This window comes from Herbaspirillum sp. Her4, assembly GCF_057961335.1.
Genome location: NZ_CM176330.1, coordinates 1 through 57,671, shown reverse-complemented (window position 1 = coordinate 57,671; position 57,671 = coordinate 1). Strand labels below are relative to the sequence as shown.

Genomic DNA, 57,671 nt, shown 5'->3' with positions numbered 1-57,671 from the left:
CGGTGAATACGGCGTGGGCATGGTCTTCCTGCCGAAGGAAAACGCCTCCCGCATTGCCTGTGAACAGGAAATCGAACGCGCGGTGCTGGCCGAAGGCCAGATCGTGCTGGGCTGGCGCGATGTGCCGGTGGACCGCGACATGCCGATGTCGCCGACCGTACGCGAAAAAGAGCCGGTGATCCGCCAGATCTTCATCGGCCGCGGCCCCGACGTGATGGTCACCGACGCGCTGGAACGCAAGCTGTACGTGATCCGCAAGTCCTCCGGCCACGCCATCCAGGCCCTGAACCTGCTGCACGGCAAGGAATTCTTCGTGCCCTCGATGTCGGCCCGTACCGTGGTCTACAAGGGCCTGCTGCTGGCCGACCAGGTCGGCGTGTACTACAAGGACCTGCAGGACGAGCGCTGTGTTTCCGCGCTGGCCCTGGTGCACCAGCGCTTCTCCACCAACACCTTCCCGGAATGGCCGCTGGCCCACCCGTACCGCCTGATCGCCCACAACGGTGAAATCAACACCGTCAAGGGCAACTTCAACTGGATGCGCGCCCGCGAAGGCGTGATGCAGTCGGCCGTGCTGGGTTCGGACCTGAAGAAACTGTTCCCGCTGATCTATGAAGGCCAGTCCGATACCGCCAGCTTCGACAACGCGCTGGAACTGCTGGTCATGGCCGGCTATCCGCTGCCGCAGGCGATGATGATGATGGTTCCCGAAGCCTGGGAAAACCACACCTCGATGGACGACAACCGCCGCGCCTTCTACGAATACCACGCCGCCATGATGGAACCGTGGGACGGCCCCGCTGCGCTGGCCTTCACCGACGGCCGCCACATCGGCGGCACGCTGGACCGCAACGGCCTGCGTCCGGCGCGCTACATCGTCACCGATGACGACCTGGTGGTGATGGCTTCGGAATCCGGCGTGCTGCCCATTCCCGAGTCCAAGATCATCCAGAAGTGGCGCCTGCAGCCGGGCAAGATGTTCCTGATCGACCTGGATGCCGGCCGCATCATCGACGACAAGGAACTGAAGGACACCTACGCCAACGCCAAGCCCTACAAGCAGTGGATCAACTCGGTACGCGTCAAGCTGGACGAGTTGAAGGAAGAGCCGCGCCAGCCGTCCTCGTCCCTGAAGCTCTTGGACCTGCAGCAGGTCTTCGGCTACACCCAGGAAGACGTCAAGTTCCTGATGGCCCCCATGGCCAGCGGTGGCGAGGAAGCCATCGGCTCCATGGGCAATGACTCGCCGCTGGCGGTCATGTCCAACAAGAACAAGCCGCTGTACAACTACTTCCGCCAGCTGTTCGCGCAGGTGACCAACCCGCCGATCGATCCGATCCGCGAAGCGCTGGTCATGTCGCTGGTGTCCTTCATCGGCCCCAAGCCCAACCTGCTGGACACCAACAACATCAACCCGCCGATGCGCCTGGAAGTGTCGCAGCCGGTGCTGGACTATGACGACATCGCCAAGCTGCGCAACATCAGCGCGCACAGCGGCGGCAAGTTCAAGTCCTACGAACTGAACATCTGCTACCCCGTCGCCTGGGGCAAGGAAGGCATCGAAGCGCGCCTGGCTTCGCTGTGCGCCAAGGCCGTGGATGCGGTCAAGTCGGGCCACAACATCCTGATCATCTCGGACCGCAAGGTCGATGCCGACCAGCTGCCGATCCCGGCACTGCTGGCCACCTCGGCCATCCACCAGCACCTGGTCAGCAAGGGCCTGCGCACCTCCACCGGCCTGGTGGTGGAAACCGGTTCGGCCCGCGAAACGCACCACTTCGCCCTGCTGGCAGGCTATGGCGCCGAAGCGATTCACCCGTACCTGGCCATGGACACGCTGGCCGATCTGGCCAAGGGTCTGCCGGGCGACCTGTCGCCTGAGAAGGCCATCTACAACTTCCAGAAGGCGGTCGGCAAGGGCCTGCTGAAGGTCATGTCCAAGATGGGCATCTCGACCTACATGTCCTACTGCGGCGCGCAGATCTTCGAAGCCATCGGCCTGTCGAAGGCACTGGTGGACAAGTACTTCAAGGGCACCGCGTCCAACGTCGAAGGCATCGGCGTGTTCGAAGTGGCCGAAGAAGCGCTGCGCCTGCACACCGCCGCCTTCAGCGCCGACCCGGTGCTGGCCAACGCACTGGACGCCGGTGGCGAATACGCCTTCCGCATCCGTGGCGAAGAGCACATGTGGACCCCGGACGCGATCGCCAAGCTGCAGCACTCGACCCGTTCGAACAGCTACAACACCTACAAGGAATACGCCCAGATCATCAACGACCAGTCCAAGCGCCACATGACGCTGCGCGGCCTGTTCGAGTTCAAGATCGACCCCTCCAAGGCGATCTCGATCGATGAAGTGGAACCGGCCAAGGAAATCGTCAAGCGCTTCGCCACCGGTGCCATGTCGCTGGGCTCGATCTCGACCGAAGCCCACGCCACGCTGGCCATCGCGATGAACCGCATCGGCGGCAAGTCCAACACCGGTGAAGGTGGCGAGGACGTCAACCGTTATCGCAACGAGTTGAAGGGCATCCCCATCAAGCAAGGTGCGACCCTGGCGTCCGAAATCGGCAAGGAACACATCGAAGTCGACATTCCCCTGCTGGAAGGCGACTCGCTGCGCTCGCGCATCAAGCAGGTGGCCTCGGGCCGTTTCGGCGTCTCCGCCGAATACCTGATCTCGGCTGACCAGATCCAGATCAAGATGGCCCAGGGTGCCAAGCCTGGCGAAGGCGGCCAGCTGCCCGGCCACAAGGTCTCGGAATACATCGCCAAGCTGCGTGTGTCGGTGCCGGGCGTGGGCCTGATCTCGCCGCCGCCGCACCATGACATCTACTCCATCGAGGATCTGGCCCAACTGATCCACGACCTGAAGAACGTCAACCCGCGCGCTTCCATCTCGGTCAAGCTGGTCTCCGAAGTGGGTGTCGGTACCGTTGCTGCCGGTGTGGCCAAGGCCAAGTCGGATCACGTGGTCATCGCCGGTCACGATGGCGGTACCGGTGCTTCGCCGCTGTCCTCGATCAAGCACGCCGGTTCCCCGTGGGAACTGGGCCTGGCGGAAACCCAGCAGACCCTGGTCCTGAACGGCCTGCGCAACCGCATCCGCGTGCAGGCTGACGGCCAGATGAAGACCGGCCGTGACGTCGTCATTGGCGCCATGCTGGGCGCGGACGAATTCGGTTTCGCCACCGCACCGCTGGTGGTCGAAGGCTGCATCATGATGCGCAAGTGCCACCTGAACACCTGCCCGGTGGGCGTGGCTACGCAAGATCCGGTGCTGCGCGCCAAGTTCTCCGGCAAGCCGGAACACGTGGTCAACTTCTTCTTCTTCATCGCTGAAGAAGCGCGCCAGATCATGGCCCAGCTGGGCATTCGCAAGTTCGACGAACTGATCGGCCGCGCCGACCTGCTGGACCGTTCCAAGGCCATCGCGCACTGGAAGGCCAAGGGCCTGGACTTCAGCCGCATCTTCCACCAGCCCGAATCGAACCTGCCGGTGTACCACACCGACGTGCAAGACCACGGCCTGGACAAGGCACTGGACCACAAGCTGATCGCGCAAGCCAAGATCGCGCTGGAGAAGGGCGAGAAGGTTTCGTTCATCTCCCCGATCAAGAACCTCAACCGTACCGTCGGCGCCATGCTCTCGGGTGAAGTGGCCAAGCGTTACGGCGATGAAGGCCTGCCGGACGACACCATCCACATCCAGCTGCAAGGTACCGCAGGCCAGTCCGCTGGCGCCTTCCTGGCCAAGGGCGTGACCCTGGACCTGGTCGGCGAAGGCAACGACTACGTCGGCAAGGGCTTGTCGGGTGGCCGCATCATCGTGCGTCCCAACACCGAGTTCCGTGGCCGTGCGGTGGACAACATGATTTCCGGCAATACCGTCCTGTACGGTGCCATCAGCGGTGAAGCCTTCATCAACGGCGTAGCCGGCGAGCGTTTCGCCGTGCGCAACTCCGGTGCCACTGCAGTGGTGGAAGGCACCGGCGACCACGGTTGCGAATACATGACCGGCGGCACCGTAGTGGTGCTGGGCAACACCGGCCGCAACTTCGCAGCGGGCATGTCGGGTGGTATCGCCTATGTGTATGACCCGGAAGGCGATTTCGCCGGCAAGTGCAATACCTCGATGGTCAGCCTGGAGAAGGTCCTGTCCGACACCGAGCAGGAGCAGACCCTGGGCCGCGACATCTGGCACAGCCTGCTGCGCGGTGGCGAACGCCAGACCGACGAAGCCATCCTGCGCGGCTTGATTGAACGCCACTTCAAGTACACCGGCAGCACGCGTGCGCGCTACCTGCTGGATAACTGGGCGGCGTCGCGCGCCAAGTTCGTCAAGGTGTTCCCGACCGAGTACAAGCGTGCGCTGGCCGAACTGGCCGCCGCTGCCGAAACGAAGAAGGAAAAGGTCGCTGCCTGATTTTCAGCCAGGCATCAATCGGACTAATCAATCAAGCACGCCGGCGGGCGTGGCGCGAAAAGTGAAGAGCGCCGCCCGCCGCATCCTTAGCGAGAATGTGAGAGGAAAATGGGAAAAGCAACCGGTTTCATGGAGTACCAGCGCCTGAAAGAGGCCAGCGAGGCACCTGCCGCGCGTACCAAGCATTACAAGGAATTCGTCCTGCACCTGAGCGACGCTGACGCCAAGATCCAGGGCGCGCGTTGCATGGACTGCGGCATCCCCTTCTGCAACAACGGCTGCCCGGTCAACAACATCATTCCCGACTGGAATGACCTGGTTTATCGCGGCAACTACAAGGAAGCCCTGGACACCCTGCACCAGACCAACAACTTCCCCGAGTTCACCGGCCGCATCTGCCCGGCACCCTGCGAAGCCGCCTGCACCCTGGGCATCAACAATGACGCCGTAGGCATCAAGTCGATCGAGCACTTCATCATCGACAAGGGCTGGGAAAACGGCTGGGTCGTGCCGCAACCTGCTGCGGTCAAGACCGGCAAGAAGGTCGCCGTGGTCGGCTCCGGTCCTGCCGGCCTGGCCGCTGCCCAGCAGCTGGCGCGCGCCGGTCACGACGTGACCGTCTTTGAAAAGAATGATCGCGTCGGCGGCCTGCTGCGTTATGGCATCCCCGACTTCAAGATGGAAAAGTCGCACATCGACCTGCGCGTCGAACAGATGAAGGCCGAAGGCGTGAGCTTCCGTACCGGCGTGTTCGTCGGCAAGGAATTCCCCGAGACCGTCAACAACTGGTCCAAGGAAAGCGTCACCCCGGAAGAGCTGAAGAAGGAATTCGACGCCGTCGTGATCGCTGGTGGTGCGGAATCCCCGCGTGACCTGCCGGTGCCGGGCCGCGAACTGAAGGGCGTGCATTTCGCCATGGACTTCCTGCCGTTGCAGAACAAGGTCAATGCCGGCGACAAGCTCAAGAGCCAGATCATGGCTACCGGCAAGAACGTGGTCGTCATCGGCGGTGGCGACACCGGCTCCGACTGCGTCGGTACCTCCAACCGTCACGGTGCGGCTTCGGTGACCCAGTTCGAACTGATGCCGCAACCGCCGGAATCCGAAAACAAGCCGCTGGTCTGGCCCTACTGGCCGATCAAGCTGCGTACCTCTTCCTCGCACGAAGAAGGTTGCGCACGTGATTTCGCGGTGACCACCAAGCGCCTGGAAGGCAAGGGCGGCAAGGTCGAGAAGCTGATCGCGGCGCGCGTCGAGTTCAAGGACGGCAAGATGGTCGAAGTGCCCGATTCGGAATTCGAGATCAAGGCTGACCTGGTGCTGCTGGCCATGGGCTTCGTCTCGCCGGTGCAGCAGGTGCTCGATGCCTTCGGTGTCGAGAAGGATGCACGCGGCAATGCCAAGGCCACGACCGATGGCGAAGGCTGCTACAAGACGTCGGTGGACAAGGTCTTTGCTGCGGGCGACATGCGCCGTGGTCAGTCGCTGGTGGTGTGGGCGATCCGCGAAGGCCGCCAGTGCGCACGTGCGGTGGATGAATTCCTGATGGGTTCTTCGCTGCTGCCGCGCTGATTGGTCGCCTCGTACTGAACGCTGAATGATTTATATGATTTAAAAAGTATCAAGCAGTACGCAGTTTTCTGCATTTTTCGTTTGACCCTGGACCCGGATCGGCGCAAGCCGGTCCGGTTTTTTTTCGTCATGAGTTTCGTGCCATGCCTGCGCCCCAAGCCCCATGCCCTTTGGCCGCGCGTGTAAAATGGCCCATCGCCGCCTGCCGGCACCATCCCTACGCACATCGCAATGGCAACTCCGATCCGCTACCGCATCACTTCCCTCGATCCTGCCTCCCATCTCTACGACGTCAGCGTCACCGTGGATAGCCCGGCCGCTGACGGCCAGGTCTTCTCGCTGCCTGCCTGGATTCCGGGGAGCTACATGATTCGTGAATTCGGCAAGAACATCGTGCAGCTGCGTGGCGAATCCAATGGCCGCAAGGTGGCAGTGAAGAAACTGGACAAGCACACCTGGCAAGCCGCCCCCTGCAAGGGTGCGCTCACGCTGCACTATCAGGTGTATGCCTGGGACCTGTCGGTGCGCACGGCCCACCTGGACCGCACGCATGGCTTCTTCAATGGCACCAGCGTCTTCCTGGCCGCGCATGGTTTCGAGGAGGGTGAGCACGTGGTGGACATCGTTCGCCCGGAAGGGGATGACTTCAAGCGCTGGCGCGTGGCCACGGCCATGCCGGAACTCAAGGCCAGGCGCTATGGTTTCGGGACTTACGTTGCACCGAACTACGATGCGCTGATTGATCATCCGGTAGAGATCGGCGACTTTGCCCTGGCCACTTTCCAGGCGCATGGCGTGCCACACGATGTGGTCATCACGGGCCGCGTGCCCAATCTCGACCTGGCACGCCTGTGCGATGACTTGAAGAAGATCTGCGAGGCGCAGATCGCCTTCTTCGAGCCGCGCAGCAAGCGTGCCCCCATGGATCGCTATGTCTTCATGACGCTGGCCGTGGGTGACGGCTACGGTGGTCTGGAGCACCGTGCATCGACTGCGCTGATCTGCTCGCGGGCCGACCTGCCGGTCAAGGGCAAGCCGGAACAGACCGATGGCTACCGCACTTACCTGGGCTTGTGCAGCCATGAGTATTTCCACACCTGGAACGTCAAACGCATCAAGCCGGCGGTGTTCGCGCCCTACGATTTGCGTCAGGAAAATTACACCTCGCTGCTGTGGCTCTTCGAGGGCTTTACCAGTTATTACGATGACCTGTTCCTGGTCCGTACCGGGGTCATCGATCTGGACAATTACCTCAAGCTGGTCGGCAAGACGGTCACGGGCGTCCTGCGCGGCACCGGCCGCAAGAAGCAGAGCGTGGCCGAGTCCAGCTTCGATGCCTGGGTGAAGTATTACCGTCAGGATGAAAACGCCAGCAATGCCATCGTCAGCTACTACACCAAGGGCTCGCTGGTGGCGCTGGGGCTGGACCTGACCATCCGCACCCAGACCCGTGGCCGCCGTTCGCTGGATGACGTGATGCGCGGGCTGTGGACACGCTATGGCCGCGACTTCTACGACGGCAAGCAGCAGGGCGTGCCGGAAGACGAGATCCTGGCCATCATGGAAGAGTTGAGCGGCGCTGATCTCAAGCGTTTCCATGACCGTCACATCCGTGGTACCGAGGACGTGCCGCTGGTCGATCTGCTGCCCGCCTTCGGTGTGGCCTATGAGGCCAGCGTACCGGCCGACGCCAAGCCATGGCTCGGTGCGCGCATCGGCAAGGAAGGCGGCGATGCCAAGCTGGCCGCCGTCTATGAGGGCGGCCCGGCGATGCAGGCGGGTCTCTCGGCCGGCGACAAACTGGTCGCCATTGATGGCCTGCGCGTACCGGCTGCGGGCCCCGATGGTCTGCTGGCGCGCTATCGTTTCAATGACACCGTGCGCATCCACGCTTTCCGCCGTGATGAGCTCATGGAGTTCAGTCTCAGGCTCAAGTCCGATACCGCACCGCAGGTCACGCTCAAGCCGCTGGCCAAGCCGGTGGCAGTGCTGCGTCAGCGCCAGGCATGGCTCACCCTGAAGGGCCGCTGATTGGATGCGACGATGCCCGTCGCCATCCCGCCAGACGAAAAAAAACCCGCCAACGCAAATTGGCGGGTTTTTTCTTGCAGCGGAAAAAGCGAATTACTTGGCTTCTTCAGCGCCGCCAGCAGCTTCACCTTCAGCGGCCACTTGACCAGCCGGCACGGTGGCGGTGGCGATGGTCAGGTTTTCCTGGGTCACGGCGGTCACGCCGTTGGGCAGCTTCAGGTCAGCCAGGTGGATCGATTGACCGACGTCCAGCTTGGCCAGGTCGACTTCGATGAACTCAGGCAGGTTCTTCGGCAGGCAGGTCACGTCCAGTTCAGCAGCCACGTGGCTGATGATGCCGCCGTGCAGCTTGACGGCCGGCGAGACTTCAGCGTTCACGAAGTGCAGGGGCACCTTGGTGTGCAGCTTCTGGGAAGCATCCACGCGTTGGAAGTCAACGTGCAGGACCAGTTGCTTGAACGCGTGGACTTGGAAGTCACGCAGCAGCACTTGCTCGACCTTGCCGTCGATTTCCAGGTCCAGGATGGACGAGTGGAAGGTTTCCTTCTTCAGGGCGTGGTACAGCGCGTTGTGGTCAACAGCGATGTTCAGCGGGGCAGCGGTGCCACCGTAGACGATACCCGGGGTTTGACCCGCGCGACGCAGGCGGCGGCTCGCTCCGGTGCCCTGTTCATTACGCGGAAAGGCGATGACTTTCATGTGATAACTCCAATGTTGGCGAGGCTCGTCGTGGAATCATTCCATGGACGGTTGCCCCGTGAGATAAATATTCCCCGCGACCAGGGAATACGAAAAAACCTCGCTGCAAAAAACGCAGCGAGGCGAATGCAAAATCTTATTCAGCAAACAGCGACATCACCGAGTCACCCTTGGTGATGCGCTTGAAGGTCTCGGCCAGCAGGTCGGCGCAGGTCAGCTGACGTACCTTCGGGCAGCCGCGTGCAGCGGGCGACAGCGGAATGGTGTCGGTGACGACCAGTTCATCCAGCGGCGAATTGGCGATGCGATCGATGGCCGGACCCGACAGCACAGGGTGCGTACAGTAAGCCACGACCTTCTTGGCGCCACGTTCCTTCAGTACTTCCGCTGCCTTGGTCAGGGTACCGGCGGTATCGACCATGTCATCCATGATGACGCAGTTGCGGCCTTCGACTTCACCGATGATGTTCATCACTTCGGAGACGTTGGCCTTCGGACGGCGCTTGTCGATGATGGCCAGGTCGCAGTTCAGGCGCTTGGCCAGCGCACGTGCGCGCACCACGCCGCCGACGTCGGGCGACACGACCAGCAGGTCGTCGTAGTTCTTGTTGACCAGGTCGCCCAGCAGGATCGGCGAAGCGTAAATGTTGTCCACCGGGATATCGAAGAAGCCCTGGATCTGGTCTGCGTGCAGATCCATGATCAGGACGCGCTCGACGCCGGCTTCCTGCAGCATGTTGGCCACGACCTTGGCCGAGATGGCCACACGCGCCGAACGCGGGCGGCGGTCCTGGCGGGCATAGCCGAAGTAGGGGATGGCGGCGGTGATGCGACCAGCCGATGCGCGCTTCAGGGCATCGACCATGATCATGATTTCCATCAGGTTGTCATTGGTCGGTGCGCAGGTGGACTGCAGCACGAAGACGTCCTTGCCGCGAACGTTTTCATTGATCTCGACCATCACTTCGCCGTCGGAGAACTTGGAAACGTTGGCCTTGCCCAGCGGGATACCGAGTTTCTCAGCGACGCCGCGCGCCAGTTCGGGGTTGGCGTTGCCCGTAAAAACCATCAGGTTCTCAAGTGCCATGTGGGTATCCCTGAATGCAATCGTTAAAAAGTCGAAAAGCCGACAATGCTTGACTTGTTCGGTCTCACATTGACGGCTTATTTTTCTGACTGGACCCGGGCCTGATCAAACAAGGCCTGTCCGAATTAAATGGCAGGGGAACAAGGATTCGAACCTTGGAATGCCGGAATCAAAATCCGGTGCCTTAACCAGCTTGGCGATTCCCCTACGCAACTTGCTGTTTGCCGTGCCGGCGCGCTCATCATCAGGCGCTGCGTCTTCGTCAAACCAATTCTCTAATTCTCTATTACGACTGCACTAAATGGGCGAGAGGATGTTCCTGCATCGCTTTGGCTTTCCAGCCGATCCAGCGCGAAGGCAATTGCTTGAGCACTTCGTCTGCCTGATGTTCGTGTTCGAATGCACTAAACACACAAGCGCCAGATCCGGTCATCCTCGCACTCCCGAATTTGCCCAGCCACTCGACTGCTGCTGCCACTTCGGGGAAATGTGCGGTTGCCACCATTTCCAGATCGTTTTTCCCGAAGCTGGAAGCAACTTGTTTCGTCGCATCAGGAAAGTCCGTTATTCTGATTGGTTTCGTATCCCTTGTCAACAACTTTGATGAAAAAATTATTGAAGTTGGAACAGATACGCCCGGTTCGATCACCACATACCAGCAATCTGCGGTACGCAGTGCCGACAATTCTTCACCCACACCTTCGGCGAATGCATTGCGGCCGAACAGGAAGAAGGGAACATCAGCACCCAGCTTCAGGCCCATCTCCATCAGCGAGGCGCGATTGTATCCGCATTTCCATAAATGATTCAAGACCAATAATGTCGTTGCTGCATCGGAGGAGCCGCCACCGACCCCGCCACCCATCGGCAGCACCTTGTGCACGGTGATGTCGGCACCCGGTTGCGGCCGGCCGCTGGCCTCGCGCAGCAGGTGCGCGGCGCGGATCACCAGGTCCGATGCCTCAGGCACGCCGGGGACCTCATTGGTACGGCGGATCTGCCCGTCCTCGCGCAGGCTGAAATCGAGCGTGTCGCAGCGGTCGATCAACTGGAAGGCTGATTGCAGCAGGTGATAGCCATCCGGGCGGCGGCCGGTCACGTGCAGGAACAGGTTGAGCTTGGCCGGCGCCGGGCAGGCGGTGAGGGTGATGGTCATGCGCAGTACGAATTCTTCAGTTGTGGATCAAACGCGGTGCAGGGTCAGCCATCAGGCATTCCATCAAGGCTTCTTCCAGCCATCGATGGCGATGCGGATCGCCACCTTGCCGGCCTGCGTCGTGCTGCGGGTGAGGTCGATGCGTTTGGGGCGCGTCTGGCCGCTGGCGGCATCGCTTTCCCAGTTGGCATAGGTCACGCGCCAGCCATCGCGGGTGGTGAAGCTGGCATCGTTCTCGCCAGCCTTGGCCACGAAGGGCTTGCCGCTGGCATCGATGCCGCTGCCCTGCAGCCACTGGCGCATGCCCGAGACCGGCAGCGGCCAGCCCAGCGATTGCGCGGCCAGGGCATCCACATCGGCCGCCACCTGCGGTGCGCGGCCTGACTGCACCAGCGTGGCGATCCCGGGCTTGACGTTGATGGTGGCCACCGTCTGGCCCAGCGGCGAGAACATCTCCAGGTTCAGCTCCTGCGCAGTCTGCTTCCAGAAGAAGCTGCCATGCAGCGATTGCGGACGATCATCCTGCTCGTACTGCACCGAGATGCGGCCATCGATCTCGATGCTGGACTGGTAAGCCGGTGCGGTGGCGTCCGGTGCCACGGCATCCTGCGACACCGTGGCGCAACCGCCGAGCAGAGCGGCCAGGCAGAGGGCAGCAGCCCCCGGGAAAGCGCGTGTTTTGCTCATAACTTCACATTGAGACGCGACAGCGTGCTTTTCAGGACTTCATTGTTGGGTTCCTTGAGGCTCACTTCGCGCCAGACCTTGCGGGCTTCGTCCTGCTTGCCATTGGTCCACAGGACTTCGCCCAGGTGCACGCCGATCTCCACATCGGGGCGCAGGCCATAGGCGCGGCGCATCTGGGTTTCGGCCTGTTCGGCGCGGCCCATGCGGAACAGCACCCAGCCCAAGCTGTCTGCAATGAAAGGATCTTCCGGGGCCAGGTCGGCCGCCTTCTGGATCAGTTCCAGCGCTTCCGGCAGGCGGATGTTGCGATCGGCCAGCGAATAGCCCAGCGCGTTGTACGCGTGCTGGTTGCCCGGTGCCAGCTGCATCACGCGGCGCAGCGACTTTTCCATCTCGTCGAACTTGCCCAGCTTTTCCAGGACCATGGAGTAGTCGTAGAGCAGGTCGGTATTGTTGGGGAAGCGCTGCAGGCCGCCCTTGAGCACGTCGGCCGCTTCCTGGTTGCGGTTGGCATCGCGCAGCAGGCTCGATTCGGCCAGCAGCAATTGCAGCTGCTCGCCATCGTTGGTCGATTCGGCTTGCGCATCTTCCAGCGCCTTGCGCGCGCCTTCGATGTCGTTCTTGCGGGCCAGCAATTGGGCGCGGCGGACCTGGATGTTCAGATAGCCTTCGGTGCCGGGCTCAGCCTGATCGAGATAGCGCAGGGCCGAATCCAGATCGCGGCGCTCCTCGGCGATGCGCGAGAGCAGCAGCAGGGCCTGGCTGGGATCGCGGTCTTCCTCGGGCTGGGCCGAGAGCACCTGCAGGTAGCGCTGCAGATAGTATTCGGCATCCTTCAACTGGTCGGTCTGGGCCGACAGTACGCCCAGCGCGAAGAGGGTGGTGGCGTCTTCGCCGTCTTCCTTCAGCAGGGTCTCGAACTGGGTGCGGGCCAGCTTGAAGTCCTTCTGCTCGACCAGGCTGCGGGCATAGGCCACGCGTACTTCACGCGCATCCGGATACTTGCGCAGGAAATCGGTCACCAGTTTGGTCGCATCCTTGTTGTTGGAGGCAACCTGGGCGGCGGTGAGCACGGCCAGTTCCGAATCGGGCTTGATCTTCATGGCCGCGGCGGCTTCGCGCTGGGCGGTGGCGCCATCGCCCATGCCGAAGGCACCCTGGGCCAGGGCCAGATGGGTTTCCATCAGGTCGCCATAAGGCTTGCTGATGTTTTGCAGGATGGTATAGCTGGCCTGCTTGTCCTTGGCCCGCGCCAGCAGACGCTGGATCTGCAGCAGCATCGGTCCGCGCGCCTGCGGGGCGGCATCGGCCAGGCGCTGGGTGAGCAGCGGTTCGATTTCGTCGACGCTGTCCGAGAGCATGATCAGGCCCAGATAATTCTGCAGGGCTTCATCCGAATGCGGTGCCAGTTCGGTCCACAGGCGTACCGCCACCAGCGCTTCGCCGGCCTGGCGCGCGGCCACGGCCATCTCGGCGGCGCGCTTGGCCAGGCGCGGGTCACGCGTCTGCTGGGCGGCGGCCAGCATGGTCACGTAGGCCGATTGCCATTGGCCGCGCTGGAAGGCGATCTCGGCTGTCAGCACTTTGTAAAGGATGTCCTCGCTCAGCTCCATGGCCGGCAGCGCGTCTTCCTGCTGCTGGACCTTGGCCTTGGGGGCTTTCTTGCGGTTGGCCGGCTTGGAGGAAGCCGTCTTCTGGTCAGTGGCCGCCTGGGCGTTCGCCTTGTCGCCGGGCTGCTGGAAGCTCGCGCAGGCAGTCAGCAGCAGGGAACTGGTGAGGAGGGCGATGGTTTTTTTCAAGATGTCATCCTGACGATTCGGAGAGGTTCGATTTTACGCGCAACAACCGTGGCGTTGCTGACGGCATTGAGACTGACGATGCTACGGATAACGCAGTGTAATCCATCTTTGACAAGCGTCTGTCCCGAGGTTGCACACGCGGCTTCAGGTCTTGATTTCAGCAAGTGCATTATCATATGCAGCTTCCTGCTCGTCCTCCCGGATCACCGCGATCCGCAAGCCCATGCCTGAATTACCAGAAGTCGAAGTCACCCGCCGCGGGGTCGCGCCCCATTTGGAAGGGCGCACCGTCAGCGGCGTCGTGCTGCGTCATACCGGCCTGCGCTGGCCTTTCCCCGAGGGCTTGCACACCCTGCTGGCCGGGCGCGTGATCCGCAGCACAGGGCGACGCGGCAAATATCTGCTGATCCATTTCGACCATGGCACGCTCATCGTGCACTTGGGCATGTCCGGCCACCTGCGCATCCTGCCGCCGGGCATCGCGCCACAGAAGCACGACCACTTCGACCTCGAAGTCGGCGGCCAGGTCATGCGCATGACCGACCCGCGCCGCTTCGGTGCCATCCTGTGGCATGACCTCAGCGACGGCGACATCGAAGAGCACCTGCTGCTGCGCAGCCTGGGGCTGGAGCCGCTGGAAGACAAGTTCAGCGCGCGCGAGCTGTTCAACCAGACGCGCGGCCGCAGCGCGCCCATCAAGCAGGTGCTGCTGGCGGGCGACATCGTGGTCGGGGTCGGCAACATCTATGCGTCGGAAAGCCTGTTCAAGGCCCGCATCAATCCCAAGACCCCGGCGTACAAGATCAGTCTGGCGCGCTATGAGCGCCTGGCCGAAGCCATCCGCGAGACGCTGGCCGCCGCCATCGAGCAGGGTGGCAGCACGCTGCGCGACTTCATTGCAGTCAACGGTCAGTCGGGTTACTTCCAGCAGAATTATTTCGTCTACAACCGTACCGGCGAGCCCTGCCGCATCTGCGCGGCACCGATCCGCCAGATCAAGCAGGGCCAGCGCTCCACCTTCTACTGCGTGAGCTGCCAGAAATGAAGGGACTTGTCGAATCGCGCCGCAAGAAGGCGTCCACCGCCGAGAACGCGGGCGCGCAGTATGAAGATCCCTCCTTTTCGGCGGAGGTCATCGCCTGGCAGAAGCAGCATGGCCGTCACAAGCTGCCTTGGCAGAACACGCGCGATGCCTATCGCGTGTGGCTCTCCGAGATCATGCTGCAGCAGACGCAGGTTGCTGCCGTGATTCCGTATTACCAGCGCTTCCTGGAGCGCTGTCCGGATGTCTTCGCGCTGGCCGCCGCCCCCTCTGAGGACGTGATGGCGCTGTGGAGCGGCCTGGGTTACTACACGCGCGCGCGCAACCTGCACAAGTGTGCGCAGCGGGTGGTGGCTGAATACGGTGGCCGCTTCCCGGACGATCCGGCGCTGCTGGCCGACCTGCCCGGCATCGGGCGTTCAACTGCAGCTGCCATCGCCGCCTTTTCCTATGGACGCCGCGCGGCCATCCTCGACGGCAACGTCAAGCGCGTCTTTGCGCGCGTGTTCGGAGTGGATGGCTATCCCGGTGCCAAGCCGGTCGAAGACCAGCTGTGGCTGCGCGCGGTGGCCCTGCTCCCGGAAGAGGATATCGAGTCCTACACCCAAGGCCTGATGGACCTGGGCGCGACGCTGTGCGTGCGCGGCAAGCCGGCTTGCACACGCTGTCCGCTGGCCGGACGCTGCGTGGCGCTGGCCGAGGATCGCGTGGCCGAACTGCCGGTGAGCAAACCGAAGAAAGCCGTGCCGGAAAAGGAAACGGTGATGCTGGTCATCACCCAGGGCGAGGATGTGCTGCTGGAGCAGCGCCCCGACAGCGGCATCTGGGGCGGCCTGCTGTCCCTGCCGGAAATCGGCGTGGGCAATGCCGAGCACTTCGACATTGCCGTTCGCACCCTGGTGGCACCCTATGGCGAACTGGATGGATGCCGCAAGCTGCAACCGTTCTCGCACGTCTTCACGCACTTCAAGCTGCATGTGGCACCGTTCCAGGTTGCCCTGAAGAGCCGTAGCCATCGCATCGCCGAAGGCGGGCTGGTGTGGTATCCGGCGCGCAAGCTGGCCGATGCGCCCTTGCCGGCACCGGTCAAGAAACTCTTGCTGGGGGTCTTGCGGGCGGACGATCTGCTGGCCAGTGCCTGAACAGTTCACCTGACAGTTGCGGGTCTCACACCTGACACTTCAAGTCCCCGCACCTGACACTTCGGAAGCGCGCACCTGTCAGTTCAGCTGGCGATGCCTGCACACCACCTGTTCAGTGGCGCGGAAATGGCTGGCCAGTTGCTCAGCCAGATAGACTGAACGATGCTGGCCACCGGTGCAGCCGATGGCCACGGTGAGATAGCTGCGGTTGTCGTTCTTGAAGGAGGGCAGCCACTTTTCGACGAAGCCGCGGATGTCGTTGTACATCTCGGCCACTTCCGGATAGGCCACCAGGAACTCGATCACCGGTGCATCGCGTCCGGTCAGCGGGCGCAGTTCGGCGTCATAGTGCGGATTGGGCAGCATGCGCACGTCGAACACCAGGTCGGCATCCAGCGGCAGGCCGTGCTTGAAGCCGAAGGATTCGATGAGCAGGGTCAGCGGCGAGCGTTCCAGATCCACCAGGTCCTTGATCCAGCGGCGCAGCTTGTTGGAGCTGAGCTGCGAGGTATCCATGACCAGGCCGATGTCCTGCAGGTCGCCCAGCATCTCCTTTTCCAGCGCGATGCACTCGGTCAGGGTCAGGCGGTCCGATGAGGTCGGGCGGCCCGGCAGCAGGCGGTGCGACAGCGGATGGCTGCGGCGCGTCTCGGAGAAGCGGGTGATGAGGGTTTCGTCGGAGGCGGTCAGGAAGAACACCTTGACGTCATGGCCATCGGCGCGCAACTGCTCGATGTCGGTGCGCAGCGTGGCCAGTGAATCGGCACTGCGGGCATCGGTGGCCACGGCCAGCATGCTTGCACCTTCCTTGATGCGGGTCTGCACCAGGTCGCACAGCAGGGAGGGCGGGAGATTGTCGACGCAGAAATAGCCGGCGTCTTCCAGCACGTGAAGTGCTACCGATTTGCCGGAGCCGGAAATGCCGGTGATCAGAACGATTCGCATGGCGGAATCATAACGCATCACCCGTGCCTGCGTGGCGGCACGGGTAGGCCAACGCGCCACCGAAAGTTTTCCCGACGAGCGGGAAAATTGCGTCCGGCTTGTCCGGCTTATTCGCCGTTCATGGCGCGCCGCTGGCGTTCGATGAATTCCTTGAGGGTATCGATGCCGCGCAGTTGCAGGATGGTGTTGCGCACGGCGGCTTCCAGCAGCACCGCGATGTTGCGGCCGGCCGCCACGGGAATGACCACCTTGCGGATCGGCAGGCCCAGCACTTCTTCATATTGCGCATCCAGCGGCAGGCGTTCGTAGTTTTCTTCCAGCGTGCTGCGGCGGACCAGGTGGACGATGAGCTTCAGGCGCATCTTGCGGCGCACGGCGGTCTCGCCAAAGATGGCCTTGATGTCCAGCAGACCCAAGCCGCGCACTTCCAGCAGGTTGGCCAACAGCGGCGGGCAGCGGCCCTCGATCATGTTGGGCGCGATGCGCGCGAACTCCACCGCGTCATCGGCCACCAGGCCGTGGCTGCGCGAGATCAGTTCAAGACCCAGTTCGCTCTTGCCCAGTCCCGATTCACCGGTGATCAACACGCCCACGCCCAGCACGTCCATGAACACGCCGTGCATGGTGATCTGCTGGGCCAGTTTCTTGGAGAGATACACGCGCAGATAATCGATCACCTGCGCGGCCGGCAGCGGCGTGGAAAACAGCGGGATGTTCTTTTCATCGCACACCGCCAGGATATCGGGCGGGGTCGACAGGCCCTGCGCGATGATGAACGCAGGAGGCTCGCCGGCCACCAGTTCGGCGGTCTGGTAGGCGCGCGAAGTGTTGGAGAGGCGGTTGTAGTACTCGATTTCCTGATGGCCGAAGACCTGCAGGCGGCCGGGGTGGATCAGGTTCAGGTGGCCGACCTGGTCGGAGGCCGAGACGGCATCGCCCGAGATCAGGCGCTCGCCGCCGGGGAAGCCGGCGAACCAGCCCAGTTGCAGGGATTCACGGTTTTCTTCGTACAGCTGCTGAATCGACAACGCGGAATAATTGGGCATGGAGATCCGGATCTGCTCACAGAATAGGGTGCGGAATTGCCGCCGGCTTGGTGCAGCCTGATTGTGCCGGCCTCAGCCGGCTTTTTCCATCGAGGTCTGCCAGGTCACGATGCGGGCATGCACCACGGCAGGGTCGGACTCGACGGTGAGTTCATTGCGGAAGGCATCGTCGGAAAACATCTCGGCGATTTCCGAGAGGATTTCCAGATGCTGCTGCGTCACGTTGTCGGGAATGAGCAGGAACACCAGCAGCTTGACCGGTTGACCATCGGGCGACTCGAAGGGAATCGGTGCGGCCAGGCGCATGAACAGCGCCAGCGGCGCCTTCAGGCCCTTGATGCGGCCGTGCGGCACGGCCACGCCATGCCCCAGTCCGGTCGAACCCAGACGCTCTCGTGCGAACAGGTTTTCGGAAACGGTGGAGCGCGCGATGCCGCTGTTGTTTTCGAAGGTCAGGCCGGCTTGTTCGAAAGCTCTTTTTTTGCTGGACACTTCCAGATCCAGAACCACGTTTTCTGGAGACAGGATTTTTGCGAGATTAGTCATGACGCTCAAGGAATTGCTACGGACTGAAGCTTTGAGCAGGATTATAGGCTTCTTTGCCGATGCCGGAGGGCTTTGAAAGCGCTGAACAGGAGGGGATTTCGGGAAGAAAACCCCGAATTGCCACGAGTTTCATACGAAAGATCGATGATCGTTGGCAACAAGTTGCCGCAAGGGATATCACGCCGTGATGGTTGGCGATGATGTGTGACGATCTGTGGAAAAAAGCGCGGCAGGAAAGGGCGGCTCATCTGTTGCCCGGTCACATCGGCCCGGACGAATGCCGCAAAGCAGACCCGCCGGCATGCACCGGCGGGCTGAAGAGCATTACATCTCGATGCGGCCGAAGATCAGCAGCACGTCGCCATTGTTCTTGTTGGCCGACAGGCGCGGCACGTAGGCGAACATGATCTTGGCCTTCTGCGTACCGATGGAGGCCAGCGGCAGCGGTACCGGGAAGGGGATGCTGTTGAAGTAATCCTGGCGGCTCATCAGCATGGCCGTGCCGCCCAGGCCCAGTTCCAGCCCGGTCTTGGCGATCGGGAATACCCATTCATAGGCATAGCCGGCCATGTACTGCGGATGGCGGTGCGAATCCTTGATCACGAAGCCGTACAGGGATTCATCATTGCCCTGCTCGTTGCGCAGGGTCTTGCCGTAACCGGCACCCCAGGCATGTTCGTTGAGTTCATTGAGTTTGTCGCGGCTGTAGGTGCTGCGGCCGTGGTGCGCCACGCCGGACAGGTAGATGGCGTCATCGCCCTGGTTCCAGATCCTGGAGGCGTGGTCCTTGGTTTGCTGCCAGAGGCTGTACTGGTTGTCTTCGGCGTGGGCGGCAGGGGCCAGGGCCAAGGTGACGGCTGAGACGAGGGCGGCTTTGCGCAATATCGCGCCAAAAGTGAAGGTTTCGGCCTGGCACCGGAGCTGGGTGGTGGTTTTCATGGTTGTTATTGAAGGGAAAAGCAAAAAAACGCGACGGCAAGTGGGTAAGCGAGGGGATGTGCAGGCGGCTCGGTGACCACGGAACAGGCAAAAGGCGAGTCGCCGGCCAGCTCATCCACAGCTTGTGTGGACTGCCATCGTGGCAAAAATATCCCGCTAGGTGGATCTTGCTGAAGCGCAAGATGTTACCAAATCATGGCGGCCATGGCTGTCCCCACGGGACAACGACACCGCTGGTCGCAAGATTTTGTAACAATTTGCTGACACTCCGTGGTGTTGGCACCACGGAGAACAGCCTGCAGGGATGAATTGTCGACGCTTACTGGCGCGCGTTGCGCAGTTGCGAAGGCGGCTTGGCGCTGGAGAAATTGCTGCGCCAGGGATTGATGTCCAGTCCGCCGCGCCGCGTGTAGCGAGCGTAGACCGCCAGCTTCTGCGGTTTGCAGTGGCGCAGGATGTCGGTGAAGATGCGTTCCACGCATTGCTCGTGGAATTCATTGTGTTCGCGGAAGCCGATGATGTACTTCAGCAGCCGTTCCTGGTCGATGGGCGCGCCCACGTACTGGATCTGCACGCTGCCCCAATCGGGCTGGCTGGTCACCGGGCAGTTGGACTTGAGCAGGTGCGACACCAGGGTTTCTTCCACCGTGGCTTCGTCGGTATTGGCACGCAGCAGGCTGCCGTCGGGATGGGCCGCGCCGGTGGCCGGTTCGATTTCCACATCGAGCCGGTCCAGCAGCAGGCCCGAGAGTTCACCAAACTGCATCTGCCCGAACTGCGAGGATTCGGTCAGCGTCACCTGCACGCTGGCACCGGCGGCGGCCGAGAGGTCGGTGCGCATCTTGTCGATCAACTGGTCGGCGCTTTCCAGACGCTCCTGATTGAAGGAATTCAAGTACAGCTTGAAGGACTTCGACTCGATGATGTTGGGCGAATCGGCCGGCACCATGAAGGTGGCGATGGCGATCTGGGGTTTGCCGCGCAGGTTCAGCCAGGAGATTTCATAAGCCGTCCACAGGTCCACGCCGAAGAAGGGCAGGGTGCCGCTGATCTGCAATTCGGCGCGCTTGGGCGCGCGCGGAATTGGGAACAGCAGGCTCGGATCGTAATGCGTCGGATATTCCGAGCTCTTGCCCAGGGGAGAACTTTCCGGCGAATGGCCGACGGTGGATGCGGGCGGGTTGGTGTGGTCCATATGAATACTCCTGCGGTGCTGCGGGTGACGTTCTGTGATGTTGCCGCCGCGCGCAGTTGAAATGGCGCGCGGCGTCGGCCTTGATCAGCCGAGGAAGAGCTTGTACAGCGGGTTCCTGGTTTCGTCCCAGTGGCGATAGCCCAGCTGGGCCAGGAACGCGCGGAATTCCTTCATTTCCTTCTTCGGCACTTGCACACCGATCAGGATGCGGCCGACATCGCCGCCCTGGTTGCGGTAGTGGAACAGGCTGATGTTCCAGCCCGGGTTCATGCTGGAAAGGAACTTCATCAACGCGCCCGGACGTTCCGGGAATTCGAAGCGATACAGCAGTTCATCGCCCGCCAGTTCACTCTTGCCGCCCACCAGGTGACGGATGTGGACCTTGGCCAGTTCATCATGGGTCAGGTCCAGCACGCCAAAGCCTGCCTTCTCGAAATTGCGCGCGATCTTGCCTGCTTCATCCGCTGCCGATACCTGGATACCGACGAACACATGGGCCGCCTTGGCGTCGCTGATGCGGTAGTTGAATTCGGTGACGTTGCGCGGGCCGACCGTTTCGCAGAAGCGTCGGAAGCTGCCGCGTTCTTCGGGAATGGTGACGGCGAAGACCGCTTCACGGGCCTCGCCGTTGTCCGCCATTTCGGCCACGAAGCGCAGGCGGTCGAAGTTCATGTTGGCACCGCAGGCGATGGTGATCAAGGACTCGCCCTTGATCGGCTTCTTGCTGGCCTTGGCACGTTCCACATAGGCCTTGGCACCGGCCACGGCCAGCGCGCCGGCGGGTTCGACGATGCTGCGGGTGTCCTGGAAGATGTCCTTGATGGCGGTGCAGACGGCATCGGTGTCGACGATGATGACTTCGTCTACCAGCTCCTTGGCGATGCGGAAGGTTTCTTCACCTACCAGCTTGACCGCCGTGCCATCCGAGAACAGGCCCACGTCCGGCAGGGCCACGCGGCGGCCGGCTTTCAGGCTGCGCGCCATGGCGTCGGAGTCGGTGGTCTGTACGCCGATGATCTTGATGTCCGGCCGCACTGCCTTGACGTAGGAGGCCACGCCCGCGATCAGGCCGCCACCGCCGATGGCCACGAAGATGGCGTGGATCGGTTCCGGGTGCTGGCGCAGGATTTCCATGCCCACCGTGCCTTGGCCGGCGATCACGTAAGGATCGTCGAAGGGGTGGACGAAGGTCAGCTTCTGCTTCTTTTCCAGCGTCAAGGCGTGTTCGTAGGCATCGGTGAAGGAGTCGCCAAAGAGCACCACTTCACCGCCGCGCGCCTTGACGGCATCGATCTTCACCTGCGGGGTGGTGGTGGGCATGACGATCACGGCGCGGCAGCCCAGGCGGGCTGCGGAGAGCGCCACGCCCTGGGCGTGGTTGCCGGCCGAGGCGCAGATGACGCCGCGCTTCAGTTGCGCCGGCGTCAGGTGGGCCATCTTGTTGTAGGCGCCGCGCAGCTTGAAGCTGAACACGCTCTGCATGTCTTCACGCTTGAAGTAAATTCGATTATCAATCCTTTGCGACAGCGTATTCGCCAGTTCCAGCGGGGTTTCTTGGGCGACGTCGTAGACGCGGGCGGTCAGGATCTTTTTCAGATAATCGTTACTCATGTTGGTCATCAATGAAGTGAAGTCAGGCGAGCAGCAGCGGGTTCAGGCGCGGTCATATCGCATTCAGGGTAAAAGGAATCAAGGCTGGGTAAGCCGCTGGGGATTTCCTCCTGGGCCGGGCCGGCAGGTCACCGGTCCGGGCCAGGGGAACTGGACATTATAAGGGAGCCGGCCAAGGCGACGCCAAGCTTGGCGTGTCTGATGCCGGAGATGAATCTTTCTTCACTTCTTGAATTCAGGCCCGGCGGCACCAGCTAGAATGCACGCTGCGCCACCCGACCGGCTTGACGGGTGGCAAGTTTTCCTCCTGGCTGCGGCCAGCCGATTTCATCTACCTGCCTCCTGCATGATCGAATCCGCCGTCCTCTGGCTGCTCAATATCCTCGCCATTCCTACCGTCGGCCTGACCTCGGTGTTCCTGATCAGCTTCATTTCGGCCACCCTGCTGCCGCTGGGTTCTGAACCGGCGGTGTTTGCCGTCATCAAGGCCAGTCCGGAGATGTTCTGGCCGGTGATCCTGGTGGCCACCTTCGGCAACACCCTGGGCGGTATCGTCGACTACTGGATGGGCTATGGGGCCAAGCAGGCCTTCGCCAAGGAGCGCTCCTCGCGCTGGTTCCACTGGCTGGAGCGTTTCGGTGCCAAGACCATGCTGCTGGCCTGGCTGCCCGGTATCGGCGATCCCATCTGCACCCTGGCCGGCTGGCTGCGGCTGCCGTTCTGGCCTTCGGTGTTCTATATGGCCATCGGCAAGTTCATCCGCTACGTGCTCATGACCTGGCTGCTGCTGAACGTGCCGGATGGCTTCTGGCACAAGCTGGGCAGCTGGCTGGCGTAAATTCCTGAAAAGATGAAGCAAAACGGCGCCGCAAGGGCGCCGTGGCAGGGTTTCCGGGAGGCAGGTGAATCATCCTGCCAAAGTCGGCACCAGGTTCTCGACCAGGCGGATCGCCAGGAAGGTCGCCGTCACACCCAGCACGGCCAGGTGGCGGGTCTTGAGCTTCATGGTCAGGCCCGTGTCTTCGTTGAGGATGGCGGTATGCATGGTGATCTCCTTGTAGCGTCGTCGCGGCCCGGTCAGGCCTTGCATTGGGCATAGTCGGCCAGGGTAATGGCCAGGTTTTCCAGGAATTCGGTCATCAGGGTTTGCAACATGGGGCCTCCTTGGCGGGATGGGTCAGGGCATGTCCCTGATGGCTGAGTAGTTGAGATGGATTATAGATTTTAGCAATCGATTTTTAGAAATTGATTGTTATTATGAATCCAATTGGTAGAGGCTATTGCCGCGCTGCTCGCTGCAAACGTCGCCGATCCGCCGCACAAGGTCTCTCAAAGCTCATGCAAGCGCGCCCAAAACCCGGGTCGGGCCATCGCGAGTTTTGCCAATAGGCTAAAATGCACCTCCGGCAGCAGATTTACCTCATACATCGATGAACGCCCCCGCACAGATCCAGGCTTTGCTTACAGACGCGCCGCATGGCGCAGCGACACCGCGCTTGCGCGAAATCCCTTACAACTACACTTCCTTCTCCGATCGCGAGATCGTGATCCGGTTGTTGGGCGAAGCCTCCTGGTCCCTGCTGGACGAGCTGCGCGGCAAGCGCCAGACCGGCCGTTCGGCGCGCATGCTGTATGAAGTGTTGGGCGATATCTGGGTGGTCCGCCGCAATCCCTATCTGCAGGACGACCTGCTGGACAACCCCAAGCGCCGCGCCGCCCTGATCGAGGCGCTGAACCATCGCCTGAGCGAAGTCGACAAGCGCCGCCTGGCCACCGACCTGGCCGAATCCGGCGACGCCGAGGCCCAGCGCCGCAGCGCCAGCGTGGAAGCCTTGCTGAAGGCCGCCCGCAAGGCCATCGGCGATTTCGCCGAAGAATTCCGCCAGACCTATGACCTGCGCAAGCGCGCCACCAAGGTACTGGGCCGCTATACCGCCAAGGACAACATCAAGTTCGATGGCCTCTCGCGCGTCTCCCACGTGACCGACGCCACCGACTGGCGCGTCGAGTACCCCTTCGTGGTGCTGACCCCGGACAGCGAAGACGAGATGGCCGGCCTTGTCAAGGCCTGTATCGAACTGGGCCTGACCATCATCCCGCGCGGCGGCGGCACCGGCTACACCGGTGGCGCCATTCCGCTGACGCCCATGTCGGCCGTCATCAATACCGAAAAACTGGAACAGCTGGGCGCGGTCGAGATGGAAATCCTGCCCGGCCTGGACAAGCCCTACGCCACCATCTATTCGGGTGCCGGCGTGGTCACCAAGCGCGTCTCGGATGCGGCTGAGAAGGCCGGCTTCGTCTTCGCGGTGGACCCGACCTCGGCCGAAGCCTCCTGCATCGGCGGCAACGTCGCCATGAACGCAGGCGGCAAGAAGGCCGTGCTGTGGGGCACCGCTCTGGACAACCTGGCCAGCTGGCGCATGGTGGATCCGCAGGGTGACTGGCTGGAAGTGACCCGCCTGGACCACAACCTGGGCAAGATCCACGATGTCGAAGTGGCACGCTTCAAGCTGGAGTGGTCGCATCCCGGCGAAAAGGGCCAGAAGACCGAAGTCTTCAAGACCGAGATCCTGGAAATCTCCGGCAAGAAATTCCGCAAGGAAGGCCTGGGCAAGGACGTCACCGACAAGTTCCTCTCGGGCCTGCCCGGCGTGCAGAAGGAAGGCTGTGACGGCCTGATCACTTCGGCCCGCTGGATCCTGCACAAGATGCCCAAGCAGACCCGCACGGTCTGCCTGGAATTCTTCGGCCAGGCGCGCGATGCGATTCCCTCGATCGTCGAAATCAAGGATTACCTCGACGCCGAAACCAAAAAGGGCGGCGCCATCCTGGCCGGCCTGGAACACCTGGACGAGCGCTACCTGCGCGCGGTCGGCTATGCCACCAAGTCCAAGCGCGGCGTGCTGCCCAAGATGGTGTTGATCGGCGACATCGTCGGCGATGACGAGAATGCCGTGGCCGCTGCCGCGTCGGAAGTCATCCGCATGGCCAACAACCGTGTGGGCGAAGGCTTCGTGGCCGTGAGCCCGGAAGCGCGCAAGAAATTCTGGCTGGACCGTTCGCGCACGGCGGCCATCGCCAAGCACACCAATGCCTTCAAGATCAATGAAGACGTGGTGATCCCGCTGAACCGCATGGGCGAATACACCGACGGCATCGAGCGCATCAACATCGAGCTGTCGATCAAGAACAAGCTGCAACTGCTGGCCGAACTGGACAGCTTCTTCGTCAAGGGCAACCTGCCGCTGGGCAAGAGCGACGACGCCGAGGGTGACGACATCCCCGCCGCCGAAATGCTGGAAGACCGCGTCCACCAGGCCGAGAGCCTGCTCGAACAGACCCACGCACGCTGGTCCTACCTGCTGGCCAACCTGGACAAGCCGCTGGATGAAGCCAAGGGAGAACTGGCCGCACTGGGCCTGGAAAAGATGCTGCCGGTGTTTGAGCAGCGCCTGATCGACCAGCCCGAAGCCGCCGTCTTCCACGTGGTGCAGGACCGCACCGTGCGCATCTCCTGGAAGCAGGAAGTGCGGGCGCAACTGCGCCAGATCTTCTCGGGCGCGGCCTTCAAGCTGATCCTGGAAGAATGCCAGGCCATCCACAAGCGCGTGCTGCGCGGCCGCGTCTTCGTGGCCCTGCACATGCACGCGGGTGATGGCAACGTGCACACCAACATCCCGGTCAATTCCGACCACTACGAAATGCTGCAGGATGCCCACGTCGCCGTGGCGCGCATCATGAAGTTGGCGCGTTCGCTCAATGGCGTGATCTCGGGCGAGCACGGCATCGGCATCACCAAGCTGGAATTCCTGACCGAAGACGAGATCGGCGAATTCCGCGAATACAAGAAGCGCGTGGACCCGGAAGGCCGCTTCAACAAGGGCAAACTCCTGAACCTGCCCGGCATGGAAGCCGACCTGTCCAATGCCTACACGCCGTCGTTCGGTTTGATGGGCCACGAGTCGCTGATCATGCAGCAGAGCGACATCGGTGCCATTGCCAGCAGCGTCAAGGACTGCCTGCGCTGCGGCAAGTGCAAGCCGGTCTGCTCGACCCACGTGCCGCGCGCCAACCTGCTGTACTCGCCGCGCAACAAGATTCTGGCGACCTCGCTGCTGGTGGAAGCCTTCCTCTATGAAGAGCAGACCCGCCGCGGCGTCTCCATCAAGCATTGGGAAGAGTTCGAGGACGTGGCCGACCACTGCACGGTGTGCCACAAGTGCGTCACGCCTTGCCCGGTCGATATCGACTTCGGCGATGTCTCGATGAACATGCGCAACCTGCTGCGCAAGATGGGCAAGAAGTCCTTCAATGCCGGCACCAATGCGGCCATGTTCTTCCTCAATGCCACCGACCCGGCCACCATCAACGCCACCCGCAAGGTGATGACGCAGTGGGGCTTCAAGGCGCAGCGCCTGGGCAATGACCTGTTGAAGAAGTTTGCCAAGAAGCAGACCCAGAAACCTGCAGCCACCGTCGGCAAGGCGCCGATCAAGGAGCAGGTGATCCACTTCATCAACAAGAAGATGCCGGGCAACCTGCCCAAGAAGACCGCCCGCGCGCTGCTCGATATCGAGGATGACAAGATCGTCCCCATCATCCGCAACCCCAAGACCACCACGGCCGATACGGAAGCGGTGTTCTATTTCCCCGGCTGCGGCTCGGAGCGCCTGTTCTCGCAGGTCGGCCTGGCCACGCAAGCGATGCTGTGGAACGTGGGCGTGCAGACCGTGCTGCCGCCGGGCTACCTGTGCTGCGGTTATCCGCAACGTGGTACCGGCGACTTCGAAAAGGGCGAGAAGATCATCACCGACAACCGCGTGCTGTTCCATCGCATGGCCAATACGCTGAACTACCTCGACATCAAGACCGTCGTGGTGTCCTGCGGTACCTGCTACGACCAGCTGCAGGGCTATGAATTCGAGAAGATCTTCCCCGGCTGCCGCATCATCGACATCCACGAATACCTGCTGGAAAAGGGCGTCAAGCTGGAAGGCGTGACCGGTACCCGCTACATGTACCACGACCCCTGCCACAGCCCGATGAAGCAGCAGGATCCATTGAAGACCGTCAACTCGCTCATCACCACGGTGGACGCGCAGAAGATCGAAAAGAACGATCGCTGCTGCGGCGAGTCGGGTACCTTCGGTGTGTCGCGTCCGGATGTCTCGACCCAGGTCCGCTTCCGCAAGGAAGAGGAAATGAAGAAGGGCAGCGACAAGGTCCGCGCCGATGGCTTCACCGGCGACATCAAGATTCTGACCTCCTGCCCGTCCTGCTTCCAGGGCCTGTCGCGCTACAACGAGGATGCCGGCACCACCGCCGACTACATCGTGGTGGAAATGGCGCGTCACCTGCTGGGCGAAAACTGGATGCCGGAATACGTCGAGCGCGCCAACAATGGCGGCATCGAACGTATCCTGGTGTAAGCCATGAGTGCCTCCGTGGTTCCCGCTTGCGAGCTGTGTGCCGGCGATGGTGGCGAGGTGCTGTGGCAGCATCCCGCGTTTCGCGTGGTGCTGGTCGATGAGGCCGATTATCCGGGCTTCTGCCGGGTGATCTGCCATGCGCACGTGAAGGAAATGACCGACCTCGCCCCGGCCCAGCGCACCCTGCTGGCCAATGCGGTGTGGGCGGTCGAGGCCGCCCAGCGCGAAGTGATGCAGCCCGAGAAGGTCAACCTGGCCACGCTGGGCAACATGACGCCGCACGTGCATTGGCATGTGATCCCGCGCTTCACCGATGATCGCCATTTCCCCAGCCCGGTCTGGGCCGAGCCGCGCCGTGCGGCCGATGAGGCCTCGCTGGCCGCACGCCGTGCACTGCTGCCGCAGTTGCGCGAGGCAGTGCGCCGGCATCTCGATGCGGCCGGCCTGACGGCCTGATGCCGGCAGCAGCCCGGCGCGCGGTGACGCCGCCGGGCGCGATGTTTCTACTCACCAATTTCAACAAGGGAGAGCCCATGAGCGCCCCGTCTTCTCCGGTTCCGGTGTCCTTCAAGGTACGCAAGCTCTCGCGCGTGGTCGAAGTCGAGTTCGATGACGGCGTGATGTTTTCCCTGCCCTTTGAACTGATGCGCGTTCTGTCGCCCTCGGCCGAAGTGCGCGGCCACGGACCGGGCCAGGAAGTGCTGCAGACCGGCAAGCGCGATGTCGAGATCCACGGCATCGAACCGGTCGGCAACTATGGCGTCAAACCGCTGTTCTCGGACGGCCACGCCAGCGGCATCTTCACTTGGGATTACCTCTACCAGCTCGGCCGTGACCAGGCTGCCCTGTGGGAAGCCTACCTGCAGAAACTGGAAGCGGCCGGCTTCACCCGTGAAAGCGGGCGCGATCACCAGCCCGTCGAAGGAGGCAACGCGCATGCCTGCGGCCATCATCACTGAGCAACCAGGCTGGCTCATCCGTGCCGCGCGTCCTGAGGATGCCGAGGGCGTCACTACCTTGGTGAACCTGCCGGGTTTCCGTTTCGGCACCCTGCGCCTGCCTTATCAGACACTGGAGCAGACCCGCCACTGGCTGAGTACCGGCGTCAACGGCGTCAACGGCGGCCTGCATCTGCTGGCCTTGCTGGATGACCAGGTAATCGGCCAGGCCAGCCTGCATCGTTCGGCCGGCAGGCGCGCGCACGCGGCCGGTATCGGCATGGGCGTGCACGATGCATATTGCGGGCAGGGTGTGGGCAAGGCGCTGCTGGCCGAGCTGGTGCAGGCCGCCGATCAGTGGCTGGACATTCGCCGGCTGGAACTGACCGTATTCGCCGACAATGCGGCCGCGATCGCGCTTTACAGCAAGCTCGGCTTCGAAGTGGAAGGTACCTACCGCAAATATGCCTTCCGTGAGGGCCGCTACGTGGACGCCTTGTCGATGGCCCGGCTGCGCGAGCGCTGATACGCATCAAGACCTGCCACGGCAGCAAGCAAGCCCAAGCCGGATGCTCCCCTTATAATGTCGTCTTCATCGTTACAGGCCCAGCCATGACCAACACCACCCACTTCGGTTACGAAACCGTCAAAGAAGAAGAAAAGGTCCGCAAGGTCGCGGAAGTGTTCCACTCCGTCGCTGCCAAGTACGACGTGATGAACGACTTCATGTCGGCGGGCCTGCATCGCATCTGGAAAGCCTTCACCATCGCCCAGGCCGGCGTGCGTCCGGGCTTCAAGGTGCTCGACATCGCCGGCGGTACCGGTGACCTCTCCAAGGTCTTCGCCAAGCAGGCAGGTCCGAGCGGCGAAGTCTGGCTTACCGACATCAACGAATCCATGCTGCGCGTGGGCCGCGACCGTCTGCTCAACAAGGGCATCGTCACCCCGACCATGCTGTGCGATGCCGAGAAGCTGCCCTTCCCGGACAATTATTTTGACCGCGTCTCGGTGGCCTTCGGCCTGCGCAACATGACCCACAAGGATGCCGCCCTGGCCGAGATGCGCCGCGTGCTGAAACCCGGTGGCAAGCTGCTGGTGCTGGAATTCTCCAAGGTCTGGGAACCGCTGAAGAAGCCCTATGACGTCTATTCCTTCTCGGTCCTGCCGTGGCTGGGCAAGAAGGTCGCCAACGATGCCGACAGTTATCGCTATCTGGCCGAGTCGATCCGCATGCATCCCGACCAGGAAACCCTGAAGCAGATGATGGAACAGGCCGGCCTGGACCGCGTGCAGTATTTCAACCTGACCGCCGGTGTGGCTGCGCTGCATACGGGCATTAAGATGTGATTAATGCTGGGCGCGCCAGCATTAAGGCTGGCTTAATTCTGCCCGGCGACAATGATGGCTCCGATGTGGCGGCTTGCTTTTCCCTCGGCCCGCTCGCCACTTCGTCATCATCCACAAGAGGCAAGCCCATGAAAAAAATATTCCTCGCACTGCTGCTGGCGATCACTTCGCTCTCCCTCATCATGTCGCCCGCCGAGGCCAAGCGCCTGGGTGGCGGTGGTTCCTTCGGCAAGCAATCCTCCAATTACTCGCGCCAGGCGGCCCCCTCTGCGCCGTCTTCGCCGTCCTATAGCCAGCCTTCCCGTCCTGCCGCACCGGCCGCCGCGCCGCAAAGCGCTCCCATGCCCAAGCCCGCCAGTCCCTGGCGCAATGTGCTGGGCGGTGCACTGCTGGGCTTCGGCCTCGGTGCGCTGATGTCGCACTTCGGGATCGGTGGCGCGCTCGGCAGCATGCTGGGTTCGCTGCTGACCATCGCGCTGCTGTGCGCGGCGGTGATCTTCCTGATCCGTCTGTTTGCCCGTGGCCGTGAAGCGCAGAACAACAATCCGGCCTATGCCACACCGATGCCGGGCGTGAGCCCCATCGGCAGCGCTGCCGGTGCCACCCCGGAAATCGGTTCCGGCCTGCGCGACATCAATCCGCCGCCGGCGGTCCCGCACGCGCCCCCTGCCGCCCTGCAAGGCAATGGCTACGGCGGCACGGCCCAGCCGGCGCAGATCCAGCAATGGGGCATCCCCGAAGGCTTTGATACGGCCGGATTCGTGCGCAATGCCAAGACTTATTTCATCCGCCTGCAGGCGGCGTGGGATCGCGCCGACGTCAACGACATCCGTGAATTCACCACGCCCGAGATGTTCGCCGAACTGCGCATGCAGCTGACCGAACGTGGCGCAGCGCCCAATGCCACCGATGTCGTGCAGCTCGACGCGCAACTGCTGGGCATCGAGACCATGGCCTTCGATTACCTGGCCACGGTGCGCTTCCAGGGTCTCATCAAGGAAGCGCCGGATGCCTCGGCCGAACCCTTCGCCGAGATCTGGAATCTCTCCAAGCCGCTCAACGGCAGCGGCGGCTGGGTGCTGGCGGGTATCCAGCAAGTCTGATGCAGGTACAAGGCGCGCTGGATCAAGCCCGCCGCAGTGCCTGAACCTTGCCAGTGCGCCAAGCTGGTACACTTGAAACCGCCCGGCTTTTGCGGGCGGTTTTGTTTTGGCGGAGGGAATTCTTTCTGCTCCGGCGTACTCAACCTGTAGTCCTCCGATCCACCCCGATTCTGGAATCCATGTCCGTGCTGCCCGATCCGTCCACTCTTGTCTCCGGCCTCGACCCGATGAAACCTGCCGCTGCGGTGATCAATCACCTGCTGGCCCAGGAACCGTGGGCGCGCGACACCCTCATGGCCCACGCCGGCAAGGTCGCCTGCATCGATACCGGCGTCATGCAATTGCGCCTGAAGGTGACCGGCGATGGCTACCTGCAGGAGGTGCCGGCCGATGCGCTGGCCAATGTCACCATCCGCCTGAAGCTGTCCGACCTGCCGCTGATTGCCGCCAACCGCGAGCGCGCCGTCTCTTACGTCAAGCTGGAGGGCGATGCCGATTTCGCCAATGCGATTTCGCAACTGAGCCAGAAGCTGCGCTGGGATGCCGAGGATGATCTCTCCCGCGTGGTCGGCGATGTTGCTGCGACCCGTATCGTCTCCGGCGCGCGTGGCCTGTTCGAAGCCGCCCGCACCACGCAGCGCAAGCTGACCGAAAACCTTGCCGAGTATTTCCTGGAAGAACAACCGATGCTGATCCGCCCCCGCCAGTTGCAGGATTTTTCCGCCGACGTCGTGCGCCTGCGCGATGACCTGGAACGCCTGTCCAAGCGCATCGAGAAACTGGAGCGTCGTTAAATGCTGCTGCGTTCCATGCGTCTGCTCAAGATCATCCGTGTCGCCATTCTCTACGGCCTGGATGAAATCATCGCCTCCGAATTTGCGCCGCCGCGCATCGCCCGCATCATCAACCGCATCTTCTTCTGGCGCGACCTGACTGCGCCGCGCGGTGAGCGCCTGCGTCGCGCGCTGGAGGATCTCGGTCCCATCTTCATCAAGTTTGGCCAGGTGCTCTCGACCCGGCGCGACCTGATGCCGCCCGATATCGCCAATGAACTGACGCTGCTGCAGGACCGCGTGCCGCCCTTCGATTCGGAACTTGCGGTCAAGCAGATCGAGAAGTCGCTGGGCGCGCATCCGGACCAGCTCTTCGCCAGCTTCGAGCGCACCCCGGTGGCCTCGGCCTCGATTGCGCAGGTCCACTTCGCCACCCTGAAGGATGGCAAGGAAGTGGCCGTCAAGGTGCTGCGTCCCGGCATGCGCGACGTCATCGATCACGACATCGGCCTCATGCACGTGGCCGCCGACTGGCTGGAACGCCTGTGGGCCGATGGACGTCGCTTGAAGGCCAAGGAAGTCGTGGGCGAGTTCGACAAGTACCTGCACGACGAGCTGGACCTCATGCGCGAAGCGGCCAATGCCAGCCAGCTGCGCCGCAACTTCGCCGAGTCCACGCTGCTGATGGTGCCGGAGATGTATTGGGATTATTGTTCATCCTCGGTCATCGTGATGGAGCGCATGTACGGCATCCCGATCTCGCAGACCGAGCGCCTGCGCGCCGAAGGGGTCGACCTGTCCAAGCTCTCGCGCGATGGCGTGGAGATTTTCTTCACCCAGGTGTTTCGCGATGGCTTCTTCCACGCCGACATGCACCCCGGCAACATCCTGGTGTCGGTGGCCCCGGAAACCTTCGGCCGCTACATCGCGCTGGACTTCGGCATCGTCGGCACGCTCAACGATTACGACAAGGATTACCTGTCGCAGAATTTCCTGGCCTTCTTCCGCCGCGACTACAAGCGCGTGGCCGAGGCCCACATCGAATCCGGATGGGCGCCCAAGGAAACCCGCGTCGATGAACTCGAAGCGGCCGTGCGTGCCTGCTGCGAACCGATTTTCGACCGTCCGCTGAAGGACATCTCCTTCGGCCAGGTGCTGCTGCGCCTGTTCCAGACCTCGCGCCGTTTCAACGTGGAAGTGCAGCCGCAACTGGTGTTGCTGCAGAAGACGCTGCTCAACGTTGAAGGCCTGGGCCGCCAGCTCGATCCGGACCTGGACCTGTGGAAGACCGCCAAGCCCTACCTGGAGCGCTGGATGAGCGAGCAGATCGGCTGGCGCGGTTTCGTCGAACAGCTGAAGGTGGAAGTGCCGCGTTACAGCCGCCTGCTGCCGGAGCTGCCGCGCCTGGCGCACCAGGCGCTGACGCGCTACACCGAAGGCGAGAACCAGCCGCAGAACACCGAGCTGATCCGCAAGCTGCTGGCCGAGCAGCGGCGCACCAACATGCTGCTGGGTGTGATCGTTTATTTCGGGGGCGGACTCATTGGCGGCATCATCGTGATTCAGGTGCTGATGCACTTCCTGAAGTTCTATTGATGTAAATGATTTAAATCATTTAGATGATTTGGATGATTTAGATAGTTTGGTTAATTTGGTAACTATCTAAAACTGTCTTCAGCAAGCGCCGGCCCATGCCGGCGTTTCGCATGGTTCAACCAAAAACAACAGAGGCCAAGAACACCGTGGGAACCAACGACAACAGCCTGTCCGATGCACGCGTGCGCATGTTGCCCTACATCGTGGCGGCGACTTTCTTCATGGAGTATCTCGATACCACCATCATCGCCACGGCCCTGCCGCAGATGGCGCAGTCCTTCGGTGTCGGTCCCAACGAACTGAGCCTGGGCATGACGGCCTACATGCTCACGCTGGCCGTCTTCATTCCCATCAGCGGCTGGGTGGCCGACCGCTTCGGTTCGCGCACGGTGTTCGGCATCGCCATTGCCATCTTCACGCTGGCTTCCGTTTTGTGTGGCTATTCGCAGAACGTGTGGGAGTTCACCGCAGCGCGTGTATTGCAAGGCTTGGGTGGCGCAATGATGGTACCGGTCGGGCGCATGATCGTGGTACGCAGTACCGGCAAGGACAGGCTGATGAAAGCCATTGCCACCATCACCTGGCCGGCCATCGTGGCACCGGTGGTGGGACCATCGATCGGTGGCTTCATCACCACCTATGCTTCCTGGCATTGGATCTTCCTGATGAACGTGCCGTTCGGGTTTGCGGCGTTCATTGCCGTCATGCGCGTGGTGCGCAATGAACACGGTCACGGCAAGCGGCCACTGGACGTGATCGGTTTCCTGCTCTCGGGCGCGGCGCTGACTTCGCTGCTGTATGGCACCGAGATCGCCAGCCATATGGAATCCAACATCAAGGTGGCGCTCGGTTTCGTGGCCTTGGGCGTGGTGCTCGGATACTGCGCGTGGCGGCACATGCAGCGCATCGAACATCCGTTGCTGGATTTTTCCAACCTGCGCATTCCGACCTATTCGGTGACGGTGCTGACCGGTTCGCTCACGCGTATTGGCGTGGATGCAGTGCCTTACCTGATGCCGCTGATGTTCCAGATCGGTTTCGGCCTGACGGCGTTCCAGTCGGGGTTGCTGCTGCTGGCCACCGCCCTCGGCAATCTCGGCATGAAGGCGTTCACCACGCGCGTCCTGCAGCGTTTCGGTTTTCGTAGCGTGGCGGTCAACAATGCGGCCATCGCCGGTTGCCTCATCATCGCCTGCGGCCTGCTCACGCCGGGCACACCGCTGCCGGTGATCCTGGGGGTGATCTTCTGCTACGGGCTGTCGCGGTCGATGCAGTTTTCGACCCTGGCCACGCTGGCGTATGCGGATATCAGCGATGCCCGCAAATCCTCGGCCAGCACGCTGTGGAGCGTGGCGCAGCAGATGACCATCGGCATGGGCATCGCCTTCGGTGCGCTGGCCTTGCGTATCGCGGCGGCGATCCGGGGCGAGGAGATCGATGCCAGCGGCGCGCATTTCACGCTGGGCGACTTCCAGTGGGCCTTTGCCATGGCTGGCGTGGTGACGCTGGTTTCAGTGATCGGCTATCGTGGCCTGGCGCGGGACGCCGGCAGCAACATCGGTGGCGGGATGCGCGCCGCGCAAGGCAAGCGCTGAACTGCGCTGGCGCTCCTTCAGCGCTGCGCCGAAAAGCGCTCCGCCAGCCGCTCGCGGCGGAAGTGCTCCACAACGAAATCGACGAATACCCGCGTCTTGGCCGGCAGCAGCCGCGCTGCGGTGAAGTAGAGCGAGAGCATGCCGGTATCCACGTACCAGTCCGGCAGCACCCGCACCAGCGTGCCGCGATCCAGATAGAGCAGGGCATGCGGCATCGCTACCAGCGTGATGCCCAGCCCCGCTTCGGCCACCTCGCAAGCCGCATTGGCATCGCTCATGGTCATGCGTTGCTGCAGCGTGACCGGTGCCTGCTGGCCGCTGTGGTCGCGTAGCGAGAAAGGCCGAACGCGTCCGGTCTGGGGCGAGCGGATCAGGATGCCCGCATGCTCGGCCAGGTCGGCCGGCGAGCGCAAGGCGGGATGCGCCTCCAGATAGGCGGGTGAAGCCAGCAGCACCCGATGCGCCGGGGCCAGCTCGCGCGCCACCACGCCCGGCGAGAGCTCGGTGCCGCCGGCGATGGCGGCATCAAAGCCCTCGGTGATGAGATCCACCGAGCGGTTCTCGAAATGCCAGTCCGGCTGGATGCCCGGATAGCGCCCCAGGAATTCTCCCAACAAGGGCACGATGTATTGCCGCCCGAAACCTGTCCCCATGCTGACCTTGAGCGTGCCGACCGGCTGTCCGCCAGCGCTGGCGAGATTGGCCACGGCACTGCGGATGGCTTGCAGGCCGCCGCCCACTTCTTGCAGAAAGCGCTCACCTGCCTCGGTCAGCGAGAGCTTGCGGGTGCTGCGGTGAAACAGGCGTACGCCCAGTGAAGTCTCCAGCCGTGCCACGTTCTTGCCCACGGCCGCCGAGGTCAGGCCGAGCTGGCGTGCCGCCGCAGAAAAGCTGCCGGCGTGGGCCGCAGCGACGAAGCATTCGATGCTGGACATGGTTTCCATCGCTCGATTCTAAACCATTGGTTTAAAAAGAAGATAGGGATTGCCAGCTAGTCGCTACATAATCAAACGCCGATACTTGCTTCAACCCGGACGTACACAGCAGCACGCCGCTGCAGGCCGACGGGGCCAACCCATCACTTTCAAGGAGCAAGATCATGAACAAGCAAATCCAGAACGCCGCCGCATCCCCATCCGCATCCACCCTGGCCTCCAAGGTGGCCTTCGTGCAAGGCGGTTCGCGCGGCATCGGCGCGGCCATCGTGCAGCGCCTGGCCGCCGAAGGCGCCACCGTCGCCTTCACCTATGTCACTTCGCCGGACAAGGCGCAAGCCCTGGTCTCCCGCGTGGAAGCCGCCGGTGGCCGCGCCCTGGCGATCCAGGCTGACAGCGCCGATGCAGCCGCCCTGCAGCAAGCCATCCGCCTGGCCGCGGAGACCTTTGGCCGGCTCGATATCCTGGTCAACAATGCGGGCGTGCTGGCCATGGGCCCCATCGATGAGTTCAAGCTGGAGGATCTGGATCGGACCCTGGCCGTGAATGTGCGCAGCGTGGTCGTAGCGACCCAGGCGGCCGTGCGCTACATGGGCGAAGGCGGCCGCGTCATCAGCATCGGCAGCACCAATGCCGACCGCATCCCCTTTGCCGGCGGCGCCGTGTATGCCATGAGCAAGTCGGCGCTGGTTGGCCTGACCAAGGGCCTGGCCCGTGACCTCGGCCCGCGCGGCATCACCGTCAACAACGTCCAGCCTGGTCCGGTCGATACCGACATGAACCCGGCCAACAGCGACTTCGCCACTTCCCTGACTGGCCTGATGGCACTGCCCCGCTATGGCAAGGCTGAAGAAATCGCCAGTTTCGTGGCCTATCTCGCAGGTTCGGAAGCGGGCTACATCACCGGTGCCAACCTGATGATCGATGGCGGTTTCTCGGCTTGATCGCTGCTCAGGTCACCGTCACTCTCAGGACGAAAAAAAACCTCGTACCGGTCTGCACCGGGCGAGGTTTTTTCGTGAGAGGGGGAATCAGGCGAACAGGCGAGCCAATTCTACGCCCGGCTCCGGGGCACGCATGAAGGCTTCACCGACCAGGAAGGCATGCACGTCGGCATCGCGCATGCGCTTGACATCGTCCGGGGTGGCGATCGCCGATTCGGTGACCACCAGCTTTTCCGGGGGGATGCGCGGCAGCAGGTTCAGCGTGGTGTCGAGCGTGGTCTCGAAGGTGCGCAGGTTGCGGTTGTTGATGCCCAACAGGCGGGTCTTCAGTTTGAGGGCCGCGTCCAGTTCAGCCTGATCGTGGACTTCCACCAGCACGCTCATGCCCAGCTCATGGGCGCAGGCTTCCATGTCGGCCATGAGACCGTGGTCCAGCGCAGCCACGATCAGCAGGATGGCGTCCGCGCCCCAGGAGCGCGCTTGATAGATCTGGTAATGATCCATCATGAAATCCTTGCGCAGTACCGGCAGGGCACACGCGGCGCGCGCCTGCCTGAGGTAGTCCGGCGAGCCCTGGAAGAATTGTTCATCGGTCAGTACCGACAGGCAGGCCGCGCCATGTTCGGCATAGCTCACCGCGATCTCGGCCGGCTTGAAGTCGGGACGGATCACGCCCTTGGAAGGCGAGGCTTTCTTGACTTCGGCAATCACGCCGGCCTGGCCGTTGGCGATCTTGCCGCGCAGGCTCTCTTCGAAATTGCGCAGTTCCGAGCGCAATTCGCTATCGGTTTCCACATCGCGGCGCAGGCTGGCGAGGTCGCGCTGCTGCTTGGCGATGCGGACTTCCTCGGCCTTGACGTCGAGGATCTTGTTGAGGATGTCGGACATGGGGCTCCTGTCAGGGGGCTGAGTTGAGGGGCGGAGGTCAGTGCTTGCCGCCGAGCTGGCGGGTCACCTGGACGAACTGGTCCAGCTTGGCACGCGCCGCACCGGAAGCGATGGTGGCACGCGCCGTCTGCAGGCCCTCGGCGATCGAGGGCGCAACGCCGGCCGCGTAGAGCGCGGTGGCGGCATTGATGACTACGATGTCGTGCACCGGACCGGGTTCCCCACGCAGGGCTTCGAAGATTTTCTCCTTGGACTCGGTGGCATTGCCGACCTGCAAGTTGCGGCTGGCAAACATGGACAGGCCGAAGTCTTCCGGATGGATCTCGTATTCGCGGATCTCGCCGTTGACCAGCTCGCCCACCATGGTGGCACCGCCCAGCGTGACCTCATCCAGGTTGTCTCGGCCCCAGACCACGATGGCGTGCTGCGCGCCCAGGCGTTGCAGCACGCGCACCTGGATGCCGACCAGGTCGGCATGGAACACGCCCATGAGGATGTTGGGGGCACCGGCCGGATTGGTAAGCGGACCGAGGATGTTGAAGATGGTGCGCACGCCCAGCTCCTTGCGCACCGGCGCCGCATGCTTCATGGCGGCGTGGTGGTTGGGGGCGAACATGAAGCCGATACCGGTCTGGGCAATCGATTGCGCCACTTGCTCGGGTTGCAGGTTGATGTCTGCGCCCAGGGCTTCGAGTACGTCGGCGCTGCCAGAGGACGAAGAAACACTGCGTCCGCCATGCTTGGCCACGCGCGCACCGGCGGCCGCCGCCACGAACATGGAGGCGGTGGAAATGTTGAAGGTGTGCGCACCGTCGCCGCCGGTGCCGACGATGTCGAGCAGGCGGGAGGTGTCGGCCATCGGCACCTTGGTGGCGAATTCGCGCATGACCTGGGCCGCGGCGGCGATCTCGCCGATGCTTTCCTTTTTCACGCGCAGGCCCATGGTGAGGGCCGCGATCATCACCGGCGACATCTCGCCGCTCATGATCTGGCGGAACAGCGTCAGCATTTCATCGTGGAAGATTTCGCGATGCTCGATACAGCGCAGCAGCGCTTCTTGGGGAGTGATGGGCATGTCTTGTCTCGATTTGTCTAATGGTCTCAGCCGTGGGCGCTGCCGGTCAGGAAGTTCTTGAGCAGGGCGTGGCCGTGCTCGGAGAGGATGGACTCGGGGTGGAACTGCACGCCTTGCAGGTCGAACTCCTTGTGACGCACGCCCATGATTTCTCCATCATCGGTCCAGGCGGTCACTTCCAGGCAATCCGGCAGGGTGGCGCGTTCGATGGCCAGCGAGTGGTAGCGGATCACGGTGTAGGGAGTGGGCAGGTCCTTGAAGACGCCCACGCCGGTGTGCGCAATCTTGGACGTCTTGCCATGCATGACCTGCTTGGCGCGGATGATGTTGCCGCCGAAGGCTTCACCGATGGCCTGGTGGCCGAGGCAGACTCCAAGGATGGGCAGCTTGCCGGAAAATTCCTTGAGCAGGGCCACGCAGATGCCGGCTTCCTTGGGGCTGCAGGGGCCGGGGGATAGGCAGATGCGTTCCGGGTTCAGTTTTCTGATGTCATCCAGCGTGATCTCGTCATTGCGGATGGTCAGCACCTCTTCGCCCAGCTCGCCGAAGTATTGCACCAGGTTGTAGGTGAAGGAGTCGTAGTTGTCGATCATCAGCAGCATTTAGATTTCTCCGTCCAGGCCATCTTGCACTTGTTCAGCAGCGCGCAATACGGCACGCGCCTTGTTTTCGGTTTCTTCCCATTCCATTTCCGGCACCGAGTCGGCCACGATGCCGGCGGCCGCCTGCACGTACAGCGTGCCGTCCTTGATGACGCCGGTACGGATCGCAATGGCCACGTCCATCTCGCCGCCGAAGGAGAGATAGCCGCAGGCGCCGCCGTAGATGCCGCGCTTGGTCGGTTCCAGTTCGTCGATGATTTCCATGGCGCGCACCTTGGGGGCGCCCGAGAGGGTGCCGGCGGGGAAGGTGGCCTTGAGCACATCCAGGTTCGACATGCCGGGTTTGAGGATGCCCTCGACGTTGGAGACGATGTGTTGCACGTGGGAATATTTTTCGATCACCATCTGGTCGGTGACCTTGACGCTGCCGGTGGTGGCGATGCGGCCGATGTCGTTGCGGGCCAGGTCGATCAGCATCACGTGCTCGGCGATTTCCTTGGGATCGGCCAGCAGTTCGCGCGCCAGCTGTTCATCGCGCTCGATGGTGGAGCCGCGCGGGCGGGTGCCGGCCAGCGGGCGGATGGTGATCTTCTTCTGGCCTTCGCCGATGGATTCGTTGCGCACCAGGATTTCCGGCGAGGCACCGACGATCTGCATGTCGCCGAAGTTGTAGAAGTACATGTAAGGGGAGGGGTTCAGCGAACGCAGCGCGCGGTACAGCATCAGCGGCGAATCCACATAGGATTTCCTGAGGCGCTGGCCGATCTGCACCTGCATCAGGTCGCCGGCCATCACGTATTCCTTGGCGCGGGCCACGGCCTTGAGGTATTCGTCCTTGGGGAATTCGCGGATCGTTTCAGTACGCACCGAACCGGTGGTCACCGGTGCATCGGCCGGGCGGCGCAGCATGGCGCGCAGGTCGCGCAGGCGCTGGCGGCCACGGGAGAAAGCTTCCGGCTGGGTAGGGTCGGCGTAGACGATCAGGTAGAGCTTGCCGGAGAGGTTGTCGATGACGGCCAGTTCTTCGGTCAGCAGCAGCTGGATGTCGGGCAGGCCCAGCGTATCTTGCGGGGCGCTGTTTTCCAGGCGTTTTTCGATGTAGCGCACGGCGTCGTAGCCGAAGTAGCCGGCCAGGCCGCCGCAGAAGCGCGGCATGCCGGGACGGATGGCGACCTTGAAGCGGGATTGATACTCGGCGATGAATTCCAGCGCATTGCCTTCGGCGGTCTCGATGACCTCGTCATTTTTCAGTACCTCGATCTGCTGGCCGCTGCAGCGGATCTTGGTGGAGGCGGGCAGGCCGATGAAGGAATAGCGGCCGAAGCGTTCGCCACCGACCACCGACTCCAGCAGGAAGGTGTTCTTGCCGGTGTTGTGGCTCTGGGCCAGCTTGAGATAGAGCGTCAGCGGAGTTTCCAGGTCGGCGAAGGCTTCGGCGATCAGGGGGATGCGGTTGTAGCCTTCGGCGGCCAGCGATTTGAATTCGAGTTCGGTCATGTGTCACTCCAGACCGCCATTGTAGGGTACGCGGGCCTGGCCGCAGACCGGCGCGCAGACGCCATGAAGCCATGGACGCGATGCACGCGGATGCAGCAGACAGGTGCGGACTCTCGCCAGCGGTGTCGTTATGAGAATTACGGGAAATGCGGAGGATGCGGTACCACAACAAACGACCCGGCACGCAGGTGCGGCCAGGTCCAGGCGTCAATTACTGCGCCTGGAATTGCCAGCGTCGCCACAGCCAGGCCTCAGGGGCGGCTGTCGGTTGAGCGGTTCGTTTGTTGTTACGAAACATTGATGTGGGTCGCGATTGGATCTTCGGTCTGTCGACCGGTGAGCTGACGGGTTGTCAGTCCACCGAGATTTGCTGCGCTGCTTCTACAAGCGTCGAAACTATACCATCCGAATCGACGTCGTGTATAGATTCACCGTGATTGTATCCATACGGAACATTCAGGACACGGCAACCGGCCGCGCGGGCGGCCTGGGCATCGTTGCTGGAGTCGCCGATGGCCACGACCTGCGCGGGTTGCAGGGCGAAATCCTCACAGACTTGCAGCAAGGGCATGGGATCGGGCTTCTTCTTCGGGAAGGAATCGCCGCCATAGACGATCTCGAAGAAATCGCGCAGCCCCTTCTTCTGCAGCAGCGGTACGGCGAAGGCCAGCGGCTTGTTGGTCACGCAGGCCAGGCGCAGGCCCTTGGCGCGCAAGGCTTGCAGGCCCTCGACCACGCCCGGGTAGAGCGAGGAATAGTCGCCATTGATGGCCAGGTAATGCTCCGTGTAGCTGTCCAGCGCCTGCTGGAAGTATTGCGCCGCCTCGTCCTCGGCATAGTCCACGGCGAGCACGCGCCGGATCAGGTTCTCGGTCCCCTTGCCGACGAAGTTGACGATGGTTTCCTGGGACAGGGGCGTGAGTCCCAATTCTTCACGCATGCGGTTGACCGCGACGTGGAAGTCAGCGGCCGTATCCAGCATGGTGCCGTCGAGGTCGATGATGGCGGCCTTGATGTTGGTCAGATTCTTCATATGCCCGGTAAACCTCGTTGTTTGTTCGTCTGGCGAAGGGGAGGTGCGATCAGACCTGGGCCAGTTCGGCGCGCATGGCGTCGATGACGGCCTTGTAGTCCGGCTTGCCGAAGATGGCCGAACCGGCCACGAAGGTGTCGGCACCGGCGCGGGCGGCCGCGGCGATGTTCTCGACCTTGATGCCGCCATCGACTTCCAGCAGGATGTCGCGGCCGGATTCATCGATGCGGCGGCGCACTTCGGCGATCTTTTTCAGGGCTTCCGGAATGAAGGACTGGCCGCCGAAACCGGGGTTCACCGACATGATCAGGACCATGTCCAGCTTGTCCATGACGTGATCCAGGTAATGCAGCGGCGTGCCGGGGTTGAATACCAGGCCGGCCTTGCAGCCGTTGTCGCGGATCAGTTGCAGGGAGCGGTCGATGTGCTCCGAGGCTTCCGGGTGGAAGGTGATGAGGTTGGCACCGGCCTTGGCGAAATCGGGGATGATGCGGTCCACCGGCTTGACCATCAGGTGCACGTCGATCGGCACTTGCACGTGCGGGCGGATGGCTTCGCACACCAGGGGGCCGATGGTCAGGTTGGGGACATAATGGTTGTCCATCACGTCGAAGTGAATGAAATCGGCACCGGCGGCGACGACATTGCGCACTTCTTCACCCAGGCGGGCGAAATCGGCGGACAGGATGCTGGGGGCGATACGGAAGGTCGGCATGGCTTTAAACAAAGGATGGCTGAATCGACATTGGCCGTCGGGCGCAGGCGCGAAGGCGGCAAAACCGCTATTCTACCTTGCTGCAGCGGTCGCCGGCCCGGCCGATGAGCTGGCTTGGCCCGGAATGGGCAGAGCAGGCGGAACGCATCGGCTTGCGCAGCCGGCTGAATTCGTGTGCAATCCGGGGTGGCCGCGCGGGCAAGCCCGATTGCAGATCGCCGGCGCGGCGGCAGTCCCCTTCACAACACAGGAAATTCCATGGCAGCGTATGAGTTCACGGTGACGGTCAAGACCCAGTACCTGGAGGAACAATCCGATCCATCGCGTTCGCATTACGTGTTCGCCTATGCGATCACCATCGTCAATACCGGCACGGTCCCTGCCCAGTTGATCTCGCGCCACTGGGTCATCACCGACGCCAACAACCACGCGCAGGAAGTGCGCGGCCTGGGCGTGGTCGGGCATCAGCCCTTCCTGCAGCCCGGTGAGCAGTTCGAGTACACCAGCGGTACCTCGCTCGGGACCCCCCAGGGCAGCATGCATGGTGAATATTTCTGCGTGGCCGAGGATGGCGAGCAATTCGACGTGCGCATCCCCGAGTTCGTGCTTTCACTGCCGCGTACCTTGCACTGAATTTTTCTTCCTGAGGCGGGACGACGGATTTTTCAGCGCGGGTCGCTGTCTGTCCTCTCTCGCGCTGGCTGCTGTTTCTTTTCCTGCGCTTCTTTCTGCCTGGCGCTGACGGGCCGGCCATTGTGTTCCTTGCGGCCCGAGAACATGGTCCACCAGACGATGAAGACCAGCACGAAGAAGGCGGCACTGGCCTCCAGGATCAACCACAACATGAATTTGTCTCCAATGTCATTGAATCGTTTTGCCAAGCTGTCGGCGCTGCGGCGTCTTAGTGTACCTGCGATGGCGGTCTCGGTCGCTGTCCTGCTGGCGGCCTGCCAGACCACGCCGCTCACCACGCCGGCTCCGAGCCAGCCGTCGCCCAAGCCAGTGGCCCAGCCGGGCCCGGCCATGCGCGCCACCACCTTCGCCCAACTCCCGGGCTGGAACAATGACGACCTGCGCGAAGCCTGGCCAGCGCTGCAGTCTTCCTGCTCGGTCATGATTCGCAAGCCCGAGTGGCGCGCCGCCTGTGGCGCGGCGCAGCAGGTCAATGCCAATGACCTTGGCTTCCTGCGCCAGTATTTTGAGACTTATTTCACGCCGTATCAGCTGTTCAATCCCGATGGCACCGACACCGGGCTGGTGACCGGCTACTACGAGCCCCTGCTGCGCGGTTCGCGCCGCCGCGCCGGGCCGTATCAGACACCGCTGTACCAGGCGCCGGACGACCTGCTGACCATCGACATGGCCAGCGTCTATCCCGAACTGAAGAACCTGCGCCTGCGCGGCAAGGTGGTCGGACGCAAGGTGGTGCCGTATCCGACGCGCGCCGAGTTGATGCAGGGCAATAGCTTGTCCGGCAAGGAAATCGTCTGGGTGGATGATCCGGTGGAGGCCTTCTTCCTGCAGGTGCAGGGCTCGGGCCGCGTGTATCTGCCGGAGTCGCGCGAGACCATTCGCCTGGCCTATGCGGACCAGAATGGCCGTCCCTACAAGTCGATCGGACGCTATCTGGTGGATAAGGGGGAGATGGAGCTGTCCCAGGCATCCGCCCAGAACATCAAGGCCTGGGTGCAGGCCAATCCGGCGCGCAAGGAAGAGTTGCTCAATGCCAATCCCAGCTATGTCTTCTTCAAGGAAGAAAAGCTGCCGGATCCTTCCAAGGGACCCAAGGGGGCGCAAGGCATTCCGCTGACCCCGCAGCGTTCCATCGCCATCGACCCGCAGCATGTGCCGCTGGGGGCGCCGGTGTTCCTGGCGACCACGCTGCCCAATAGCGACCGGCCGCTGCAGCGGCTGGTGGTGGCGCAGGATACGGGCGGTGCCATTCGTGGCGTGGTGCGGGCCGACTATTTCTGGGGCTTTGGCGACGAAGCCGAGGATCGCGCGGGGGCCATGAAGCAGCGCGGCATGATGTGGGTGCTGCTGCCCAAGGGGATGACGCCGCCGGGTGGCAACTGAATTTTGGTGAATTCCTTGCGGCAATGAAAAAGCCTGATCCTGTCGAGGGATCAGGCTTTTTTGCCGATGGCGGGGCTTATCTACAAGAATCAGCGCAGTACCAGCACCGGGATGGTCGAATGGGTCAGCACCTTCTGCGTCTTGCTGCCCAGGAAGATGCGCGAAAGCCCACTGCGCCCGTGGGAGGCCATGAAGATGGCGTCGCAGCCGTGCAGCGTCGCCGCCTTGATGATTTCTTCATCGGGATTGAAGGACATCACGATCTCCGTCTGGCAGGGTACGCCGGCGGCGGCCGCAGCATCTGCGATCTTCTTGATGTGCTGGTTGGCCAGGGTTTTGACGTTTTCTTCATAAAGGGCGGGATCGATCGCCATCGAGCTCTCGGCCAGCGGCGAGAAGGGGTAGGGTTCGGCCACCGAGATGCCGACGATGCTCGCACCACTGTTTTTGGCGTAGTCGATGGCCGTCGCGATGGCCTTGTCTGAGCGTTCGGAGCCGTCCGTGGGGACCAGGATATTCTTGAACATGTTCGCCTCCTCATATAGGGATAGGGAATGCGCCGCTGCGCACAGGGAATGACTCCAATATAGTCCCGTGGTGCCTTGCCCGCATGAAATTCTTGGCAGTCATTGCGCCAGGTCGGACTGGCGCATTATTTTTGGCTTATTCTTGCGGTTCGCCGTGCCGGTTGCTGCCACGCCCGGGCGGATTGCCGATTCATTCATAAGAAGGAGACCCACTATGAGCTATGAAAACATCCTGGTCGAGACCCATGACAAGGTCGGCCTGATCCGCCTGAACCGTCCCAAGGCGCTCAATGCCTTGAGCGACGATCTGATGAGCGAGCTGGGAACGGCATTATTGGCCTTCGATGCTCAGGAAGAGATCGGCTGCATCATCGTCACCGGCAGTGAGAAGGCCTTCGCGGCGGGGGCTGATATCAGTGTGATGGCCGGGTTTGATTATATGGATGTCTTCAATGGGGAATTCATCACACGCAACTGGGAGACCCTGCGTCGCATCCGCAAGCCGGTGATTGCCGCAGTGGCGGGCTATGCGCTGGGCGGTGGCTGTGAGCTGGCGATGATGTGCGATTTCATCATCGCGGCCGACAATGCGAAGTTCGGGCAACCGGAGATCAAGCTGGGCATCATCCCGGGCGCTGGCGGTACGCAGCGCCTGCCGCGTGCGGTCTCCAAGTCCAAGGCCATGGACCTGGCGCTGACGGCACGCATGATGGATGCACAGGAGGCTGAGCGCGCCGGGCTGGTGTCGCGCATCGTGCCGGCCGACAAGCTCATGGAAGAAGCCATGGCGGCTGCGGTGACCATTACCGAGATGCCGCGCCAGGTGGCGATGATGGTGAAGGATTCGGTCAATCGTGCCTACGAGACCACCTTGTCCGAGGGGATGAAGTATGAGCGCGCGCTCTTTTATAGCTGCTTCGCTACCGAGGACCAGAAGGAGGGCATGAAGGCCTTCCTGGAAAAGCGGCCGGCGGTGTTCAAGAACGCCTGATCATTTTTCTTTCCATGGAGAAGAAAGGGTCGCCCGTCAGGGCGGCCCTTTTTTCTGAATGATTTACTATTTATTCATATCCAGCGGAAACCGCTGCCAGTCGGGGGTTTGCGGGAATTTGGCGTCGATGGCGAAGCACTGCACTTGTATTATTTTCGAGATTTTTTCGAAAGTGCTTGCGCGGCATGTAGTGGGTTGCTATAGTTCGCCCCCTGCTGACGCGGCACACGAAGTGAAGTTGAAAAACAGAGCGACGGATGTCGGCGAAGCAAGGAGTAGTGAAGCAGGTTGTAAGGCGTTTTAATTGGAAGTAGTCGAGCGGTAGCAAAAGCGAAGACGAAAAGATTTAAAGCGAATCGCAAAAAAGTAGTTGACGCGATAAACAAACTGCTACATAATCTCGTTTCTCTGCTGCTGACGAACAAAACGATTCGCAGCGATGCAAACAGCGCCAAGCGCGTTTGCGGCAGACAAGATCTTTAAAAATTAACAGCCGATAAGCGTGGGCGTTTAATGAAGTGCGACAGAACTTCGGTTCTGGAAACTTTAAATATTAAATGCTCACAAGAAATATAGGTAAGTTCGCAAGAAATTACCTGTCAGTATTTTGAGAGAGCGATGCCCTTCGGGGTAGCCAGAAATGGCACAAAACAGAGATTAAACTAAAGAGTTTGATCCTGGCTCAGATTGAACGCTGGCGGCATGCCTTACACATGCAAGTCGAACGGCAGCATAGGAGCTTGCTCCTGATGGCGAGTGGCGAACGGGTGAGTAATATATCGGAACGTGCCCTAGAGTGGGGATAACTAGTCGAAAGACTAGCTAATACCGCATACGATCTACGGATGAAAGTGGGGGATCGCAAGACCTCATGCTCCTGGAGCGGCCGATATCTGATTAGCTAGTTGGTGGGGTAAAAGCCTACCAAGGCGACGATCAGTAGCTGGTCTGAGAGGACGACCAGCCACACTGGGACTGAGACACGGCCCAGACTCCTACGGGAGGCAGCAGTGGGGAATTTTGGACAATGGGGGCAACCCTGATCCAGCAATGCCGCGTGAGTGAAGAAGGCCTTCGGGTTGTAAAGCTCTTTTGTCAGGGAAGAAACGGTAGTAGCTAATATCTATTACTAATGACGGTACCTGAAGAATAAGCACCGGCTAACTACGTGCCAGCAGCCGCGGTAATACGTAGGGTGCAAGCGTTAATCGGAATTACTGGGCGTAAAGCGTGCGCAGGCGGTTGTGTAAGTCAGATGTGAAATCCCCGGGCTCAACCTGGGAATTGCATTTGAGACTGCACGGCTAGAGTGTGTCAGAGGGGGTAGATTCCACGTGTAGCAGTGAAATGCGTAGATATGTGGAGGAATACCGATGGCGAAGGCAGCCCCCTGGGATAACACTGACGCTCATGCACGAAAGCGTGGGGAGCAAACAGGATTAGATACCCTGGTAGTCCACGCCCTAAACGATGTCTACTAGTTGTCGGGTCTTAATTGACTTGGTAACGCAGCTAACGCGTGAAGTAGACCGCCTGGGGAGTACGGTCGCAAGATTAAAACTCAAAGGAATTGACGGGGACCCGCACAAGCGGTGGATGATGTGGATTAATTCGATGCAACGCGAAAAACCTTACCTACCCTTGACATGGATGGAATCCTGAAGAGATTTGGGAGTGCTCGAAAGAGAACCATCACACAGGTGCTGCATGGCTGTCGTCAGCTCGTGTCGTGAGATGTTGGGTTAAGTCCCGCAACGAGCGCAACCCTTGTCATTAGTTGCTACGAAAGGGCACTCTAATGAGACTGCCGGTGACAAACCGGAGGAAGGTGGGGATGACGTCAAGTCCTCATGGCCCTTATGGGTAGGGCTTCACACGTCATACAATGGTACATACAGAGGGCCGCCAACCCGCGAGGGGGAGCTAATCCCAGAAAGTGTATCGTAGTCCGGATTGGAGTCTGCAACTCGACTCCATGAAGTTGGAATCGCTAGTAATCGCGGATCAGCATGTCGCGGTGAATACGTTCCCGGGTCTTGTACACACCGCCCGTCACACCATGGGAGCGGGTTTTACCAGAAGTGGGTAGCCTAACCGCAAGGAGGGCGCTCACCACGGTAGGATTCGTGACTGGGGTGAAGTCGTAACAAGGTAGCCGTATCGGAAGGTGCGGCTGGATCACCTCCTTTCTAGAGTGCGCACGAAGTTAAGCGTCCACACTTATCGGCTGTAAATCAAGAACAGTTATTTGGTGAAGCACGGTCCGTGACACAAGTCACTGACTGGCTACTGATACTGATCCAAGCGGGTCTGTAGCTCAGCTGGTTAGAGCACCGTGTTGATAACGCGGGGGTCGTTGGTTCGAGCCCAACCAGACCCACCAAGGTTTCGGGGGTTTAGCTCAGCTGGGAGAGCACCTGCTTTGCAAGCAGGGGGTCGTCGGTTCGATCCCGTCAACCTCCACCAAGAAATATCAAACCTAAGTCAGCGTTCAAGTTGGCGTAGTGATTTAGGTTTGATCTTTTACGATCAATGGCTGTTTTTGTTCTTTAACAATCTGGAAGAAGTAAAGATTCATTTAAACGATCGCCAGGACTTCGGTTCTTGCGAAAGTAAAAATGGGTGTGATTGTATCAATCAAAGTATTACGAAGTGATCTTAGCAATTAGAAGACTTACTTTGGAATACGGCAAACGCTAAAACTCAACGCTTCATATAACGCTCTTGCAAAAGAGGCTAACGTTATAGGAACAAGCGAATAAGTGCACATGGTGGATGCCTTGGCGATTACAGGCGATGAAGGACGTAGTAGCTTGCGATAAGCTGCGGGGAGCTGGCAAACAAGCTTTGATCCGCAGATTTCCGAATGGGGAAACCCGGCCGTAAGGTCATCGTTATCTGAATACATAGGGTAACGAAGCGAACGTGGCGAACTGAAACATCTAAGTAGCTACAGGAAAAGAAATCAACCGAGATTCCCAAAGTAGTGGCGAGCGAAATGGGATCAGCCTGCAAGATTTAGCATCAACGATAGCAAAACGGAATGGAAAGTCCGGCCATAGTGGGTGATAGCCCCGTATGCGAAATCGATGGTGTGGAACTAGGCTTGCGACAAGTAGGGCGGGACACGTGAAATCCTGTCTGAACATGGGGGGACCATCCTCCAAGGCTAAATACTCGTAATCGACCGATAGTGAACCAGTACCGTGAGGGAAAGGCGAAAAGAACCCCGGAAGGGGAGTGAAATAGATCCTGAAACCGTGTGCATACAAACAGTAGGAGCCTCGTAAGGGGTGACTGCGTACCTTTTGTATAATGGGTCAGCGACTTACATTCAGTGGCAAGCTTAACCGAATAGGGAAGGCGCAGAGAAATCGAGTCCGAATAGGGCGTTCAGTCGCTGGGTGTAGACCCGAAACCAAGTGATCTATCCATGGCCAGGTTGAAGGTGCGGTAACACGCACTGGAGGACCGAACCCACTAATGTTGAAAAATTAGGGGATGAGCTGTGGATAGGGGTGAAAGGCTAAACAAACTTGGAAATAGCTGGTTCTCTCCGAAAACTATTTAGGTAGTGCCTCAAGTATCACCATCGGGGGTAGAGCACTGTTATGGCTAGGGGGTCATCGCGACTTACCAAACCATTGCAAACTCCGAATACCGATGAGTGCGAGCTTGGGAGACAGACGCCGGGTGCTAACGTCCGACGTCAAGAGGGAAACAACCCAGACCGCCAGCTAAGGTCCCAAAGATTGGCTAAGTGGAAAACGAAGTGGGAAGGCTAAAACAGTCAGGAGGTTGGCTTAGAAGCAGCCATCCTTTAAAGAAAGCGTAATAGCTCACTGATCGAGTCGTCCTGCGCGGAAGATGTAACGGGGCTAAGCCAGTCACCGAAGCTGCGGATATCCGCAAGGATATGGTAGGAGAGCGTTCTGTAAGCCTGTGAAGGTGTCTTGTAAAGGATGCTGGAGGTATCAGAAGTGCGAATGCTGACATGAGTAGCGATAATGCGGGTGAAAAGCCCGCACGCCGTAAGCCCAAGGTTTCCTGTTCAACGTTCATCGGAGCAGGGTGAGTCGGCCCCTAAGGCGAGGCAGAGATGCGTAGCTGATGGGAAGCAGGTTAATATTCCTGCACCGTCGTTAGATGCGATGGGGGGACGGATCGCGGAAGGTTGTCCGACTGTTGGAATAGTCGGTTTTTGCATCGAAGAAGGCTGTTAGGCAAATCCGGCAGCGTAATTCAAGGGTGTGAGACGAGCGAACTTGTTCGCGAAGCAATCGGAAGTGGTTCCAAGAAAAGCCTCTAAGCTTCAGTCTAACGAGACCGTACCGCAAACCGACACAGGTGGGCGAGATGAGTATTCTAAGGCGCTTGAGAGAACTCGGGAGAAGGAACTCGGCAAATTGGTACCGTAACTTCGGGATAAGGTACGCCCAAGTAGTTTGACTGGCCTGCGCCAGAAGGACAAAAGGGTTGCAATAAAATGGTGGCTGCGACTGTTTAATAAAAACACAGCACTCTGCAAACACGAAAGTGGACGTATAGGGTGTGACGCCTGCCCGGTGCTGGAAGATTAAATGATGGGGTGCAAGCTCTTGATTGAAGTCCCAGTAAACGGCGGCCGTAACTATAACGGTCCTAAGGTAGCGAAATTCCTTGTCGGGTAAGTTCCGACCTGCACGAATGGCGTAACGATGGCCACACTGTCTCCTCCCGAGACTCAGCGAAGTTGAAATGTTTGTGATGATGCAATCTACCCGCGGCTAGACGGAAAGACCCCATGAACCTTTACTGTAGCTTTGCATTGGACTTTGAACCAATCTGTGTAGGATAGGTGGGAGGCTTTGAAGCGTGGACGCTAGTCTGCGTGGAGCCGACCTTGAAATACCACCCTGGTTTGTTTGAGGTTCTAACCTTGGTCCGTTATCCGGATCGGGGACAGTGCATGGTAGGCAGTTTGACTGGGGCGGTCTCCTCCCAAAGTGTAACGGAGGAGTTCGAAGGTACGCTAGGTACGGTCGGACATCGTGCTAATAGTGCAATGGCATAAGCGTGCTTAACTGCGAGACTGACAAGTCGAGCAGGTACGAAAGTAGGACATAGTGATCCGGTGGTTCTGTATGGAAGGGCCATCGCTCAACGGATAAAAGGTACTCTGGGGATAACAGGCTGATTCCTCCCAAGAGTTCATATCGACGGGGGAGTTTGGCACCTCGATGTCGGCTCATCACATCCTGGGGCTGTAGCCGGTCCCAAGGGTATGGCTGTTCGCCATTTAAAGTGGTACGTGAGCTGGGTTTAAAACGTCGTGAGACAGTTTGGTCCCTATCTGCCGTGGGCGTTGGAAGTTTGAAGGGGGCTGCTCCTAGTACGAGAGGACCGGAGTGGACGAACCTCTGGTGTATCGGTTGTCACGCCAGTGGCATTGCCGAGTAGCTAAGTTCGGAAGAGATAACCGCTGAAAGCATCTAAGCGGGAAACTCGCCTTGAGATGAGACTTCCCGGGAACTAGATTCCCCTAAAGGGTCGTTCGAGACCAGGACGTTGATAGGTCAGGTGTGGAAGCGCAGTAATGCGTTAAGCTAACTGATACTAATTGCCCGTGCGGCTTGTTCCTATAACATTAGCTCTGTTATAGACAAGTTGAGCATAAAATGTGTTTGCCCTTAGTGCATCACACCCAAGAATCTACTAAATACTTCTTCCAGTTTGGGTTGGTTGCTGCTCCATCGAGAGCAACTGACTTTACAAGTTATGCCTGATGACTATAGCAAGTTGGTACCACCCCTTCCCATCCCGAACAGGACCGTGAAACGACTTCGCGCCGATGATAGTGCTGCAACCAGTGTGAAAGTAGGTCATCGTCAGGCTTGTTATCCCCAAAAACCCTCGTTACGCAAGTAGCGAGGGTTTTTGCTTTTAAGTATACGTGTGAGACCCTGAAGTATGAATGAGTCTTCACCGAGCTGGCCGGAACAACGGTGACCGCTGAAAAGCGAACCAGGTTGAACCGGAAAGCAAAGAGGCATGAAGCAGTGTGAAGTACGTTTTAAATGGAAGTAGTCAAAGCGGAAGTTAAGCGAGACGAAGAGATTTAAAACGAATCGCAAAAAAGTAGTTGACGCGATAAACAAACTGCTACATAATCTCGCTTCTCTGCTGCTGACGAACAAAACGATTCGCAGCGATGCAAACAGCGCCAAGCGCGTTTGCGGCAGACAAGATCTTTAAAAATTAACAGCCGATAAGCGTGGGCGTTTAATGAAGTGTGACAGAACTTCGGTTCTGGAAACTTTAAATATTAAATGCTCACAAGAAATATAGGTAAGTTCGCAAGAAATTACCTGTCAGTATTTTGAGAGAGCGATGCCCTTCGGGGTAGCCAGAAATGGCACAAAACAGAGATTAAACTAAAGAGTTTGATCCTGGCTCAGATTGAACGCTGGCGGCATGCCTTACACATGCAAGTCGAACGGCAGCATAGGAGCTTGCTCCTGATGGCGAGTGGCGAACGGGTGAGTAATATATCGGAACGTGCCCTAGAGTGGGGGATAACTAGTCGAAAGACTAGCTAATACCGCATACGATCTACGGATGAAAGTGGGGGATCGCAAGACCTCATGCTCCTGGAGCGGCCGATATCTGATTAGCTAGTTGGTGGGGTAAAAGCCTACCAAGGCGACGATCAGTAGCTGGTCTGAGAGGACGACCAGCCACACTGGGACTGAGACACGGCCCAGACTCCTACGGGAGGCAGCAGTGGGGAATTTTGGACAATGGGGGCAACCCTGATCCAGCAATGCCGCGTGAGTGAAGAAGGCCTTCGGGTTGTAAAGCTCTTTTGTCAGGGAAGAAACGGTAGTAGCTAATATCTATTACTAATGACGGTACCTGAAGAATAAGCACCGGCTAACTACGTGCCAGCAGCCGCGGTAATACGTAGGGTGCAAGCGTTAATCGGAATTACTGGGCGTAAAGCGTGCGCAGGCGGTTGTGTAAGTCAGATGTGAAATCCCCGGGCTCAACCTGGGAATTGCATTTGAGACTGCACGGCTAGAGTGTGTCAGAGGGGGGTAGAATTCCACGTGTAGCAGTGAAATGCGTAGATATGTGGAGGAATACCGATGGCGAAGGCAGCCCCCTGGGATAACACTGACGCTCATGCACGAAAGCGTGGGGAGCAAACAGGATTAGATACCCTGGTAGTCCACGCCCTAAACGATGTCTACTAGTTGTCGGGTCTTAATTGACTTGGTAACGCAGCTAACGCGTGAAGTAGACCGCCTGGGGAGTACGGTCGCAAGATTAAAACTCAAAGGAATTGACGGGGACCCGCACAAGCGGTGGATGATGTGGATTAATTCGATGCAACGCGAAAAACCTTACCTACCCTTGACATGGATGGAATCCCGAAGAGATTTGGGAGTGCTCGAAAGAGAACCATCACACAGGTGCTGCATGGCTGTCGTCAGCTCGTGTCGTGAGATGTTGGGTTAAGTCCCGCAACGAGCGCAACCCTTGTCATTAGTTGCTACGAAAGGGCACTCTAATGAGACTGCCGGTGACAAACCGGAGGAAGGTGGGGATGACGTCAAGTCCTCATGGCCCTTATGGGTAGGGCTTCACACGTCATACAATGGTACATACAGAGGGCCGCCAACCCGCGAGGGGGAGCTAATCCCAGAAAGTGTATCGTAGTCCGGATTGGAGTCTGCAACTCGACTCCATGAAGTTGGAATCGCTAGTAATCGCGGATCAGCATGTCGCGGTGAATACGTTCCCGGGTCTTGTACACACCGCCCGTCACACCATGGGAGCGGGTTTTACCAGAAGTGGGTAGCCTAACCGCAAGGAGGGCGCTCACCACGGTAGGATTCGTGACTGGGGTGAAGTCGTAACAAGGTAGCCGTATCGGAAGGTGCGGCTGGATCACCTCCTTTCTAGAGTGCGCACGAAGTTAAGCGTCCACACTTATCGGCTGTAAATCAAGAACAGTTATTTGGTGAAGCACGGTCCGTGACACAAGTCACTGACTGGCTACTGATACTGATCCAAGCGGGTCTGTAGCTCAGCTGGTTAGAGCACCGTGTTGATAACGCGGGGGTCGTTGGTTCGAGCCCAACCAGACCCACCAAGGTTTCGGGGGTTTAGCTCAGCTGGGAGAGCACCTGCTTTGCAAGCAGGGGGTCGTCGGTTCGATCCCGTCAACCTCCACCAAGAAATATCAAACCTAAGTCAGCGTTCAAGTTGGCGTAGTGATTTAGGTTTGATCTTTTACGATCAATGGCTGTTTTTGTTCTTTAACAATCTGGAAGAAGTAAAGATTCATTTGATGATGAATGCCAGGACTGCGGTCCTTGTATGAATCAAAAAAATGGGTGTGATTGTATCAATCAAAGTATTACGAAGTGATCTTAGCAATTAGAAGACTTACTTTGGAATACGGCAAACGCTAAAACTCAACGCTTCATATAACGCTCTTGCAAAAGAGGCTAACGTTATAGGAACAAGCGAATAAGTGCACATGGTGGATGCCTTGGCGATTACAGGCGATGAAGGACGTAGTAGCTTGCGATAAGCTGCGGGGAGCTGGCAAACAAGCTTTGATCCGCAGATTTCCGAATGGGGAAACCCGGCCGTAAGGTCATCGTTATCTGAATACATAGGGTAACGAAGCGAACGTGGCGAACTGAAACATCTAAGTAGCTACAGGAAAAGAAATCAACCGAGATTCCCAAAGTAGTGGCGAGCGAAATGGGATCAGCCTGCAAGATTTAGCATCAACGATAGCAAAACGGAATGGAAAGTCCGGCCATAGTGGGTGATAGCCCCGTATGCGAAATCGATGGTGTGGAACTAGGCTTGCGACAAGTAGGGCGGGACACGTGAAATCCTGTCTGAACATGGGGGGACCATCCTCCAAGGCTAAATACTCGTAATCGACCGATAGTGAACCAGTACCGTGAGGGAAAGGCGAAAAGAACCCCGGAAGGGGAGTGAAATAGATCCTGAAACCGTGTGCATACAAACAGTAGGAGCCTCGTAAGGGGTGACTGCGTACCTTTTGTATAATGGGTCAGCGACTTACATTCAGTGGCAAGCTTAACCGAATAGGGAAGGCGCAGAGAAATCGAGTCCGAATAGGGCGTTCAGTCGCTGGGTGTAGACCCGAAACCAAGTGATCTATCCATGGCCAGGTTGAAGGTGCGGTAACACGCACTGGAGGACCGAACCCACTAATGTTGAAAAATTAGGGGATGAGCTGTGGATAGGGGTGAAAGGCTAAACAAACTTGGAAATAGCTGGTTCTCTCCGAAAACTATTTAGGTAGTGCCTCAAGTATCACCATCGGGGTAGAGCACTGTTATGGCTAGGGGGTCATCGCGACTTACCAAACCATTGCAAACTCCGAATACCGATGAGTGCGAGCTTGGGAGACAGACGCCGGGTGCTAACGTCCGACGTCAAGAGGGAAACAACCCAGACCGCCAGCTAAGGTCCCAAAGATTGGCTAAGTGGAAAACGAAGTGGGAAGGCTAAAACAGTCAGGAGGTTGGCTTAGAAGCAGCCATCCTTTAAAGAAAGCGTAATAGCTCACTGATCGAGTCGTCCTGCGCGGAAGATGTAACGGGGCTAAGCCAGTCACCGAAGCTGCGGATATCCGCAAGGATATGGTAGGAGAGCGTTCTGTAAGCCTGTGAAGGTGTCTTGTAAAGGATGCTGGAGGTATCAGAAGTGCGAATGCTGACATGAGTAGCGATAATGCGGGTGAAAAGCCCGCACGCCGTAAGCCCAAGGTTTCCTGTTCAACGTTCATCGGAGCAGGGTGAGTCGGCCCCTAAGGCGAGGCAGAGATGCGTAGCTGATGGGAAGCAGGTTAATATTCCTGCACCGTCGTTAGATGCGATGGGGGGACGGATCGCGGAAGGTTGTCCGACTGTTGGAATAGTCGGTTTTTGCATCGAAGAAGGCTGTTAGGCAAATCCGGCAGCGTAATTCAAGGGTGTGAGACGAGCGAACTTGTTCGCGAAGCAATCGGAAGTGGTTCCAAGAAAAGCCTCTAAGCTTCAGTCTAACGAGACCGTACCGCAAACCGACACAGGTGGGCGAGATGAGTATTCTAAGGCGCTTGAGAGAACTCGGGAGAAGGAACTCGGCAAATTGGTACCGTAACTTCGGGATAAGGTACGCCCAAGTAGTTTGACTGGCCTGCGCCAGAAGGACAAAAGGGTTGCAATAAAATGGTGGCTGCGACTGTTTAATAAAAACACAGCACTCTGCAAACACGAAAGTGGACGTATAGGGTGTGACGCCTGCCCGGTGCTGGAAGATTAAATGATGGGGTGCAAGCTCTTGATTGAAGTCCCAGTAAACGGCGGCCGTAACTATAACGGTCCTAAGGTAGCGAAATTCCTTGTCGGGTAAGTTCCGACCTGCACGAATGGCGTAACGATGGCCACACTGTCTCCTCCCGAGACTCAGCGAAGTTGAAATGTTTGTGATGATGCAATCTACCCGCGGCTAGACGGAAAGACCCCATGAACCTTTACTGTAGCTTTGCATTGGACTTTGAACCAATCTGTGTAGGATAGGTGGGAGGCTTTGAAGCGTGGACGCTAGTCTGCGTGGAGCCGACCTTGAAATACCACCCTGGTTTGTTTGAGGTTCTAACCTTGGTCCGTTATCCGGATCGGGGACAGTGCATGGTAGGCAGTTTGACTGGGGCGGTCTCCTCCCAAAGTGTAACGGAGGAGTTCGAAGGTACGCTAGGTACGGTCGGACATCGTGCTAATAGTGCAATGGCATAAGCGTGCTTAACTGCGAGACTGACAAGTCGAGCAGGTACGAAAGTAGGACATAGTGATCCGGTGGTTCTGTATGGAAGGGCCATCGCTCAACGGATAAAAGGTACTCTGGGGATAACAGGCTGATTCCTCCCAAGAGTTCATATCGACGGGGGAGTTTGGCACCTCGATGTCGGCTCATCACATCCTGGGGCTGTAGCCGGTCCCAAGGGTATGGCTGTTCGCCATTTAAAGTGGTACGTGAGCTGGGTTTAAAACGTCGTGAGACAGTTTGGTCCCTATCTGCCGTGGGCGTTGGAAGTTTGAAGGGGGCTGCTCCTAGTACGAGAGGACCGGAGTGGACGAACCTCTGGTGTATCGGTTGTCACGCCAGTGGCATTGCCGAGTAGCTAAGTTCGGAAGAGATAACCGCTGAAAGCATCTAAGCGGGAAACTCGCCTTGAGATGAGACTTCCCGGGAACTAGATTCCCCTAAAGGGTCGTTCGAGACCAGGACGTTGATAGGTCAGGTGTGGAAGCGCAGTAATGCGTTAAGCTAACTGATACTAATTGCCCGTGCGGCTTGTTCCTATAACATTAGCTCTGTTATAGACAAGTTGAGCATATATTGTGTTTGCCCTTAGTGCATCACACCCAAGAATCTACTAAATACTTCTTCCAGTTTGGGTTGGTTGCTGCTCCATCGAGAGCAACTGACTTTACAAGTTATGCCTGATGACTATAGCAAGTTGGTACCACCCCTTCCCATCCCGAACAGGACCGTGAAACGACTTCGCGCCGATGATAGTGCTGCAACCAGTGTGAAAGTAGGTCATCGTCAGGCTTGTTACTCCCCAAAAACCCTCGTTACGCAAGTAGCGAGGGTTTTTGCTT

Annotated in this window: 40 protein-coding genes, 5 tRNA genes and 6 rRNA genes (1 of these 51 running past the window's edge); 29 read left to right on the top strand and 22 right to left on the bottom strand. The window is 60.0% G+C overall.

Annotation, left to right across the window (positions count from 1 at the left end):
* The 3 genes from ACWFUC_RS00255 to ACWFUC_RS00245 form a co-directional block, all read left to right on the top strand.
* Window positions 1-4,426: the 3' portion of a glutamate synthase-related protein gene (locus tag ACWFUC_RS00255; protein WP_039784111.1), read on the top strand. 251 nt of this gene lie to the left of the window's left edge; only the last 4,426 of its 4,677 coding nucleotides appear in the window; its start codon lies off the left edge, out of view; the stop codon is at window positions 4,424-4,426.
* Between the two features lie 108 nt (window positions 4,427-4,534).
* Window positions 4,535-5,998, top strand: a complete 1,464-nt coding sequence (locus ACWFUC_RS00250) for a glutamate synthase subunit beta (protein ID WP_121045824.1) — start codon at window positions 4,535-4,537, stop codon at window positions 5,996-5,998.
* A 231-nt stretch (window positions 5,999-6,229) separates the two neighbouring features.
* On the top strand, window positions 6,230-8,029 hold the full coding sequence (locus ACWFUC_RS00245) for a M61 family metallopeptidase (protein ID WP_489623785.1): 1,800 nt from the start codon (window positions 6,230-6,232) through the stop codon (window positions 8,027-8,029).
* A gap of 93 nt (window positions 8,030-8,122) precedes the next feature.
* On the opposite strand, the gene ACWFUC_RS00240 is transcribed toward ACWFUC_RS00245, so the two are convergent.
* The 6 genes from ACWFUC_RS00240 to ACWFUC_RS00215 form a co-directional block, all read right to left on the bottom strand.
* Window positions 8,123-8,728, bottom strand: a complete 606-nt coding sequence (locus ACWFUC_RS00240; RefSeq protein ID WP_034335663.1) for a 50S ribosomal protein L25/general stress protein Ctc — start codon at window positions 8,726-8,728, stop codon at window positions 8,123-8,125.
* Between the two features lie 136 nt (window positions 8,729-8,864).
* Complete coding sequence (locus ACWFUC_RS00235) at window positions 8,865-9,815, bottom strand: ribose-phosphate pyrophosphokinase (RefSeq protein WP_008332043.1); 951 nt, start codon at window positions 9,813-9,815, stop codon at window positions 8,865-8,867.
* Window positions 9,816-9,945: 130 nt separating this feature from the next.
* Window positions 9,946-10,022: transfer RNA gene (locus ACWFUC_RS00230), tRNA-Gln, on the bottom strand.
* A gap of 79 nt (window positions 10,023-10,101) precedes the next feature.
* A complete protein-coding gene (gene ispE / locus ACWFUC_RS00225) occupies window positions 10,102-10,971 on the bottom strand; it encodes a 4-(cytidine 5'-diphospho)-2-C-methyl-D-erythritol kinase (RefSeq protein WP_489623784.1) in 870 nt (289 codons plus the stop codon).
* A 63-nt stretch (window positions 10,972-11,034) separates the two neighbouring features.
* Window positions 11,035-11,658: a lipoprotein insertase outer membrane protein LolB gene (gene lolB / locus ACWFUC_RS00220; protein WP_204727083.1), complete on the bottom strand. Its 624-nt coding sequence runs from the start codon at window positions 11,656-11,658 to the stop codon at window positions 11,035-11,037.
* A complete protein-coding gene (locus ACWFUC_RS00215) occupies window positions 11,655-13,457 on the bottom strand; it encodes a tetratricopeptide repeat protein (protein ID WP_121045829.1) in 1,803 nt (600 codons plus the stop codon). The genes lolB and ACWFUC_RS00215 overlap by 4 nt, the downstream gene beginning before the upstream one ends.
* A gap of 223 nt (window positions 13,458-13,680) precedes the next feature.
* Here ACWFUC_RS00215 and mutM point away from each other — a divergent pair, with 223 nt between their 5' ends.
* Both mutM and mutY read left to right on the top strand, forming a co-directional pair.
* A complete protein-coding gene (mutM, locus tag ACWFUC_RS00210) occupies window positions 13,681-14,502 on the top strand; it encodes a bifunctional DNA-formamidopyrimidine glycosylase/DNA-(apurinic or apyrimidinic site) lyase (RefSeq protein ID WP_039784124.1) in 822 nt (273 codons plus the stop codon).
* Window positions 14,499-15,641 carry an A/G-specific adenine glycosylase gene (mutY, locus tag ACWFUC_RS00205; RefSeq protein WP_489623783.1) on the top strand — a complete coding sequence of 381 codons (1,143 nt, stop codon included), beginning with the start codon at window positions 14,499-14,501 and terminating at the stop codon, window positions 15,639-15,641. Before mutM ends, mutY begins: the two co-directional genes overlap by 4 nt.
* A gap of 78 nt (window positions 15,642-15,719) precedes the next feature.
* Here mutY and rapZ read toward each other — a convergent pair whose 3' ends face one another.
* The 6 genes from rapZ to ilvA form a co-directional block, all read right to left on the bottom strand.
* Window positions 15,720-16,586: an RNase adapter RapZ gene (gene rapZ, locus ACWFUC_RS00200; protein ID WP_034330860.1), complete on the bottom strand. Its 867-nt coding sequence runs from the start codon at window positions 16,584-16,586 to the stop codon at window positions 15,720-15,722.
* A gap of 107 nt (window positions 16,587-16,693) precedes the next feature.
* Window positions 16,694-17,632: an HPr(Ser) kinase/phosphatase gene (hprK, locus tag ACWFUC_RS00195; protein ID WP_034330851.1), complete on the bottom strand. Its 939-nt coding sequence runs from the start codon at window positions 17,630-17,632 to the stop codon at window positions 16,694-16,696.
* A 72-nt stretch (window positions 17,633-17,704) separates the two neighbouring features.
* Complete coding sequence (locus tag ACWFUC_RS00190; RefSeq protein WP_034330862.1) at window positions 17,705-18,178, bottom strand: PTS sugar transporter subunit IIA; 474 nt, start codon at window positions 18,176-18,178, stop codon at window positions 17,705-17,707.
* A 324-nt stretch (window positions 18,179-18,502) separates the two neighbouring features.
* On the bottom strand, window positions 18,503-19,117 hold the full coding sequence (locus ACWFUC_RS00185; protein ID WP_489623782.1) for a hypothetical protein: 615 nt from the start codon (window positions 19,115-19,117) through the stop codon (window positions 18,503-18,505).
* A gap of 319 nt (window positions 19,118-19,436) precedes the next feature.
* Entirely contained in the window at window positions 19,437-20,312 is an 876-nt protein-coding gene (gene queF / locus ACWFUC_RS00180; protein WP_286866665.1) for an NADPH-dependent 7-cyano-7-deazaguanine reductase QueF, read from the bottom strand.
* 84 nt (window positions 20,313-20,396) lie between these two features.
* Window positions 20,397-21,932, bottom strand: a complete 1,536-nt coding sequence (ilvA, locus tag ACWFUC_RS00175; protein ID WP_489623781.1) for a threonine ammonia-lyase, biosynthetic — start codon at window positions 21,930-21,932, stop codon at window positions 20,397-20,399.
* A 337-nt stretch (window positions 21,933-22,269) separates the two neighbouring features.
* Between ilvA and ACWFUC_RS00170 the strand changes: the two genes are divergently transcribed.
* Window positions 22,270-22,761, top strand: coding sequence for a YqaA family protein (locus ACWFUC_RS00170; RefSeq protein ID WP_121045834.1), 492 nt, complete (start codon window positions 22,270-22,272; stop codon window positions 22,759-22,761).
* 69 nt (window positions 22,762-22,830) lie between these two features.
* On the opposite strand, the gene ACWFUC_RS00165 is transcribed toward ACWFUC_RS00170, so the two are convergent.
* Window positions 22,831-22,968: a hypothetical protein gene (locus ACWFUC_RS00165; RefSeq protein WP_166675087.1), complete on the bottom strand. Its 138-nt coding sequence runs from the start codon at window positions 22,966-22,968 to the stop codon at window positions 22,831-22,833.
* A 385-nt stretch (window positions 22,969-23,353) separates the two neighbouring features.
* On the opposite strand from ACWFUC_RS00165, the gene ACWFUC_RS00160 reads away from it, so the two are divergent.
* From ACWFUC_RS00160 to ACWFUC_RS00120, 9 genes are all read left to right on the top strand, one after another.
* Window positions 23,354-27,355, top strand: coding sequence for a DUF3683 domain-containing protein (locus ACWFUC_RS00160; protein WP_489623780.1), 4,002 nt, complete (start codon window positions 23,354-23,356; stop codon window positions 27,353-27,355).
* A gap of 3 nt (window positions 27,356-27,358) precedes the next feature.
* The gene (locus tag ACWFUC_RS00155) at window positions 27,359-27,811 is read left to right on the top strand and encodes an HIT family protein (protein ID WP_286866854.1); all 453 of its coding nucleotides are present in this window, start codon (window positions 27,359-27,361) and stop codon (window positions 27,809-27,811) included.
* 77 nt (window positions 27,812-27,888) lie between these two features.
* Window positions 27,889-28,314: a gamma-butyrobetaine hydroxylase family protein gene (locus ACWFUC_RS00150; RefSeq protein WP_039786816.1), complete on the top strand. Its 426-nt coding sequence runs from the start codon at window positions 27,889-27,891 to the stop codon at window positions 28,312-28,314.
* The gene (locus tag ACWFUC_RS00145) at window positions 28,292-28,819 is read left to right on the top strand and encodes a GNAT family N-acetyltransferase (protein ID WP_039786818.1); all 528 of its coding nucleotides are present in this window, start codon (window positions 28,292-28,294) and stop codon (window positions 28,817-28,819) included. The genes ACWFUC_RS00150 and ACWFUC_RS00145 overlap by 23 nt, the downstream gene beginning before the upstream one ends.
* Before the next feature lie 86 nt (window positions 28,820-28,905).
* Complete coding sequence (gene ubiE / locus ACWFUC_RS00140) at window positions 28,906-29,640, top strand: bifunctional demethylmenaquinone methyltransferase/2-methoxy-6-polyprenyl-1,4-benzoquinol methylase UbiE (protein ID WP_039786819.1); 735 nt, start codon at window positions 28,906-28,908, stop codon at window positions 29,638-29,640.
* 128 nt (window positions 29,641-29,768) lie between these two features.
* Window positions 29,769-30,743 (top strand): Tim44 domain-containing protein, encoded by a 975-nt coding sequence (locus ACWFUC_RS00135; protein WP_489623779.1) that lies wholly within the window; start codon window positions 29,769-29,771, stop codon window positions 30,741-30,743.
* Window positions 30,744-30,922: 179 nt separating this feature from the next.
* Complete coding sequence (locus ACWFUC_RS00130; protein ID WP_286866859.1) at window positions 30,923-31,537, top strand: ubiquinone biosynthesis accessory factor UbiJ; 615 nt, start codon at window positions 30,923-30,925, stop codon at window positions 31,535-31,537.
* Entirely contained in the window at window positions 31,538-33,112 is a 1,575-nt protein-coding gene (ubiB, locus tag ACWFUC_RS00125; protein WP_489623778.1) for a ubiquinone biosynthesis regulatory protein kinase UbiB, read from the top strand. It begins immediately after the preceding gene.
* Between the two features lie 110 nt (window positions 33,113-33,222).
* Window positions 33,223-34,707: an MFS transporter gene (locus ACWFUC_RS00120; RefSeq protein WP_489637418.1), complete on the top strand. Its 1,485-nt coding sequence runs from the start codon at window positions 33,223-33,225 to the stop codon at window positions 34,705-34,707.
* Between the two features lie 17 nt (window positions 34,708-34,724).
* Here the strand turns inward: ACWFUC_RS00120 and ACWFUC_RS00115 are convergent, their stop codons facing one another.
* Complete coding sequence (locus ACWFUC_RS00115; protein ID WP_489623776.1) at window positions 34,725-35,651, bottom strand: LysR family transcriptional regulator; 927 nt, start codon at window positions 35,649-35,651, stop codon at window positions 34,725-34,727.
* A gap of 155 nt (window positions 35,652-35,806) precedes the next feature.
* Here ACWFUC_RS00115 and ACWFUC_RS00110 point away from each other — a divergent pair, with 155 nt between their 5' ends.
* On the top strand, window positions 35,807-36,586 hold the full coding sequence (locus ACWFUC_RS00110) for a 3-oxoacyl-ACP reductase family protein (protein ID WP_489623775.1): 780 nt from the start codon (window positions 35,807-35,809) through the stop codon (window positions 36,584-36,586).
* A gap of 87 nt (window positions 36,587-36,673) precedes the next feature.
* Here the strand turns inward: ACWFUC_RS00110 and trpC are convergent, their stop codons facing one another.
* The 6 genes from trpC to rpe form a co-directional block, all read right to left on the bottom strand.
* Window positions 36,674-37,474, bottom strand: coding sequence for an indole-3-glycerol phosphate synthase TrpC (gene trpC, locus ACWFUC_RS00105; RefSeq protein ID WP_134223319.1), 801 nt, complete (start codon window positions 37,472-37,474; stop codon window positions 36,674-36,676).
* A gap of 37 nt (window positions 37,475-37,511) precedes the next feature.
* Entirely contained in the window at window positions 37,512-38,549 is a 1,038-nt protein-coding gene (trpD, locus tag ACWFUC_RS00100) for an anthranilate phosphoribosyltransferase (protein ID WP_034340151.1), read from the bottom strand.
* A gap of 26 nt (window positions 38,550-38,575) precedes the next feature.
* A complete protein-coding gene (locus ACWFUC_RS00095; protein ID WP_310840562.1) occupies window positions 38,576-39,151 on the bottom strand; it encodes an aminodeoxychorismate/anthranilate synthase component II in 576 nt (191 codons plus the stop codon).
* Entirely contained in the window at window positions 39,152-40,648 is a 1,497-nt protein-coding gene (trpE, locus tag ACWFUC_RS00090) for an anthranilate synthase component I (protein WP_039786830.1), read from the bottom strand.
* 352 nt (window positions 40,649-41,000) lie between these two features.
* Window positions 41,001-41,681, bottom strand: coding sequence for a phosphoglycolate phosphatase (locus ACWFUC_RS00085; protein WP_034340158.1), 681 nt, complete (start codon window positions 41,679-41,681; stop codon window positions 41,001-41,003).
* 49 nt (window positions 41,682-41,730) lie between these two features.
* The gene (gene rpe / locus ACWFUC_RS00080; protein ID WP_034340160.1) at window positions 41,731-42,396 is read right to left on the bottom strand and encodes a ribulose-phosphate 3-epimerase; all 666 of its coding nucleotides are present in this window, start codon (window positions 42,394-42,396) and stop codon (window positions 41,731-41,733) included.
* A 258-nt stretch (window positions 42,397-42,654) separates the two neighbouring features.
* On the opposite strand from rpe, the gene apaG reads away from it, so the two are divergent.
* Window positions 42,655-43,029, top strand: coding sequence for a Co2+/Mg2+ efflux protein ApaG (gene apaG / locus ACWFUC_RS00075; RefSeq protein WP_039786847.1), 375 nt, complete (start codon window positions 42,655-42,657; stop codon window positions 43,027-43,029).
* A 32-nt stretch (window positions 43,030-43,061) separates the two neighbouring features.
* On the opposite strand, the gene ACWFUC_RS00070 is transcribed toward apaG, so the two are convergent.
* On the bottom strand, window positions 43,062-43,241 hold the full coding sequence (locus tag ACWFUC_RS00070) for a hypothetical protein (protein ID WP_489623774.1): 180 nt from the start codon (window positions 43,239-43,241) through the stop codon (window positions 43,062-43,064).
* Between ACWFUC_RS00070 and mltA the strand changes: the two genes are divergently transcribed.
* The gene (mltA, locus tag ACWFUC_RS00065) at window positions 43,240-44,472 is read left to right on the top strand and encodes a murein transglycosylase A (protein ID WP_088756147.1); all 1,233 of its coding nucleotides are present in this window, start codon (window positions 43,240-43,242) and stop codon (window positions 44,470-44,472) included. The two genes, ACWFUC_RS00070 and mltA, sit on opposite strands and share 2 nt — an antisense overlap.
* A gap of 89 nt (window positions 44,473-44,561) precedes the next feature.
* Here mltA and ACWFUC_RS00060 read toward each other — a convergent pair whose 3' ends face one another.
* The gene (locus ACWFUC_RS00060) at window positions 44,562-44,999 is read right to left on the bottom strand and encodes a universal stress protein (RefSeq protein ID WP_039786852.1); all 438 of its coding nucleotides are present in this window, start codon (window positions 44,997-44,999) and stop codon (window positions 44,562-44,564) included.
* Between the two features lie 214 nt (window positions 45,000-45,213).
* Between ACWFUC_RS00060 and ACWFUC_RS00055 the strand changes: the two genes are divergently transcribed.
* From ACWFUC_RS00055 to rrf (ACWFUC_RS00005), 11 genes are all read left to right on the top strand, one after another.
* Entirely contained in the window at window positions 45,214-45,990 is a 777-nt protein-coding gene (locus tag ACWFUC_RS00055) for an enoyl-CoA hydratase (protein WP_252697605.1), read from the top strand.
* A 659-nt stretch (window positions 45,991-46,649) separates the two neighbouring features.
* A 16S ribosomal RNA gene (locus ACWFUC_RS00050) occupies window positions 46,650-48,179 on the top strand.
* A gap of 117 nt (window positions 48,180-48,296) precedes the next feature.
* A tRNA-Ile gene (locus tag ACWFUC_RS00045) sits at window positions 48,297-48,373 on the top strand.
* A 7-nt stretch (window positions 48,374-48,380) separates the two neighbouring features.
* Window positions 48,381-48,456 (top strand) — tRNA-Ala (locus tag ACWFUC_RS00040).
* A gap of 282 nt (window positions 48,457-48,738) precedes the next feature.
* Window positions 48,739-51,610: ribosomal RNA gene (locus tag ACWFUC_RS00035) — 23S ribosomal RNA — on the top strand.
* Between the two features lie 140 nt (window positions 51,611-51,750).
* Window positions 51,751-51,863: ribosomal RNA gene (gene rrf / locus ACWFUC_RS00030) — 5S ribosomal RNA — on the top strand.
* Window positions 51,864-52,400: 537 nt separating this feature from the next.
* Window positions 52,401-53,933 (top strand): 16S ribosomal RNA (locus ACWFUC_RS00025).
* A gap of 117 nt (window positions 53,934-54,050) precedes the next feature.
* A tRNA-Ile gene (locus tag ACWFUC_RS00020) sits at window positions 54,051-54,127 on the top strand.
* 7 nt (window positions 54,128-54,134) lie between these two features.
* Window positions 54,135-54,210, top strand: a tRNA-Ala gene (locus ACWFUC_RS00015).
* Window positions 54,211-54,497: 287 nt separating this feature from the next.
* Window positions 54,498-57,368 (top strand): 23S ribosomal RNA (locus tag ACWFUC_RS00010).
* Between the two features lie 140 nt (window positions 57,369-57,508).
* Window positions 57,509-57,621 (top strand): 5S ribosomal RNA (rrf, locus tag ACWFUC_RS00005).
* The 16S, 23S and 5S rRNA genes sit together here with 4 tRNA genes alongside, the layout of an rRNA operon.
* Window positions 57,622-57,671 lie beyond the last annotated feature (50 nt).

Coding starts and splice junctions, on each gene's coding strand:
- ACWFUC_RS00250 (WP_121045824.1), top strand. CDS start 4,535: ATGGGAAAAGCAACCGGTTTCATGGAGTACCAGCGCCTGAAAGAGGCC.
- ACWFUC_RS00245 (WP_489623785.1), top strand. CDS start 6,230: ATGGCAACTCCGATCCGCTACCGCATCACTTCCCTCGATCCTGCCTCC.
- ACWFUC_RS00240 (WP_034335663.1), bottom strand. CDS start 8,728: ATGAAAGTCATCGCCTTTCCGCGTAATGAACAGGGCACCGGAGCGAGC.
- ACWFUC_RS00235 (WP_008332043.1), bottom strand. CDS start 9,815: ATGGCACTTGAGAACCTGATGGTTTTTACGGGCAACGCCAACCCCGAA.
- ispE (WP_489623784.1), bottom strand. CDS start 10,971: ATGACCATCACCCTCACCGCCTGCCCGGCGCCGGCCAAGCTCAACCTG.
- lolB (WP_204727083.1), bottom strand. CDS start 11,658: ATGAGCAAAACACGCGCTTTCCCGGGGGCTGCTGCCCTCTGCCTGGCC.
- mutM (WP_039784124.1), top strand. CDS start 13,681: ATGCCTGAATTACCAGAAGTCGAAGTCACCCGCCGCGGGGTCGCGCCC.
- mutY (WP_489623783.1), top strand. CDS start 14,499: ATGAAGGGACTTGTCGAATCGCGCCGCAAGAAGGCGTCCACCGCCGAG.
- rapZ (WP_034330860.1), bottom strand. CDS start 16,586: ATGCGAATCGTTCTGATCACCGGCATTTCCGGCTCCGGCAAATCGGTA.
- hprK (WP_034330851.1), bottom strand. CDS start 17,632: ATGCCCAATTATTCCGCGTTGTCGATTCAGCAGCTGTACGAAGAAAAC.
- ACWFUC_RS00190 (WP_034330862.1), bottom strand. CDS start 18,178: ATGACTAATCTCGCAAAAATCCTGTCTCCAGAAAACGTGGTTCTGGAT.
- ACWFUC_RS00185 (WP_489623782.1), bottom strand. CDS start 19,117: ATGAAAACCACCACCCAGCTCCGGTGCCAGGCCGAAACCTTCACTTTT.
- queF (WP_286866665.1), bottom strand. CDS start 20,312: ATGGACCACACCAACCCGCCCGCATCCACCGTCGGCCATTCGCCGGAA.
- ilvA (WP_489623781.1), bottom strand. CDS start 21,932: ATGACCAACATGAGTAACGATTATCTGAAAAAGATCCTGACCGCCCGC.
- ACWFUC_RS00170 (WP_121045834.1), top strand. CDS start 22,270: ATGATCGAATCCGCCGTCCTCTGGCTGCTCAATATCCTCGCCATTCCT.
- ACWFUC_RS00165 (WP_166675087.1), bottom strand. CDS start 22,968: ATGCATACCGCCATCCTCAACGAAGACACGGGCCTGACCATGAAGCTC.
- ACWFUC_RS00160 (WP_489623780.1), top strand. CDS start 23,354: ATGAACGCCCCCGCACAGATCCAGGCTTTGCTTACAGACGCGCCGCAT.
- ACWFUC_RS00155 (WP_286866854.1), top strand. CDS start 27,359: ATGAGTGCCTCCGTGGTTCCCGCTTGCGAGCTGTGTGCCGGCGATGGT.
- ACWFUC_RS00150 (WP_039786816.1), top strand. CDS start 27,889: ATGAGCGCCCCGTCTTCTCCGGTTCCGGTGTCCTTCAAGGTACGCAAG.
- ACWFUC_RS00145 (WP_039786818.1), top strand. CDS start 28,292: ATGCCTGCGGCCATCATCACTGAGCAACCAGGCTGGCTCATCCGTGCC.
- ubiE (WP_039786819.1), top strand. CDS start 28,906: ATGACCAACACCACCCACTTCGGTTACGAAACCGTCAAAGAAGAAGAA.
- ACWFUC_RS00135 (WP_489623779.1), top strand. CDS start 29,769: ATGAAAAAAATATTCCTCGCACTGCTGCTGGCGATCACTTCGCTCTCC.
- ACWFUC_RS00130 (WP_286866859.1), top strand. CDS start 30,923: ATGTCCGTGCTGCCCGATCCGTCCACTCTTGTCTCCGGCCTCGACCCG.
- ubiB (WP_489623778.1), top strand. CDS start 31,538: ATGCTGCTGCGTTCCATGCGTCTGCTCAAGATCATCCGTGTCGCCATT.
- ACWFUC_RS00120 (WP_489637418.1), top strand. CDS start 33,223: ATGGTTCAACCAAAAACAACAGAGGCCAAGAACACCGTGGGAACCAAC.
- ACWFUC_RS00115 (WP_489623776.1), bottom strand. CDS start 35,651: ATGGAAACCATGTCCAGCATCGAATGCTTCGTCGCTGCGGCCCACGCC.
- ACWFUC_RS00110 (WP_489623775.1), top strand. CDS start 35,807: ATGAACAAGCAAATCCAGAACGCCGCCGCATCCCCATCCGCATCCACC.
- trpC (WP_134223319.1), bottom strand. CDS start 37,474: ATGTCCGACATCCTCAACAAGATCCTCGACGTCAAGGCCGAGGAAGTC.
- trpD (WP_034340151.1), bottom strand. CDS start 38,549: ATGCCCATCACTCCCCAAGAAGCGCTGCTGCGCTGTATCGAGCATCGC.
- ACWFUC_RS00095 (WP_310840562.1), bottom strand. CDS start 39,151: ATGCTGCTGATGATCGACAACTACGACTCCTTCACCTACAACCTGGTG.
- trpE (WP_039786830.1), bottom strand. CDS start 40,648: ATGACCGAACTCGAATTCAAATCGCTGGCCGCCGAAGGCTACAACCGC.
- ACWFUC_RS00085 (WP_034340158.1), bottom strand. CDS start 41,681: ATGAAGAATCTGACCAACATCAAGGCCGCCATCATCGACCTCGACGGC.
- rpe (WP_034340160.1), bottom strand. CDS start 42,396: ATGCCGACCTTCCGTATCGCCCCCAGCATCCTGTCCGCCGATTTCGCC.
- apaG (WP_039786847.1), top strand. CDS start 42,655: ATGGCAGCGTATGAGTTCACGGTGACGGTCAAGACCCAGTACCTGGAG.
- mltA (WP_088756147.1), top strand. CDS start 43,240: ATGAATTTGTCTCCAATGTCATTGAATCGTTTTGCCAAGCTGTCGGCG.
- ACWFUC_RS00070 (WP_489623774.1), bottom strand. CDS start 43,241: ATGTTGTGGTTGATCCTGGAGGCCAGTGCCGCCTTCTTCGTGCTGGTC.
- ACWFUC_RS00060 (WP_039786852.1), bottom strand. CDS start 44,999: ATGTTCAAGAATATCCTGGTCCCCACGGACGGCTCCGAACGCTCAGAC.
- ACWFUC_RS00055 (WP_252697605.1), top strand. CDS start 45,214: ATGAGCTATGAAAACATCCTGGTCGAGACCCATGACAAGGTCGGCCTG.